The sequence below is a fragment of the Streptomyces sp. NPDC037288 genome, from assembly GCF_055603265.1.
Map to the genome: position 1 here is coordinate 236466 of NZ_JBVJVY010000007.1, position 56936 is coordinate 293401.

Here is a 56936-nt window from a genome sequence, read left to right on the forward strand (position 1 = left end):
TCCATGCGCAGGACGGGTGCGTCTGCGTCACTCATAGCGCTCCTCCCTGGGCCCGCCGCCGGTCCATCCGGGCCGTCACCCAGTCCGTGAAGCGGGTCATCGGAATGGTCAGCGCCACGAACACCAGCCCCGCGACGATGTACGGCGTGTAGTTCATACTGCGGCCCACGATGATGTCGGCCGCCCGCACGGCGTCCACCGCGCCCCCGATCGACACCAGGCCCGTGTCCTTCTGCAGCGACACCAGGTCGTTGAGCAGCGGCGGCACCTGACGACGTACCGCCTGGGGGAGGACGACGTAGCGCAGGGCCTGCCGGTTGGTGAGGCCCAGCGAGCGGGCCGCGGCGTGCTGCGAAGGGTGGATCGACTCGATCCCGGCCCGGAACACCTCGGCCACATACGCCGAGTACGTCAGCGTCAGCGCCGTACCGCCCAGCAGCACCGGATCGACCGTCACGCCCTGCAGCCGCAGCGCCGGCACGCCCAGGACGACGATCATCAGGTTGATGATCAGCGGAAGGCCGCGGAAGAAGTCGGTGTACGCCGCCGCCAGCACCCGTAGCGGGAAGAAGACCGGACCGCGCAGGGTGCGCGCGATCGCGATCAGCATGCCCAGGACCAGGACGGCGACGCCGCAGACCGCGAGCAGGCGGACGTTCAGCCACAGACCGTCGAGGACCTTCGGCAGCGCCTCGCGCGCGTAGTGCGCGTCGAAGAACGTCTCCTTGGTGCGCGGCCAGCCCGGCGCGTCGACCACGACCAGGTACAGCACGACGGCCGTGACCAGCGTCGAGAGCGCCGCGACGGCCGTGGCGCGGCGGGCACGCGCGCGTTGGTGGCGCTCGCGCTCCAGCCGCCGCTGGGAGGGTACGTAGCCGTCACCGGGGACACCGCCGGCGGCGGCTCCGGTCATGTCGCCCTTGCCGTCGGCCCCCTCCCGGGCCGACTCGCCCTTGGTGACCGTCACTTGAGCACCGGAGCGTCGACGGCGTCGGAGAGCCACTGCTTCTCGAGCTTGCCCAACGTGCCGTCCTTGCGCAGGGCGTCTACGGCGCCGCTCACGCACGAGGTCAGTGCGCTGCCCTTGTCCAGCACCAGCCCGAACTGCTCAGGCGCGGCACCCTGGTTCTCGAACTGGCCGACGATCTTCGCGTTCGTCACCTCGGCCGCGGTGATGTAGAACGCGGTCGGCAGGTCGACGACGATGGCGTCGACCTGGCCGTTCTTCAGGGCGGACTTGGCCTGGTCGTTCTTGGCGTACACCGCGGCCTCCTGCTTCGGCTTCACCACGTCGGTGATGTAGTCGAGGCTCGTGGTGCCCACCTGGGCGCCCAGCTTGAGGTCCTTCAGGTCCGCGATGCTCGTCGCTCCGGCGGCCTTGCCGCCCTTCAGGGCGATGACGGCCTGACGCACGTCGTAGTAACCGGAGGAGAAGTCGACGGCCTTCTTGCGCTCGGTGCTGATCGACACCTGGTTGATGTCGAAATCGAAGGCCTTCACACCGGGCGCGAACGCCTTGTTGAACGGCACGCTCTGCCATACGACCGCGCTCTTGCCGTAACCCAGCTGCTGCGCCACGGCGTAGGCGACCGCCGACTCGAAACCCTTGCCGTTCGCCGGCTTGTCGTCCTTGAACCACGGCTCGTACGCCGGCTCGTCCGTCGCGATCGTCAGCTTGCCGGAGGTCTTGGTGGCCAACGTGCCCTTGGCGCAGCTCTTCGCGGCCGATCCGGACGGACTTGCCGGCGCGTTGTCCTCGGGCTGCGGAGCACAGCCGACAGCGGTGGCGAGCAGGGCTACGGTGGCGGCGGCCAGCGCACGGCGCAGGGTGCGAGGGGCGAGATACATGGCGGGAGATTGGCAGCGAACCCCATGCTTGTCCAGGTCATGACCGTAAGTGTCCGCATAGTGGGAACGGGTGTTGCGGTCCTGTGAACGCCGCGCGCACGCGCCCGCCGAAGCGACACGGCGAACCGCACCAACAGCTCACCAGCCTCGGGATCTCCACTCCGCCAGGTGCGGTCGTTCGTCGCCGAGCGTGGTGTCGTTTCCGTGGCCCGGGTAGATCCACGTTTCGTCGGGCAGCGGACCGAAGACCTTCTCTTCCAGACCGTCCATCAGACTCGTGAAGTCCACCGGATTCGTTGTCTTTCCAGGACCTCCCGGGAAGAGGCAGTCGCCGGTGAAGACGTGCGGGTGGCCGTGCGGGTCGTCGTAGACCAGCGCGATCGAGCCCGGGGTGTGCCCCACGAGATGCCGCGCGGTGAGTTCGACGCGCCCCACCCTGATGACGTCGCCGTCGTCCACGAGGACATCGGTGGGCACCGGGATGCCGGGGGCGTCCTCGCGGCCGGCGTACGTGCGCGCGCCCGTCGCGGCGACGACCTCGGCGAGTGCCTGCCAGTGGTCGCCGTGCCGATGCGTGGTGACCACGGATGCGATGCCGTCGTCGCCGATCATGCCGAGGAGCGTCTGCGCCTCGTTGGCGGCGTCGATCAGGAGTTGCTCGTCGGTGGCCCGGCAGCGCAGCAGATAGGCGTTGTTGTCCATCGGGCCGACCGCGATCTTCGTGATCATCAGGTCTTTCAGCTCGTGCACGTCGGCCGGTCCGCCGACCGTGACCTCTCCGCTGTACGTCATGGCGATCAGCCTATAGCGGGGAGCGCCCGGCGGACCGTTGTCGCGCTACAGCGGCGGCAGCTTCGGCAGTACGCCGCCGGTCGCCTTCAGCGCGGCCCCCTCACGACGTCCGGCGAGCCAGCCCAGCAGATCCGCCGGAGCGCCGCCGACCGTCACCTCGGGCTCGGCCGCCTCGCGTCCCGTGCTCCACGCGCGCGTGCCGTCCGTGACGCGGGTCGCGGGGACCTCGGAATGCCCGGAGAAGCGCTCCACGAGGAAGCCGATCTCCCGCTCCGTGAACTCCGCCGGAAGATCCTCCAGCTCGTACCCGATGCCGAGATCCACATGGTGCAGGTCGACCTCGGCCCACCTGCGGAACGGCACGCGGGACGCGGAGTCGGTGACCCCGTTGCGCAGCTCCACCGTGCGCGTCCAGTTCGCCGGCGCGTCTCCCGCCGCCTCGAAGCGGGCCGTGCTCTCGCGCAGGTCGGCGAGCTGGACGTCGAGGGGACGCGCGGCGTCGCGCTCGATGTCGGCGTTGCGTGCCTCGGCGCTCGCGTACATGGGCCGGCCCTCGAGAACGTTCACGAGCGCGTCCGCGTTGCGGGCGAGGTGGGCGAGGACATGGCCGCGAGTCCAGCCCGGAAGCCGTGACGGCTGGGCGAGCGATGCGTTGTCCAGCGCGGCGACCGCGGTGAGGAGCCGTTCGGTCGCATCGCGTACACATGCCAGGTCATGAGCGTGATCAATCATGGGCCTGACATTAGTCCCGCCACACCTTCGGGTGAAGGTGGTGAAGGCCGTCCGCAAATCGAAAGCACGTGCTATATCGTCGAGGGTGACGTCGGGCATGCTGGATGGCCGGGGGTTGTTATGCGATCGGGCAATCCGACCGGCGTTGTCAGTGGCTCCCCCTAGTCTGAAGAAGCACGGGGGCCCCGCCCCTGTCACTTCTCTCAAGAAAGGTGCGGACCGGCGTGGCCGACCGTCTCATCGTCCGTGGCGCGCGCGAGCACAACCTGAAGAATGTCTCGCTCGACCTGCCTCGTGACTCGCTCATCGTCTTCACGGGCCTGTCCGGGTCGGGCAAGTCCTCCCTGGCCTTCGACACGATCTTCGCGGAGGGCCAGCGCCGCTACGTGGAGTCGCTCTCCTCGTACGCCCGGCAGTTCCTCGGCCAGATGGACAAGCCGGACGTGGACTTCATCGAGGGCCTGTCCCCGGCGGTCTCCATCGACCAGAAGTCGACCTCGCGCAACCCGCGCTCGACGGTCGGCACCATCACCGAGGTCTACGACTACCTGCGCCTGCTCTTCGCGCGCATCGGCAAGCCGCACTGCCCCGAGTGCGGCCGTCCGATCTCGCGCCAGTCGCCGCAGGCCATCGTGGACAGGGTCCTGGAGCTGCCGGAGGGGAGCCGCTTCCAGGTGCTGTCGCCGCTCGTGCGCGAGCGCAAGGGCGAGTTCGTCGACCTCTTCGCCGACCTGCAGACCAAGGGCTACTCCCGTGCGCGCGTGGACGGCCAGACCATCCAGCTCTCCGACCCGCCGACGCTGAAGAAGCAGGAGAAGCACACCATCGAGGTGGTCGTGGACCGCCTCACGGTGAAGGAGTCCGCCAAGCGCCGCCTCACCGACTCCGTGGAGACCGCCCTCGGCCTGTCCGGCGGCATGATCGTGCTCGACTTCGTCGACCTCCCCGAGGGAGACCCCGAGCGCGAGCGCATGTACTCCGAGCACCTGTACTGCCCGTACGACGACCTGTCCTTCGAGGAGCTGGAGCCCCGCTCCTTCTCCTTCAACTCGCCCTTCGGCGCCTGCCCCGACTGCACCGGCATCGGCACGCGCATGGAGGTCGACCCCGAACTGATCGTCCCGGACGAGGACAAGTCCCTGGACGAGGGCGCCATCCACCCCTGGTCGCACGGGCACACCAAGGACTACTTCGGCCGCCTGATCGGCGCTCTCGCGGACGCCCTCGGCTTCCGCACGGACATCCCGTTCGCGGGCCTGCCCCAGCGCGCGAAGAAGGCCCTGCTCCACGGCCACAAGACCCAGATCGAGGTCCGGTACCGCAACCGGTACGGCCGTGAGCGTGTGTACACCACGCCTTTCGAGGGCGCGGTGCCGTTCGTGAAGCGCCGGCACAGCGAGGCCGAGAGCGACGCGAGCCGCGAGCGCTTCGAGGGTTACATGCGCGAGGTGCCCTGCCCCTCCTGCGAGGGCACGCGCCTGAAGCCGATCGTCCTCGCGGTCACGATCATGGAGAAGTCGATCGCCGAGGTCTCCGGGATGTCGATCAGCGACTGCGCGGACTTCCTGGGCCGGCTGAAGCTGAACGCCCGCGACAAGAAGATCGCCGAGCGGGTGCTGAAGGAGGTCAACGAACGGCTGCGCTTCCTGGTCGACGTCGGCCTGGACTACCTCTCGCTGAACCGCGCGGCCGGCACGCTCTCCGGCGGCGAGGCCCAGCGCATCCGCCTGGCCACCCAGATCGGCTCCGGTCTCGTCGGCGTCCTGTACGTCCTGGACGAGCCGTCCATCGGTCTGCACCAGCGGGACAACCACCGGCTGATCGAGACCCTGGTCAGGCTGCGCGACATGGGCAACACGCTCATCGTCGTGGAGCACGACGAGGACACCATCAAGGTCGCCGACTGGGTCGTGGACATCGGTCCCGGCGCCGGCGAGCACGGCGGCAAGGTCGTACACAGCGGCTCCCTGAAGGAACTGCTCGCCAACACCGAGTCGCAGACCGGTGCGTACCTCTCGGGCCGCAAGGCGATCCCGCTTCCGGACATCCGCCGTCCCCGCGACCCGTCCCGGCGGCTCACCGTGCACGGCGCCCGCGAGAACAACCTGCAGGACATCGACGTGTCCTTCCCGCTGGGCGTGTTCACGGCCGTCACGGGCGTCTCCGGATCCGGCAAGTCCACGCTGGTCAACGACATCCTCTACACGCACCTGGCCCGTGAGCTGAACGGCGCGCGGAACGTCCCCGGACGGCACACGCGCGTGGACGGCGACGACCTGGTCGACAAGGTCGTGCACGTCGACCAGTCGCCGATCGGCCGCACTCCGCGGTCCAACCCGGCGACGTACACCGGCGTCTTCGACCACATCCGCAAACTGTTCGCCGAGACCACCGAGGCGAAGGTCCGCGGCTACCTGCCCGGCCGCTTCTCCTTCAACGTCAAGGGCGGCCGCTGCGAGAACTGCGCGGGCGACGGCACGATCAAGATCGAGATGAACTTCCTCCCGGACGTCTACGTGCCGTGCGAGGTCTGCCACGGCGCCCGGTACAACCGGGAGACCCTGGAGGTCCACTACAAGGGCAAGTCCATCGCCGACGTGCTGAACATGCCGATCGAGGAGGCCACCGACTTCTTCGAGGCCGTCCCGGCCATCTCCCGGCACCTGAGGACGCTGAAGGACGTCGGCCTCGGCTATGTCCGCCTCGGCCAGTCCGCCACCACCCTCTCCGGCGGTGAGGCCCAGCGCGTGAAGCTGGCCAGCGAACTGCAGAAGCGCTCCACCGGGCGCACGGTCTACGTCCTGGACGAGCCGACCACCGGTCTGCACTTCGAGGACATCAGCAAGCTGCTGACGGTCCTCGGCGGCCTGGTCGACAAGGGCAACACGGTCATCGTCATCGAGCACAACCTCGACGTGATCAAGACCGCCGACTGGATCGTGGACATGGGTCCCGAGGGCGGTGCCGGCGGTGGCCTCGTGGTCGCCGAGGGCACGCCCGAGGAGGTCGCCGGGGTGCCGGCCAGCCACACCGGCAAGTTCCTGCGCGAGATCCTCGGGGCCGACCGCATCAGCGACGCGGACCCGGTGACGGCACCGCGTGCGACCACGGCCAGGAAGACGGCCGCGGCGACGGCGGCGGCGAAGAAGACGGTGACGGCCAGGGCCAACAACACGGCCACCAAGAAGGCCGCCGCGGCCACGAAGAAGACGACGCCCGCGAAGAAGACGACGCGGGCCCGCAAGGCCTGAGGCGGTAGCAGCCAAGGCCTGACACACCAACAAAAAGCGGCGCCCCGCGGGAACTCCCCGCGGGGCGCCGCTCGTTCCCTCATCAGCAACCCCGGATCGAGGTTCGACAGGCCCACGCCGCACGGGTCCGGCCGCACCTTGACAACAGCAGAGAAAGAAGGGGCCGCTCACAGGCCACTCAGCTCGGCCGCGTACGGCGGCTCGGCCCCCGCCCGCGAGCAGGTGATCGCCGCCGCGCGTGCCGCGAAGCGCAGCAGCCGCGTCCAGCCCTGAGTCCCCAGGGCGGCGAGCGCTTCCTCCGACAGCGCGTCCTGCGTGGACAGACCGTGCAGCAGGGCCGCGTTCACCGTGTCACCGGCGCCGATGGTGTCCACCACGGCGACCTTCTCACCCGGAACGGAGTACTCCCCGCCGTCTCGGGTGAACACGGTCAGGCCGTCCCCGCCCCGGGTCACCACGACGGCCGCCGGTCCCGCGGCCAGCCACTCGCGCGGGGTGCCGCCCAGCCACTCGGCATCCTCCGCGGAGAGCTTCAGCAGCGTCACCGAAGGCAGCCAGCTCTTGAAGCGCGCCCGGTAGGCGTCCGCGTCCGGGATCAGCCCCGCCCGGACGTTGGGGTCGAGCGCGGTGAACAGCCCCTGCCCGGCCGCTGTGCGCATCAGCTCCTCATAGGCGCTCGCTCCCGGTTCCAGGACGAGCGAGCAGGTACCGAAGGAGACCGCGCGCGTGCCGGCGGGCAGCGCGGTGGGAGCGGTGAACAGACGGTCGGCGGTGCCGTCGACATAGAAGGAGTACGCGGCCGAGCCACCGTCGTCGACCGTGGCCACCGCCAGAGTCGTCGGCTCCGCCCCGCGCTGCACGCCCGACACATCCACCGCCGCCCGCCGCAGCCCGTCGAGCAGGGCCTCGCCGAAGGCGTCGTACGACGTCCGGGAGCAGAACGCGGTGCGGGAGCCCAGTCGGCCGAGGGCCACGGCGGTGTTGTACGGGCCGCCGCCGAGCGCCGGCTTCAGGTCCGCGAGGGCACCGGAGCCCTGCGGCACCAGGTCGATCAGTGCCTCACCGGCGACGACGATCACGAGGCGGTTCCCTTCTCCGACGGCGTGGATGACGTGGTGTGCCCGGGCTCTTCGGACCGGCCCGGCTCCTCCGGGCACCCGCAGGACGTGCGGTGGACGAACGCACACGGCAGCCGCACCCTCCGGGTCGGCCGGCGCGGCTGGTCCAGACGGCCCAGCAGCAGCTGGACGGCCTGTGCGCCCAGCTCTCTGCTGGGCTGGGCGATGGCGGTGAGCCGGGGCGAGAACAGGTCGGCCCAGGCGAAGTCGTCGAAGCAGCACAAGGCGATGTCGCCCGGGACGCACAGGCCGTGCCGGCGCAGGGCGCGCAGGGCGCCGATGGTCATCGCGTTGTTGGCGGTGACGAGCGCCGTGGGCGGACCGGGCAGGGCGAGGAGGGCGGCCGTGGCCTGTTCGGCAGCCGCCGACTCGGAGTTGCCGGACACGAGGAGCCGTTCGTCGTGGGCCAGGCCGGCGGCGGTGAGGCCGTCCCGGTAGCCGGAGACACGCTCGCTGGTGGTGCTGAGCCCTGGCAGGCCCGCGACCATACCGATCCGACGGTGACCCAGCCCGGCGAGATGGGTGACGAGACGGGCGGTCGGTTCGGCGCTCTCGGCGCAGACCTGGTCGTACCAGGGCGCGCCCTCGCCGGGGGCGGCGCCCGCTGCACCGTCGACAGCGGTTCTGTCGAGCACGTCCGCGTCGATCATCCGGTCCAGGAAGACGGTCGGTACGGCCTGGCGGCGAAGGTAGCCGACCAGATCGTGCGGGTGCGCGGACGGAGTGACGATCATGCCGTCCACCCGGCGTTCGTGGAGGAGCTGCACGACCTTGCGTTCGTGCCCGGGGTCGTCGTGCGGGTCGGCGATGAGCAGGCTGTACCCCGCCTCCAGTGCGGCGGCCTCGACGCCCTGGAGGATCTCCGTGAAGTACGGGTTGCTGATCGCCGATACCGCCAGCCCGATGGAGCGGGTGCGGGAGGTCACCAGGGAGCGGGCCAGTGTGTTGGGGGTGTAGCCGAGAGCGTCGATGGCGTCCAGCACGGCCTGGCGGGTGCGGGGCAGCACCGGGCGGGTGTCGTTCAGGACATGGGAAACGGTCGCCACGGAAACCCCGGCGCTCCGTGCGACGTCCGCCATCGTGGGCATCGCGTTTCCCTTCGTGAGCCGACTGCGCCGACGCAGCGGAACGCACTGCAGGGGCGCATTGCTTAAACCGAGCAGAGCCGCCAGGCCGAACGGCCGTGGGCCCTTCCGGCCGGGACGGTATCCCATCAACCGCCCCCGCGTAAACGCTTGCGCAAGCGTTTACGTCCCCGCTTCGAGCCCGCCGACACCTCCTCGCCCCTCACCACCGCTCCCGACACCTCGCATACGGTCAATGAAGGCCCCCGCTCCAAGGCCGACCGTTGTGCCTGGGTATCGTCGCCCTGCACACCCCTTGAGCAGTGGAGTTTCCAGATGCCTGCCCGCCCCTCCGCCAGCCGCCGTACCGTCCTTCGAGGGGCCGCCGTGGCCCCGGTCGCCGGACTCGGTCTGGCGGCGTGCTCGGCGCCGGGGCAGGGCAGCTCGGCCGCGGCCGCCCCGACCGCGCCGGTCGACCTCGGTGCCGAGAGTGAGGTCTCGAAGGGCGGCGCCAAGCTCTACCGGGATCACAACGTGGTCGTCAGCCGCGACGGGAGCGGTGAGCTGACGGCGTACAGCACCATCTGCACGCACGCGGGATGCCCCATCAACAAGCTGCAGGGCACGACGCTGATCTGCCCCTGTCACGGCAGCCAGTTCGATGCCGTGACGGGCAAGGTGGTCCAGTCACCGGCCACCGAGCCCCTGGTCAAGCTGCCGGTGAAGACCACGAACGGCAGGATCATCGCCGGCCCGGGCGCCTGACCGGCCTGCCGCGACGCCCCGCTCCGACGCCCCGCACCCGCGGCCGTCCGGCGCCGCCGCACAGCTGTCCCGCCCCGCAGCCGCCCGGCGCCGCAGCCCCACCACCCGTTGCCCCGCGCCGCCGATCCGCCCGCCCCTTCCGCGTCTCCGCCGAGCCGGCATCCCCCTCCTTCGCAGTCCGGCGTGACGGATCCCGGCGCCTCGACAGGCCTTCAGCGGGACCCGCAACAGACCCACGGCGCACGACACCCCCGAGGCGACTTCACTCCCACTCCCAGGCAATGCCGACGATCCCCGGACGTATCCGTGGCTCGACCACGTGGACGCAGTGGTGTGGGCCGGTGACCGGCAGGTCGTGCCGGCCACTGCGCGGGGCCGCCGTCGAGTGCTGGGCGAAGCGGTGGCAGCGCATCGGCAGCGCGGCCGCGTCGAACCGCACCTGGAGGGCGTACTGGCCGCCCGGGAAGCCGAAGTGGTGGAGGTACTCGCGGGAGGCCCCGGCCGTGCCGTCCTCGATGCCGTACCGGAAGAGGAAGGTGTCCCCGGAGCGCAGCCGGGTGCCGAAGAGCAGCTCCGCCACCAGCACGCCGGTGTCCTGGTCCCAGCGGACGCGGCCCGTGCGGCAGTTCTCCAGCGCCCGCACCCTGATGTCGTGCGGGCGGCAGCCGGGGTCACCGTGGTGCACGGCGACGAAGCGGTCGACGCCGTCGCGGTGGGCCCGCACGATGTGGTGGGCCTCGCGGCCCGCCAGCTCGCGCCGGGCGCCGATGCGGACGCACTCGTGGTGGCCCAGGGTGCGCAGCCCGCCGTCGAGAGACCAGCCCAGCTCGGCCCGGAGCCGGTCCAGCACGTCCGAGGCCTCGATCAGGGAGCGGTAGGAGCGCACGGCCGGGTGGCCGGTCACCGCGCGCTCGTCGGCCTCGGCGAGCAGCCGGATCAGCGACTCGTCCGGCAGGTGGAGGATCTCCTCCAGTGCCCGTACCGCACGCAACGACTCCGGGCGCTGCGGGCGGCGGGCGCCCTGTTGCCAGTAACTCAGGCTCGTGATGCCGACCTTCACCCCGTGGCGGGACAGATGGTGCTGGACGCGCTGGAGCGGCAGCCCGCGTGCGGCGATCGCGGCGCGCAGCGCCACATGGAAGGGGCCGCCCCGCAGGGCCGTGTCCAGTTCCGCGGTGGGGAGGTGCGCGTGCTCCGTGGCATGCCGCATGCCGTGGCGCCTTTCTGTGAGGTGTCACTACGGCTGGTCAGACCGTCTGAGCGGGTGTGCGGGGCCACCCCCGTGGGCGCCGGTGGGCGCCCGTGACTGCGCACGCCGCGCCCGTACGCGGACGTGCACGGCCCCGAGTTCCCCCGCATTGAAGCGTGTTGACCAGACCCCGACAACACCTGGAACCCGCCACGGCCGCGGCCGGGCGGGTCGCGCGACGGAGCAGAGCAGCCGGCCACGAGCGGTACGCCCCCCGCGGCGTCCGGTGGGCAGATCGGCACGCGACGCAGATCCGGTCCCACCGGTGTCCGGGGCGTCCGGCACATGACCGGTACGGGCCCGCCCCGGTGGGGCACCCAGGGGGCATGTGGACGGCCGGGCGGCACGCGGCTGGCGTTGTCCACAGGCCCGACGCGGTGTCGGCGCTCGCCAGTAGGGTGTGAGACATGGCCGACCCCTCCAGCTACCGCCCCAGGCCGGGTGAGATCCCGGACTCTCCCGGGGTGTACAGGTTCCGTGACGAGCACCGCCGGGTGATCTACGTCGGAAAGGCGAAAAGCCTGCGTCAGCGCCTGGCGAACTACTTCCAGGACCTGGCGAACCTGCACCCGCGCACCCGGACGATGGTGACCACCGCCGCGTCCGTGGAGTGGACCGTGGTGTCCACGGAGGTCGAGGCCCTCCAGCTGGAGTACTCCTGGATCAAGGAGTACGACCCCCGGTTCAACGTCAAGTACCGCGACGACAAGAGCTACCCGTACCTCGCGGTGACGATGAACGAGGAGTTCCCCCGCGTGCAGGTGATGCGCGGTCACAAGAAGAAGGGCGTCCGGTACTTCGGGCCGTACGGGCACGCGTGGGCCATCCGGGACACCGTCGACCTGCTGCTGCGCGTGTTCCCGGTGCGCACCTGCTCGGCCGGCGTGTTCAAGAACGCCGCCCGTACGGGCCGCCCCTGCCTGCTCGGCTACATCGGCAAGTGCTCCGCCCCCTGCGTCGGCCGGATCGGCCCCGAGGACCACCAGGAGCTGGCCGAGGAGTTCTGCGACTTCATGGCCGGCCGCACCGGCACCTACCTCCGCCGTCTGGAGAAGCAGATGATGGAGGCGGCCGAGGAGATGGAGTACGAGCGGGCCGCCCGGTTGCGCGACGACATCGAGGCCCTGAAGAAGGCCATGGAGAAGAACGCCGTCGTGCTCGCCGACGCGACCGACGCCGACCTCATCGCCGTCGCCGAGGACGAGCTGGAGGCGGCCGTGCAGATCTTCCATGTGCGCGGCGGCCGGGTGCGCGGCCAGCGCGGCTGGGTGACCGACAAGGTCGAGGAGATCACCACCGGCGCCCTGGTCGAGCACGCCCTGCAGCAGCTCTACGGCGAGGAGACCGGGGACGCGGTCCCCAAGGAGGTCCTGGTCCCGGCGCTGCCCGAGCCGGTCGAGCCGGTCCAGGAGTGGCTGGCCGGCCGCCGCGGGGCGAACGTCTCCCTGCGCATCCCGCAGCGCGGTGACAAGAAGGCGTTGATGGAGACCGTGCAGCGCAACGCCCAGCAGGCTCTGGCGCTGCACAAGACCAAGCGTGCCTCCGACCTGACCACGCGCTCGCGTGCCCTGGAGGAGATCGCCGACGCCCTCGACCTGGACAGCGCGCCGCTGCGGATCGAGTGCTACGACATCTCGCATCTGCAGGGGGACGACGTGGTCGCCTCCATGGTCGTCTTCGAGGACGGCCTGCAGCGCAAGGGGGAGTACCGCCGCTTCCAGATCAAGGGCTTCGCGGGCCAGGACGACGTCCGCTCCATGCACGAGGTGATCACCCGCCGCTTCCGGCGTTACCTCGCGGAGAAGGAGAAGACGGGGGAGTGGGCCGACGGCGAGGAGACCGCCGTGAACGGCGAGAGCGCCCTTCCCGACGGCGAGCCGCTCACCAGCTCGCTGAAGGACGACGACGGCCGTCCCAGGAAGTTCGCCTACCCGCCGCAGCTGGTCGTCGTGGACGGTGGTCAGCCGCAGGTCGCCGCGGCCCGGCGCGCCCTGGACGAGCTGGGCATCGACGACATCGCCGTCTGCGGCCTCGCTAAACGGCTGGAGGAGGTCTGGGTCCCCACAGAGGACGACCCGGTGGTCCTGCCGCGCACCAGCGAGGGCCTGTATCTGCTCCAGCGCGTGCGGGACGAGGCCCACCGCTTCGCGATCACCTACCAGCGCACCAAGCGTGCCAAGCGCTTCCGGGCGGGCCCCCTGGACGACGTCCCCGGTCTCGGCGAGATGCGCAAGCAGGCGCTCATCAAGCATTTCGGCTCGGTGAAGAAGCTGCGATCCGCGACAATCGAACAGATCCAGGAGGTGCCCGGGATAGGCCGGAAGACGGCCGAGACCATCGCCGTGGCCCTCGCTCAGGCGGCCCCGGCCGCACCCGCCGTGAACACGGCGACTGGAGAGATCATTGATGATGAGGAACCCGATACGACGGCGGGTTCCTCGGGGGAGCCCGTAACCGCGGGCCTCCCGGACGAACGACGGGGGCAGGAGACATGACCGAGCACGACGCACAGCCCACAGCGGAGCGAGATCCGGCCCACGAGGAAGCGGGGCGGGACCAGCCACCGCCCGCGGCCGGCGAGCAGCCCGCGGCGCAGGAAGACGGAGCACAGGTGAGCACGGACGGCACGCCCGCCCAGGCCCCCGAAGCGGCCATCCCCGAGCTGGTGATCATCTCCGGCATGTCCGGAGCGGGACGGTCGACGGCGGCGAAGTGTCTGGAGGACCTCGGCTGGTTCGTCGTGGACAACCTCCCGCCCGCCCTCATCCCCACCATGGTGGAGCTGGGCGCCCGCTCGCAGGGCAACGTGGCGCGGATCGCGGTCGTCGTGGACGTGCGGGGCCGGCGCTTCTTCGACAATCTGCGCGAATCCCTCGCCGATCTGGACACCCGGGGCGTCACCCGGCGCATCGTCTTCCTCGAGTCCTCCGACGACGCCCTGGTACGCCGCTTCGAGTCGGTGCGCCGCCCGCACCCCCTGCAGGGCGACGGCCGCATCGTCGACGGCATCGCCGCCGAGCGAGAGCTGCTGCGCGAGCTGCGCGGAGACGCCGACCTGGTGATCGACACCTCCAGCCTCAACGTGCACGAGCTGCGCGCCAAGATGGACGCCCAGTTCGCCGGCGAGGAGGAGCCCGAGCTGCGGGCCACCGTGATGTCCTTCGGCTTCAAGTACGGCCTGCCCGTCGACGCCGACCTGGTCGCGGACATGCGGTTCCTGCCGAACCCGCACTGGGTCCCGGAGCTGCGCCCGTTCACCGGCCTCAACGAGGAGGTCGCCGCGTACGTCTTCAACCAGCCCGGCGCGAAGGAGTTCCTCGACCGGTACGCCGAACTGCTGCGGCTCATCGCGGCCGGCTACCGGCGCGAGGGCAAGCGGTATGTGACCATCGCCATCGGCTGTACCGGCGGCAAGCACCGCTCGGTCGCGATGTCGGAGAAGCTCGCCGCGCGCCTCGCGGCCGAGGGCGTGGAGACGGTGGTCGTCCACCGGGACATGGGACGGGAATGACGGAACGTACACGGCGGCTCAGCCGGCTGCGCAGGATGGTGCCGGAGGGACGCGCGAGCCGTGCGGCCGCCGAGTCCCGGCCGGCCCGCACCGCCGAGGCCCGGGGCGGCCGGCCCCGCCGCCGGGGCGCACAGCCCAAGGTGGTCGCGCTCGGGGGCGGCATGGGCCTGTCGGCCTCCCTCGCCGCACTGCGCCGGATCACCGGTGACCTCACCGCCGTCGTCACCGTGGCCGACGACGGCGGTTCCAGCGGCCGGCTGCGCGACGAGCTGGGTGTGTTGCCGCCCGGCGACCTGCGCAAGGCGCTGGCCGCGCTGTGCGGTGACGACGACTGGGGCCAGACCTGGGCCCGGGTCATCCAGCACCGCTTCCAGTCCAAGGGGGATCTGCACGAGCACGCGGTCGGCAATCTGCTGATCGTCGCTCTGTGGGAGCAGCTCGGCGACCATGTGCAGGCGCTGGACCTGGTCGGCAAGCTGCTCGGCGCGCACGGGCGCGTGCTGCCCATGTCCGCCGTGCCGCTGGAGCTGCAGGCCCTGGTCAAGGGGCACGATCCCGAGCGCCCGGACGACGTGGACACCGTGCGCGGGCAGGCGACGGTCGCGCTGACGCCCGGCGAGGTCCAGTCGGTGCACCTGGTGCCGCACGACCCGCCGGCCGTGCCCGAGGCCGTGGCGGCGGTCCTGGACGCGGACTGGGTGGTGCTCGGCCCCGGCTCCTGGTTCTCCTCGGTGATCCCGCACCTGCTCGTCCCCGAGCTGCTGGACGCCCTCACGCAGACCAAGGCGCGCAAGGTGCTGTCCCTGAACCTCGCCCCGCAACCGGGAGAAACCGAGGGCTTCTCCCCGCAGCGTCATTTGGAGGTTTTGGGGCGACACGCCCCTAAACTCGCCCTGGACGTGGTGCTGGCCGACGAGGCTGCCGTGCCCGACCGCGACTCGCTCACCGAGGCCGCCAAACGGCTGGGAGCCGCGATCGAGCTGGCACCGGTGGCCCGGACCGACGGATCACCCCGGCATGATCCGGAGCTGTTGGCCGCCGCGTACGACCGTATTTTTCGGATGCATGGAAGGATCGGCCCATGGCGATGACGGCAGCGGTGAAGGACGAGATCTCCCGGCTCCCCGTCACCCGGACCTGCTGCAGGAAGGCGGAGGTCTCCGCCATTCTGCGGTTCGCCGGCGGCCTTCACCTGGTGAGCGGGCGCATCGTGATCGAGGCGGAGCTGGACACCGCGATGGCGGCTCGCCGTCTCAAGCGGGACATCCTGGAGATCTTCGGCCACAGCTCCGAGCTGATCGTGATGGCGCCCGGCGGTCTGCGCCGTGGCTCGCGGTACGTCGTCCGGGTCGTCGCCGGTGGTGACCAGCTGGCCCGCCAGACCGGCCTCGTGGACGGCCGGGGCCGGCCGATCCGCGGCCTGCCCCCGCAGGTGGTCTCCGGGGCCACCTGTGACGCGGAGGCGGCCTGGCGCGGAGCCTTCCTGGCGCACGGTTCGCTGACCGAGCCCGGCCGTTCCTCCTCCCTGGAGGTGACCTGCCCGGGCCCGGAGGCCGCGCTCGCGCTGGTCGGTGCCGCCCGCCGGCTGTCCATCGCCGCCAAGGCACGTGAGGTGCGGACGGTGGACCGGGTCGTCGTCCGGGACGGTGACGCGATCGGGGCGCTGCTGACCCGGCTCGGCGCACACGAGTCCGTGCTGGCCTGGGAGGAGCGCCGGATGCGCCGCGAGGTGCGGGCCACCGCCAACCGGCTCGCCAACTTCGACGACGCCAACCTGCGCCGTTCGGCCCGGGCCGCCGTGGCCGCCGGTGCCCGCGTCCAGCGGGCGCTGGAGATCCTCGGTGACGAGGTCCCCGAGCACCTCGCGGCGGCGGGCCGGCTGCGCATGGAGCACAAGCAGGCCTCCCTGGAGGAGCTGGGCGCGCTCGCCGACCCGCCGCTGACCAAGGACGCGGTCGCGGGCCGTATCCGCCGTCTGCTGGCGATGGCCGACAAGCGCGCCGCCGACCTGGGTATCCCGGGTACGGAGGCGAACCTCAGCGAGGAGCTGGCCGACAACCTGGCCGGCTGACCGACGCGTCCGAAGTCGCCGGTGCCGTACGCCCGTTCGGGTGGTCGGCACCGGCGTTGCGTGTCCGTGAGGCGCTCTTGACTCGATCATGAGGTGACATGAGCCTGGCAACCTGTTCGCCGCTGTGGCGGACCACCGCTAGGGGGGTTCATGAGACACAGAGCGAAATCGATCCTCGCTGTCGGCGCGCTTCTCGTCGGCGGAGCGAGCCTCGCACCCCACGCCCAGGCCCGCAGCGGTGACCCGGCGACGTCCGGCTCGGACGAGGTCAGGGTCTACCGCGCCGACGTCACCCCGCAGCAGATCCCTCTGCTCCTCCGGGCCGGACAGGACGGGCAGGAACTCGGCGAGCAGGTCACCGGACCCGGGAAGACCGAGGTCGAGGTCTACCTCACCGGCAAGCAGGCGGCGACGCTGCGGAAAGAGGGCGTCGACCTCACCGAGCACACCCTGTCGGCGCGGGCACAGGCACGCGTCACGACCGCGTCGCAGGGTGTGTTCCGCCCGTACGGCGGCAGTGGCGGACTGAAGGAGGAGATCCTCCGGACCGCCCGGGACAACCCCGGCCTGACCAAGGTCGAGTCCATCGGAAAGACGATCGACGGCCAGGACATCCTCGCCCTCAAACTCACCAGGAACGCCGGGAAGACGAAGGACGGCTCCAGGCCGTCCGTGCTGTATCTGTCCAACCAGCACGCGCGTGAGTGGATCACGCCCGAGATGACCCGGCGTCTGATGCACTACTACCTGGACAACTACCGGACGGACAAACGCATCCGGAAGATCGTCGACTCGAACGAGCTGTGGTTCGTCATCTCGGCCAACCCCGACGGCTACGACTACACGTTCAAGAACGCCGGAACGCGTCTGTGGCGCAAGAACCTGCGGGACGTCAACGGCGACGGCGTCATCGGCGCGGGCGACGGCGTGGACCTCAACCGCAACTTCCCCTACAAGTGGGGCTACGACGACGAGGGTTCGTCCCCCAACCCCACCAGCGAGACCTACCGCGGCGCGAGCCCGGAGTCGGAGCCCGAGACCAAGGCGCTGGACGGCTTCGAGAAACGCGTCGGGTTCAGATACGCCGTCAACTACCACTCCGCCGCCGAGCTGCTTCTCTACGGTGTCGGCTGGCAGGTCGCCACACCGAGCCCCGACGACGTGCTCTACAAGGCGCTCGCCGGCACCCCTGACCACCCGGCCGTCCCGGGTTACCACTCGCAGCTCTCCTCGGAGCTGTACACCACCAATGGCGAGGCGGACGGGCACGCGTCGAACGTCGACGGCGTCGCGATGTTCACTCCGGAGATGTCGACCTGCCAGACCGCGTCGAACGTCGACCCGGACGACGCATGGAAGCCGGAGGACTGCCCGTCGGAGTTCAGCTTCCCGGACGACGAGAAGCTGATCCGGCAGGAGTTCGCCAAGAACGTCCCGTTCGCGCTCTCCGTCGCCGAGAGCGCCGCGCACCCGGACCGGCCGGCCTCCTCGGTCGGGCTGAGCGCGGCCGACTTCACCCCGGCCGCGTTCTCCACGTCGTACTCCCGGGGCGCGGACCAGGAGGTCTCCGTGGTCGTCCGCAAGGCGGTCCGCGACAAGGAACTGAAGTACCGCGTCAACGGCGGCCGCGTCCTCGACCGGGCGCTGCGGCACTGGAAGGGCGGCACGACCTACGGCGGCGCGGACGACCTGTACTTCGACGAGTACCGGGCCGAGGTGCACGGCGGCGAGCCGGGCGACAAGGTCGAGGTGTGGTTCACCGGCGAGACGAAGAGCGGCAGGAAGGTCTCCAGCTCCCCCTTCACGTACACCGTCGCCGAGCGGCCCAGGGCCGACACACTCGTCGTCGCCGAGGAGGGGACGACGGCCACGCAGTCACGGAAGTACGTCGACGCGCTCAAGGCGGCCGGGCACCGGGCGATCGTGTGGGACGTGGCGACGCAAGGGGTGCCGGACGCGCTCGGTGTGCTGAAGCACTTCAGGACGGTCGTGCACTACTCCGGCGCGAACGGCCCCGCGAACGCCACCCAGCTGCAGCTGCGCGCCTACCTCAACGAGGGCGGCAGACTGATCGAGGCCGGTGAGCTGGCCGGCGGCAGCGTCAGACTCGGCGACGGCAGCCTCTCGGACGACTTCAGTCAGTACTACCTGGGCGCCTACAGCCGGACCTCGGCCAAGGGGGCCACCGGCTTCACCGGCTCCGGCGCCCTGGACGGCTACACCGGCGCCCTCGGCGACGCGCCCGGCAACCCGCTCGACAAGGCCGGCACCTACGGCGTGACCTCCGACGAGCTTCCGGTGGCCAGGTACCCGCAGTTCAAGAGCGCGGGGGCGGGCCGGTTCGCCGGGGCCGTCAACCCCTACGGGCCGTACTCCGGTTCGTACATGGCCGCCGCCGTGCACACCGACGACGCCTACAAGCGCCTCACCCGCACCATCGACCTCACCGGCGTCAGCGCCGCCGACAAGCCGGTCCTGACCACCCGGCTGCTGTGGGACACCGAGCCGGGCTACGACCACGCGGTGATCGAGGCGCACACCGTGGGCGCGGACGACTGGACGACCCTGCCCGAGTCCGGCGGCGCCACCAGTACGGCCGTGCCGTCCGACTGCGGGGACGGGTTCCTGATCGCCGAGCATCCATGGCTGAAGCACTACCTGGCACTCGCGGACAAGGCCTGCACCGCGAGGGGTGCGACCGGCTCCTGGAACAGCCTCACCGGCAGCTCCGGTGGCTGGCGGCAGCTCACCTTCGACCTGAGCGCCTACGCAGGGAAGTCCGTCGAGGTCTCGGTCAGCTACATCACCGACCCCGGCACCGGCGGACACGGAGTCCTCGCCGACGACGCCTCGCTCGTCGTCGGCGGCACGGCCAGGGAGACCGAGGGATTCGAGTCGTCCCTGGGCGCCTGGCACGTGGCCGGACCGCCCGCGGGCAGCCCGGCCGTCCTGAGGGAGTGGGCGCGCACCGGGGCGCTCTTCCAGACGTACGGAGCGGTCACCACGCACGACACCGTGCTGCTCGGTTTCGGCCTGGAGCAGGTGTCGTCGGCGGCCGATCGGGCAGCCCTGGTGAGGAAGGCGTTCGTGGCGCTCGGCACGTGAGGGCCGCCACGTTGACAGATCCCGCTCATCTTGTTCCAACAGGTGAGCGGGAGCCCTCTCAAGGGTGCGCGGAAGGGGCCCTGATCAAGTGAGCCGACCCGCTCACGAACGAGTGAAGACAGCGCAAAAACCGCCCGGCATTCCATGCTAAATGCGGGCGAATCCACTGCCGTTCCGGGGCGGTCCGTACCCCTACTGGCGGGTAAGGAACGCCTGCCCGTGTATGCGCCATCTCGATGTCACTCCGGGGCTCTCCGGGAGGTAGGGTCGGTGGTGGTCGGGGACATCCCAAACAGAGCTCGCCGGCACCGCATGGCCGGCGTACCAACGAGGAGATCGGTTCGTGACGATCCGCGTAGGCATCAACGGCTTCGGCCGCATCGGGCGTAACTACTTCCGCGCGCTGCTGGAGCAGGGGGCGGACATCGAGGTTGTGGCTGTCAACGACCTGGGTGACACCGCGACCACCGCTCACCTGCTCAAGTACGACACGATCCTGGGCCGCCTCAAGCAGGAGGTCTCCCACACCGCCGACACCATCACCGTGGACGGCCACACCATCAAGGTGCTCTCCGAGCGCAACCCGGCCGACATCCCCTGGGGTGAGCTGGGCGTCGACATCGTCATCGAGTCGACCGGCATCTTCACCAAGAAGGAGGACGCCGCCAAGCACATCGCCGGCGGCGCCAAGAAGGTCCTCATCTCGGCTCCGGCCAAGGACGAGGACATCACCATCGTGATGGGCGTCAACCAGGACAAGTACGACCCGGCGAACCACCACGTCATCTCCAACGCCTCCTGCACCACCAACTGTGTGGCGCCGATGGCGAAGGTCCTCGACGAGAACTTCGGCATCGTCAAGGGTCTGATGACGACGGTGCACGCGTACACGAACGACCAGCGCATCCTGGACTTCCCGCACAAGGACCTGCGCCGCGCCCGTGCCGCCGCCGAGAACATCATCCCGACCACCACCGGTGCCGCCAAGGCCACCGCCCTGGTCCTGCCGCAGCTCAAGGGCAAGCTGGACGGTATCGCCATGCGCGTCCCGGTCCCGACCGGCTCGGTCACCGACCTCGTCGTCGAGCTCGGCCGCGAGGTCACCAAGGAAGAGGTCAACGCCGCCTTCCAGAAGGCCGCCGAGGGTGAGCTGAAGGGCCTCCTCGACTACACCGAGGACCAGATCGTCTCCTCGGACATCGTCAACGCCCCGGCGTCCTGCACCTTCGACTCCTCCCTGACCATGGTCCAGGAGGGCAAGAACGTGAAGGTCATCGGCTGGTACGACAACGAGTGGGGATACTCCAACCGCCTCGTCGACCTCACGGTCTTCGTCGGCAACCAGCTCTGATCGCAGCAGGACCTCGCAGTGAGACCAGGGCCCGGGCAGCGCGTCGCCGCGCTGTCCGGGCCCTGTCCCGCGTACGGACCACGTCCTTCTACGATCAGGTGCACCACGAGCCCTCCCCAGGAGTCCACTCAATGAAGACGATCGACGAACTTCTCGCCGCCGGCGTGAGCGGCAAGCGGGTCTTCGTCCGCGCCGACCTCAACGTGCCGCTGGCCAGCGGCACCATCACCGACGACGGCCGTATCCGTGCCGTCCTGCCCACCGTCAAGGCGCTCGCGGACGCGGGCGCCAAGGTGGTCGTCGCCTCGCACCTGGGCCGCCCCAAGGGTGCCCCGGACCCCGCCTTCTCCCTCGCTCCGGCCGCCTCCCGCCTGGGTGAACTCCTCGGCTCCGCCGTGGCCTTCGCGACCGACACCGTCGGCCGGTCCGCCCAGGACACGGTCGCGGGCCTCGTCGACGGCCACGTCGCCGTCCTGGAGAACCTGCGCTTCAACCCCGGTGAGACCAGCAAGGACGACGCCGAGCGCGGCGCGTTCGCCGACCAGCTGGCCGCCCTCGCCGACGTCTACGCCAGTGACGGCTTCGGCGCCGTGCACCGGGGGCACGCCTCGGTCTACGACCTGGCGAAGAAGCTGCCGCACTACGCCGGCTACCTCATCGCCACCGAGGTCGGCGTCCTGAAGCAGCTCACCGAGGACGTCAAGCGCCCCTACGTGGTCGCGCTCGGCGGCGCCAAGGTCTCCGACAAGCTCGCCGTCATCGACAAGCTGCTCGCCAAGGCCGACCGGCTGCTCATCGGCGGCGGCATGGCCTACACCTTCCTCAAGGCCAAGGGCTACGAGGTCGGCATCTCCCTCCTGCAGGAGGACCAGATCCCGGCCGTCACCGAGTACATGCAGCGCGCCGAGCAGCAGGGCGTCGAGCTGGTACTCCCCGTCGACGTCCTGGTCTCCCGGGAGTTCCCGGACCTGAAGACCAAGGCGCCGGCCGACTACACCGTGGTCGACGCGGACAAGATCCCCGCCGACCAGGAGGGCCTGGACATCGGCCCGAAGACCCGAGCGCTGTACGCCTCGAAGCTCGCCGACGCCGAGACCGTGTTCTGGAACGGTCCCATGGGCGTCTTCGAGCACCCCGACTATGCCGAGGGCACCAGGGCGGTCGCCCAGGCCCTCGTCGACTCGAACGGGTTCACCGTCGTCGGCGGCGGTGACTCCGCCGCGGCCGTGCGTACGCTCGGCTTCGACGAGAACGCATTCGGCCACATCTCGACCGGTGGCGGCGCCTCCCTCGAATACCTCGAGGGCAAGACGCTCCCCGGCCTCGCCGCACTGGAGGACTGACCCTTGGCAGCATCGATTTCTTCTGGCCGCACGCCGATCATGGCGGGCAACTGGAAGATGAACCTCAACCACCTCGAGGCCATCGCGCACGTCCAGAAGCTCGCCTTCGCCCTGGCCGACAAGGACTACGAGGCCGTCGAGGTCGCCGTCCTGCCGCCCTTCACCGACCTGCGCTCCGTGCAGACCCTGGTCGACGGCGACAAGCTCAAGATCAAGTACGGCTCCCAGGACATCTCGCAGCACGACTCCGGTGCCTACACCGGTGAGATCTCCGGCCCGATGCTGGCCAAGCTGAAGTGCAGCTACGTGGTCATCGGCCACTCCGAGCGCCGCCAGTACCACAACGAGACCGACGAGCTCGTCAACGCCAAGGTCAAGGCCGCCTACAAGCACGGCCTGACCCCCATCCTGTGCGTCGGCGAGGAACTGGCCGTCCGCGAGGCGGGCAACCACGTCACCCACACCCTCGCCCAGGTCGAGGGCGGTCTGAAGGACCTCCCGGCCGAGCAGGCCGAGACCGTCGTCATCGCCTACGAGCCCGTCTGGGCCATCGGCACCGGCAAGGTCTGCGGCGCCGAGGACGCCCAGGAGGTCTGCGCCGCCATCCGCGCCAAGATCGCCGAGCTGTACACCCAGGACGTGGCCGACAAGGTCCGCATCCAGTACGGCGGCTCCGTGAAGTCGGGCAACGTCGCCGAGATCATGGCCCAGGCCGACATCGACGGCGCCCTGGTCGGCGGTGCCTCGCTGGACGCCGACGAGTTCGTCAAGATCGTGCGTTTCCGCGATCAGTGACACGAGCTGTGAGTAGGCGGTAGCGGCGATACGTCGTACCCTTGCGGGGGCACAGCCGGGATGCTGTGCCCCCGTCGTCCATCCGAATCCGAGGAAGTTGGTCCAGCCGTGGTTTTGGGGTTCTCGATCGCCCTGATCGTCTTCAGCCTGCTGCTGATGCTGCTGGTGCTGATGCACAAGGGGAAGGGCGGCGGCCTCTCCGACATGTTCGGTGGCGGCATGCAGTCCTCCGTCGGCGGCTCCTCGGTCGCCGAGCGCAACCTGGACCGGATCACCATCGTGATCGGTGTGCTGTGGTTCGCGTCCATCATCGTCCTGGGCATGCTGATGAAGACGAAGAGCTGACGCCCGCGCAGCACACATATCACGCATATTCGGTATGTAAGGCCCCATGTTCGGTACGCGCTCCTGAGCGCGGCCTATCATGGGGCTTGCGTCTATGAGCGGGGACCTTGTAACTCCAATCACTGGACGCGCGTTGGGCCTTACGTAGACTGAGGCGCTCGCAGCGAAGCGAAACGCCGACTCACTTCGCGGCACCATCACGCAGGGAGTTACGACCGTGGCAAGTGGCAACGCGATCCGAGGAAGCCGGGTCGGGGCGGGGCCGATGGGCGAGGCCGAGCGCGGCGAGTCCGCGCCGCGTCTGCGCATCTCCTTCTGGTGCTCCAACGGGCACGAGACGCAGCCGAGCTTCGCCAGCGACGCGCAGGTTCCCGACACCTGGGACTGTCCGCGCTGCGGCTTCCCGGCCGGCCAGGACCGGGACAACCCGCCGGACCCGCCCCGCACCGAGCCGTACAAGACGCACCTCGCGTACGTACGGGAGCGGCGCAGCGACGCGGACGGCGAGGCGATCCTCGCCGAGGCGCTCGCCAAACTGCGGGGAGAGATCTAGCACTTGACACCGGCCGGGCGCCTTGAGGCGCCTGGCCGGAGCCGTCTCGGCCCGCTCGCGGCCAGCCCGTTGTCAGTGGCACCCTCTACGGTTTTTCGTGAAGGCGAGAACCGTGAGGGGGAGTTGTGACGGCGGTCGAAACGGGGGAGAGGCATGCGCCCGTGTGGCGCGGAGGGTTCGCGCGCTCGTGGAGCGCCGCCGTGCTGTCCGGCTTCGGTGCCGCGCTGCGTACGGCCGCGCTGCCGCTGCTCGCAGCCTCGCTGTTGCTCGGCGGCGCCGTGGCCACGGCCTGGGGGCGGAACACCCCGGCCCTGCTCACCGCCGCCTTCTTCGTCCTGTCCGTCACCGTGCTGATACCGGCCCGCAAGCCGGACGTACCTGTTGTTGCGCCGGACGGCGGCGTCACGACGGCTCGCGCCGCGCGGTGATCAATTAGGTTGGAACAGCTGGGACAGGCACGAAAGAAGGCGGAAGTCGGAAATGAACGCAGACGGCCGTACCAGGCTCAACCAGACGCCCGAATGGGCCGCTCTCGCCAAACACCGGGAGGAGCTGGCCGACACCCACCTGAGGGAACTGTTCGCCGCCGATCCCGGGCGCGGTGCGGGATACACGCTCCAGGCCGGCGATCTGTACCTCGACTACTCGAAGCACCTGGTCACCGACGAGACGCTGCGGCTGCTGCGCGAGCTGGCCGCCGCCACGGACGTGTTCGGCCTCCGGGACGCCATGTTCCGCGGAGAGAAGATCAACGTCACCGAGAACCGCGCGGTACTGCACACCGCGCTGCGCGCCCCGCGCGACGCGGTGATCGAGGTCGACGGGCAGAACGTGGTGCCGGCCGTGCACGCCGTGCTCGACAGGATGAGCGACTTCGCCGACCGCGTCCGCTCCGGCAGCTGGACCGGCCACACCGGCAAGCGCATCAAGAACGTGATCAACGTCGGCATCGGCGGCTCCGACCTGGGCCCCGCGATGGCCCACGAGGTGCTGCGCAGCTTCACCGACCGCGAGCTGACCGTCCGCTTCGTCTCCAACGTGGACGGTGCCGACCTGCACGAGGCCACCCGGGACCTGGATGCGGCCGAGACGCTGTTCATCGTCGCCTCGAAGACCTTCACCACCATCGAGACGATCACCAACGCCACCTCCGCCCGTACCTGGCTGCTGGACGCGCTCGGTGACGACAGCGCGGTGGCCAAGCACTTCGTCGCCCTGTCCACGAACGCCGAGAAGGTCGCCGAGTTCGGCATCGACCCGGCCAACATGTTCGAGTTCTGGGACTGGGTCGGCGGCCGGTACTCGTACGACTCGGCGATCGGCCTGTCGCTGATGATCGCCATCGGCCCCGACCGGTTCCGGGAGATGCTCGACGGCTTCCGGCTGATCGACGACCACTTCCGCACCGCCCCCGCCGAGGCCAACGCCCCGCTGCTGCTCGGCCTGCTGGGCGTCTGGTACGGCAACTTCCACGACGCCCAGTCGCACGCGGTGCTGCCGTACAGCCACTACCTGTCGAAGTTCACCGCCTACCTCCAGCAGCTGGACATGGAGTCCAACGGCAAGTACGTGGCGCGGGACGGCAGGCAGGTCGACTGGCAGACCGGGCCGGTCGTCTGGGGCACGCCCGGCACCAACGGGCAGCACGCCTACTACCAGTTGATCCACCAGGGCACCAAGCTGATCCCGGCGGACTTCATCGGCTTCGCCGAGCCGGTGGCCGAGCTGAGCGGTGAACTGAAGGCGCAGCATGATCTGCTGATGGCCAACTTCTTCGCCCAGACCCAGGCGCTCGCCTTCGGCAAGACCGCCGAGGAGGTGCGCGCGGAGGGCGTCCCGGAGGAGCTGGTCGCGCACAAGACCTTCCAGGGCAACCGGCCGACGACGACCATCCTGGCGAAGGAACTCACCCCGTCCGTCCTCGGCCAGCTGATTGCCCTGTACGAGCACAAGGTGTTCGTGCAGGGCGCGGTGTGGAACATCGACTCCTTCGACCAGTGGGGCGTGGAGCTGGGCAAGGTCCTCGCCAGGCGGGTCGAGCCGGCCCTCACCGAGGGAGCCGAGGTCCCAGGCCTTGACGCCTCGACCAAGGCGCTGGTGGCGACGTACCGGGAGCTGCGCGGCCGGGCCTGACCCGCCCGTGCTGATCCGTCGTCCGAGCCGTCGTGGTGACCCTTTTGTGCGTTCTCTTTGCAGATCCCTTAAGGTTCGGGTGATCTTCAGGGGAGGAAGGCACATGGTGCACAGAGGGTTCGCCGCGGCGGTCGCGGCGGCCGTCGTCGGGGCGTCGGCGGTCGGTTGCGGCAGCGGCCACCAGCCGGCGGAGTCCAAGGACGACGGGCCTGCGGCCAAGGGAAGGGCCGAGGCCACGGGCCCGGCCCGGCCGGGCTACTCCGGGCTGGCGGAGATGCCGGAGCGGCTGGGGAAGGACGGCACGACCATCACGGTCGGGGACCCGGCCGCCCCGGTGGCCGTGCACCTGTACGAGGACCCGCGGTGCCCCGTGTGCAAGGAGTTCGAGACCACCGGCGGCGCCCCGCAGCTGCGCGCGGCGACCGTCCGGCGGGAGACGAGGACCCAGTACACCCTCGCCTCCTTCCTGGACGACCGGCTCACCGGTTCCGGGTCCGAAAAGGCGGTCAACGCCCTGCGGGCCGCGCTGGACAAGGGCAGGTTCGCCGAATACCACGACGTGCTCTACGCCCACCAGCCCGCCGAGAGCGTCGACGGCTTCACCGACGCGTATCTGCTGAAGCTGGCCGGGCAGGTCCCCGGACTGCGCGGGCCGGACTTCGACACGGCCGTGAAGACCATGAAGTACCGCGCGTTCGTGACCCGGTCGCAGAAGGCGTACGAGGACGCGGGCGGAGCGCAGGACCCCAAGGGCCCGGGCACCCCCACGGCCGACATCAACGACGTACGCGTCCCCGCCGAGTACAACGCCGTGCTGTTCGACGGTGACGCCTTCTCCGGTCTGCTCGCCAAGATCCGGGCCCACCCCGAGCAGTGGCATTAGCCGACTCCCTGGCCTCCGTCAGACCACGGACCCCCGTCAGAACACGGACCTCCGTCAGGCCACGGCGCTGAGCGTGTCCGCGAGCCGTCTGCGTGCCGCGCGGGCCGCGGGCAGTGCGGCGAGCGCCGCCGCCCCGAGCACGGCCGCCGCGCCGAGGGCGAGCAGCAGCACCGGCGAGGGAGACTGGGCGATACCGGCACCGATACCGCTGGAGCTGCCCTGGGCGTCGATCAGCCGGCGGGCCAGCGGCAGCCCCAGCGCCGTACCGGCGAGCGCCGCGGCCAGGGTCGTACAGCTCGTCGCCGTGACGGTGATCGCGGTGATCTGCCGCGGGGACATGCCGATCGCCTTCAGCGCCAGCACATCCCGCTCGCCCTCACGGACGCTGCCGCCGATGGCGGTGAGCAGCTCCACCAGCCCGATCAGGGCCAGTACGGCGATCAGCCCGGCGACGACGGCGCGCAGCGGGGACAGCCCGTCGGCGGGGTTGTCCACGGGGTGCACGTCCAGGTGGCCCCGGCCGGCCGCGGACAGCGCGGCGGCCACGCGCAGCGGGTCGGCGCCGGGGCGCAGGCGCAGCTCGTAGAAGGCGGGGGACAGCCCGGGGTCGTTCTCGCGGAGGGTGTCCAGGGACGTGGTGACGACCCGGCCGGCGTTCTGCGGTTCGATGCTGCGGCCCACGATGTGCAGGATCTGCGGCCGGTCGCCCACCGTCATCCGCACCCAGTCACCGACCCGCGCGTGCAGCAGGTCCAGCAGGCCCTGGCCGGCCACCGCCTCGTCCGGTCCCCGTGCGGTCCGGCCCTCGGCGAGGGCGCAGGGGTAGGGCGCGGTGCGGGTGCCGACGCCGCGCAGCGCGATGGTGCCGGTCTGGCCGGGGACCAGCGCGGCGACCTCGACTCCGGGATAGGCGCCGGTGACCCGGTGCTCGGCGGTGAGCACGGCCCGTACGGCGGGCGCGTCCAGGGCGCCGTCGGAGCGGACCGTGAGGGCCGTCGGCATTCCCACGCGCTCCGGGCTGCTGTGGAAGCGGTCGATCGTGGTCCAGGCGCTGAGCGCGACCACGATCAGCAGCAGCGGCAGCGTCAGCCGGGCCACGGTGGCCAGCGACCGGCCGCGCCCCGCACACGCCTTGTGGCAGCCGAGGACCAGCGCGGCCGGCAACCGCAGCCCGAGCGCCCGCCGGGCCGGTCCGGTCAGCCCGCCACCGGCCGGCGCGGCCGGGCGCGGCACCGGAACCGGCGGGACCCGCCCGGCCCGCCAGGCCGCGAGCCCCGTGGTCAGGCCGATGAACAGCACGGCGCCCACGGGCACCACGAACAGCGCCACGGTGTGGCCCGGCAGTCCCTGCCACACGCCCACGGCGTCGCCGAGCCGCCCGGGGATCCGGCTGCCGAGGGCCTCGGTGAGGGCCACGGCGGCCACCGAACCGAGCAGCGCGTACGCCAGGTGCTGGAGCAGGAAGACCCGGACGACCTGGCCGGGTGTGAAACCGATCGCCTTCAGCACCGACAGGTCCCGCAGATGCCCCCGGATGCGGGTGGCGATCGCCCCGTGCACGGCGAACCCCGCGGCGACCAGCGCGCCCAGTCCGAACAGGCCGAGCACCTGCCCGAGCAGCCGGTTGTCGCCCTGGGCCGCGGCGCGCGCCTGCTGCCAGGTGGAGACCTCGCCGACCGCGCCCGCGCCCAGCACCGTGACGGCACGCTGCACGGCGTAGTCCGTGTCGCCCGGGTCGGCAAGGCGCAGCCCGATCACCTCGGTGACGGGGGCGCGCACGGCCGACGGCAGCGCCCAGACCAGGCCCGGCTGCTCGCCCGGGCTGTAGTGCGGCTCGGCGCTGTCCGCGATGCCCTCGACGGTCAGGGTGCGGGCGGTACCCGGCAGCGTGAGGGTGTCCCCCGGCTCGGCCAGCAGGGCCCGGGCCAGGCTGCTGTCCAGCACCACGCCGTTCGGTTCGGCCGGATCCAGCCAGTGCCCGGCGGTGAGCAGCGGCCGGCCGACGGAGGGCCGCTGGGAGACGCCGCGCAGTTCCACGGCGGCACGGCTGCCGCGTACGGCGACGGTGGCGGACTCGGTGCGGTAGGGACCGGCGACGGACTCGACGCCGTCCAGCCGGGCGAGCTCGCGGGTGTCCGCGGAGGGGACGGTGTGGATCCACACGTGTGCCCCGCGGGCCTGCGTGAAGATCCGCTGCCAGGGGTTGGTGGCGTAGCCGAACAGGGCGGTGGCCAGCAGCAGCGAGGCGACGATGCCGGCCGTGGCCAGGACGAGGAAGAGCGCCTCGCCGCGATGCGTGCGCAGATCGGAGTGCGCCCAGCGCCGGCCGGCCGCGCCGCCGACGGCCGCGCCGCCAAGAAGGCCGCGGTGCGTCGTCGGTCGTGTGCTGCGCCGTCGTGGCCGGGCGCGCGGTTCCCCGCGCCCCTGCCGGGCGCTGTCCGGACCGCGGCCAGCCATCAGTCCCTCAGCTCCAGCACGCCCGAGATCCCCGACTTCCGGGACGGCGGTGCGCTGTCCAGGCGCGCGTCGTCGGCTATCCGGCCGTCGAAGAAGCTGATCACGCGGTCGGCGGCGCTCGCCAGCCGGGCGTCGTGGGTGACCAGGACGATGCTCTGCCCGCGTCCGTGGAAGCGGGACAGAAGCCGCATCACCTCGCGTGTGCCCTTGCTGTCCAGGCTTCCGGCGGGCTCGTCGGCCAACAGCAGCGGCGGATGGTTGACCAGGGCCCGGGCGAGCGCGACCCGCTGCTGTTCGCCACCGGACAGCTCGCCCGGCATGCTGCGCTCCTTGCCCTCGAGCCCCAGCTCGGCCAGGAGCTGCTCCCGTTCGGCGCGCGCCTTCTTCGGCGGGACGCCGGCGAGCAGGGCGGGCAGCTCGACGTTGTCGGCCACGGACAGGTTCGACACCAGGTTGAAGAACTGGAACACGATCCCGATCGCCTTGCGGCGCTCCACCGCCCAGCGCGCCTCGCTGAAGGAGTCCGTGCACCGCCCGTCGAGCCAGATGGTGCCCTGGTCCGGCCGCTGCAGCCCGCCGAGCAGATGCAGCAGCGTGGACTTGCCGGCGCCGGACGGGCCGGTGATCGCCACGAACTCGCCGCGTCCCACGGACAGATCGACCCCGCGCACGGCGTGCGCGGGCGCGCCCTCGCCGTGGTGGGTCTTCACCAGACCCTCGGCGCGCAGCACCGAAGTGCCCTCGGCGTGCGGCACCGGAGCAGCGTGCTCGCTCATTCCAGTTCCTCCTGGCACCGCTCGAGCCAGTCGAGGTCGGCCTGCAGATGCAGCATCGCGCCCTCGATGAGCAGGTGGGCGATTCGGTTGTCCCGGTTCTCGGCCGCGGCCAGTTTCGACAGGTTGCGCATGGTGGTCAGGTACTGGCGCCGCTGCTTGTTGATGAGGGCGATCTGTTCGGCGAGACCGGTCTGCGGGGCGAGGGCGAGCTTCATGAAGAACTCGTCCCGCACCCGCGGCTCGTCCTCGGTCTCCTCGAACCAGGCGTGCAGCGCCTCGCGCCCGGCGTCGGTGAGGTGGTAGACCTTCTTGTTGGGCCGGCTGGACTGCTCGACGTCCTCGCCCTCGATCAGTCCCGACTTCTCGAGGCGGCCGAGGGTGACGTAGATCTGGCCGACGTTCGGCTGAGGGTACGCGGAGCCCAGCAGTTGCTCAAGGTCCTGCTTCAGCTCGTAGCCGTGAGCCGGGCCACGGGCGAGGAGTGCCAGGAGGGGCAGGCGCACTCGTGCTGTCCTCCTGTCTGCTCACAATGTGCTCCAGGCCCTAGTATCGCCCATACCCAACAGGTATACATGGCCTCTGACTCCCGGGCGAGGGTGCCCGGAGCCGTGTGTACGTGTTCAGGGAGGAACCTATGCGGTGGATACGCGCCGCCGGTAGGGGCCTCCTCGTTCTCGCCGTGATCATGACCGGGTACGTCGCCTCCGGCGCACAGGCCGACGAGGCCGCGGGAGGCGGCCGCGGCCCGCTCACCCTGGCCACCGCCGGCGACCTCACCGGCTATCTCGGCCCGCTGCTCCAGGGCTGGAACCGCACCCACCCCGGCGAGAAGGTCACGCTCGTCGAGCTGCCGGACTCCGCCGACGAGACGCATGCGCAGATGGCCACCGACCTGCGCGGCGGCGACCGGGGCCGCTTCGACGTCCTGAACATCGACGTCAACTGGACCTCCGAGTTCGCGGCGGCCGGCTGGATCCGCCCACTGCCGCGCGACCGCTTCCCGCTGAAGAGCTTCCTGCCGCCGGTCGTGGACACGGCCACCTATGACGGACGGCTGTACGCGGTCCCGTATGTCACGAATGCCGGACTCCTCCTGTATCGCAAGGACATCCTCGCCAAGGAGGGTGTCCCCCCGCCGCGCACCTGGACCGAGCTGGAGCACGACGCGAAGACGATCGCGCCGAAGTACGGACTCGGCGGCTACGCCGGCCAGTTCCTGCCCTACGAGGGACTCACCGTGAACGCGGCCGAGGCCGTGTACTCGGCGGGCGGCACGATCCTCGGCGACGAGGGCACCCGGGTCACCGTCGACTCGGCCGGCGCCCGCGAGGGCATCGGCTTCCTCGCCCGCGGCATCCGCGAGGGCTGGATACCCAGGGCGGCGCTGACGTACAAGGAAGAGGAGTCCAAACAGGCCTTCCAGGACGGCAGGCTGCTCTTCCTGCGCAACTGGCCCTACGCCTACGCCGTCGCCTCCGCCAAGGGCTCCAAGGTCGCCGGCAAGATCGGCGCCGTACCGATCCCCGGCCCCGACGGGCCGGGGACGAGTGTGCTCGGCGGCTCGAACCTCGCCGTCAACTCCCATACCCGCCACCCCGATTCGGCCGCGCGCCTGATCGCCTACCTCACCAGCGCGCCCGTCCAGCGCCAGGTACTCGTCCGGGGTGCGCTGCCGCCCGTACGGGCCGCGCTCTACGAAGACCCCGCGCTGGTGCGGCGGTTCCCTTATCTGCCGACCCTGCGCACCGCCGTGCTCACCGCCGCCCCGCGCCCCAAGAGCGCGCACTACGACCAGGTCAGCCTGGTGGTCCAGGCGGTCGTGCAGGACGCCCTGACGGGGCACGAGACGCCTGCGGCGGCGGTACGCCGACTGGCCCGGGAGCTGGCGGCCGTCTCCGGCCACTAGTTACTTGTTAAGTAACGCCCACATCTCATCTGCCGCTCGGATGCCCCAGTAAGTCCGTATTTGGCACCCCAACTCCGCAGTAACCAAAGTTCTTTTCATTGACACCCTCGCGATACGCCTACCTAACATGCATGCATGTTGAGTAAGCACCACTGGTGGCGCGACGCCGTCATCTACCAGGTGTACGTCCGCAGCTTCCTGGACAGCACCGGCGACGGCATCGGCGATCTGGCCGGGGTCCGCGCGGGGCTGCCGTACCTGAAGAAGCTCGGTGTCGACGGCATCTGGCTGAGCCCCTTCTACCCCTCGCCGCAGCACGACCACGGCTACGACGTGGCCGACTACTGCGACGTCGACCCGCTCTTCGGCGACCTCGCCGAGTTCGACCTGCTGATGGCGGCGGCCCGGCGGCTCGGCATCAAGGTGCTGCTCGACATCGTCCCCAACCACTGCTCCAGCGAGCACCCGTGGTTCCGCGAGGCCCTGGACAGCGCCCCCGGCAGCCAGGCCCGCGCCCGCTTCCACTTCGCCGACGGCCGCGGCCCGGACGGCAGCGAGCCGCCCAACAACTGGCACGCCATGTTCGGCGGCCCGGCCTGGACCAGAGTCGGCGACGGCCAGTGGTACCTGCACATGTTCACGCCCGAGCAGCCCGACTGGAACTGGCGCGACCCCGAGGTCGCCGCCGAGTTCGACCGTGTCCTGCGCTTCTGGCTGGACCGGGGCGTCGACGGCTTCCGCATCGATGTGGCGGCCGGGCTGTACAAGCACCCCGAACTGCCCGACTCCGACGACCCGGAGGCCGACGCCCGCACCCGCGACTCGGTCAACCCGCTCGCCTGGAACCAGCCCGAGGTGCACGAGGTGTGGCGCTGGTGGCGCGCCGTGTGCGAGGAGTACACCGCACGCGACGGCCGCGAACGCCTCCTCGTCGGCGAGGTCTCCGTCCCCACCGCCCGCGAACACGCCCTGTACGTCCGCCCGGACGAACTCCACCAGGCCTTCTTCTTCGACCTGCTCGGCGCCCCCTGGGACGCCGACGCCTTCCGCAAGGTCATCTCCGAGGCCATGCAGGACATCGCCGGCACCGGTTCCACGGTCACCTGGGTCCTCAACAACCACGACCAGGTCCGCACCGTCACCCGCTACGGCGAACCCGCCACCGAGGGCAGCGGCCTCGGCGCCGCCCGTGCCCGCGCCGCCGCGCTGCTGATGCTGGCGCTGCCCGGAGCCGCGTACATCTACCAGGGCGAGGAACTGGGCCTGCCCGAGGTCGTCGACCTGCCCGACGACGTCCTCACCGACCCGATCTTCCGCCGCACCGGCAGCCGCGCCCGCATACGCGACGGCTGCCGGGTGCCGCTGCCCTGGTCCGGGCAGGCATCCCCGTTCGGCTTCACCTCCGGCGCCGAGTCCGCCAAACCCTGGCTGCCGCAGCCGGAGTACTTCGCCGAGTACGCCACCGACCGCGCTCTCGCCGACACCCGCTCCTTCTGGCACCTGTACCGCGACGGTCTCCAACTCCGGTCGTCGCTGCCGCAGCTGGGCGAGGGCACGCTGCGCTGGCTGGACAGCCCGCCCGGCGTCCTCGCCTTCGCCCGCGGCGACGGCCTGGTCTGCGCCGTCAACTTCGGTACGGCCCCCGCCCCCGCGCCCGTCTCCGGCACCCCCCTGCTCTCCAGCGGCCCCTGCCCGGCCGGGGTACTGCCCGGCGCCACGGCGGCCTGGTGGCTGAGCGACCACTGACCCCCACCCGTCACCTCCCATCCCCCTGAAGGGACATCAACGATGATGCGACGACGTACCACCCTGCTCACCAGCTGCACCGCGCTGGCCCTGGCCCTCGGTGCCACCGCCTGCGGCGGCGGACCGGTCTCCGCGGGCGGCGGCGACAAGGCCCTCAGCGGCCAGACGGTCACCGTGGCCGGCGTCTGGACCGGCAGCGAACAGAAGAACTTCCAGAAGGTGCTGGACGCCTTCACCGCGAAGACCGGCGCCAAGACGCAGTTCATCTCCACCGGCGACAACGTCTCCACCGTCGTCGGCAGCAAGATCGAGGGCGGCAACGCGCCGGACGTCGTGATGGTCCCGCAGGTCGGCGTCCTCGACCAGTTCGCGAAGAAGGGCTGGCTCAAGCCGCTGTCGCCGACCACCCAGCAGACGGTCACCGCCGACTACGCGCCGGTGTGGAAGAAGTACGGCAGCGTCGACGGCACCCTGTACGGCCTGTACTTCAAGGCCGCCCACAAGTCGACCGTCTGGTACAGCCCCGACGCCCTCACCCAGGCCGGGGTCAAGCCGCCGAAGACGTACGACCAGATGCTGAAGGCCGGCCACACGGTGTCCGACTCCGGCCTCGCCGCCTTCGCCGTCGGCGGAGAGGACGGCTGGACCCTCACCGACTGGTTCGAGAACGTCTACCTCTCCCAGGCCGGACCCCGGAAGTACGACGCCCTCGCCGCGCACAAGCTGCAGTGGACCGACCCGTCCGTCGTCAAGGCGCTCACCACGCTCGGCAAGCTGTTCAAGGACAAGCAGCTCGTCGCGGGCGGCCAGAAGGAGGCGCTGAACACCGACTTCCCGAGCTCGGTGGAGAAGGTGTTCGGGCCCAAGCCCGAGGCCGGCATGGTCTTCGAGGGCGACTTCGTGGCCGGCGTCGCGCACGACCAGTTCGGCAAGGCGATCGGCAAGGACGCGAACTTCTTCCCCTTCCCCGCGGTCGACGGCGGTACGGCACCGGTGGTCAGCGGCGGTGACGCGGCCGTCGTCCTCAAGGACGGCAAGAACGCCAAGGCCGGCATGAAGCTCCTGGAGTACCTGGCCACCCCCGAGGCCGCGGCCGTCTGGGCGAAGGCGGGCGGCTTCCTGTCCCCGAACAAGAAGCTCGACCTCGCCTCCTACAGCGACGACGTCACCCGCGCCACCGCCAAGTCCCTCGTCGGGGCCGGCGATTCGGTCCGCTTCGACATGTCCGACCAGGCACCGGCGGCCTTCGGCGGCACCAAGGGGGCCGGCGAGTGGAAGCTGCTGCAGGACTTCCTGCGCGACCCGTCCGACCCGAAGGGCACCGCGGCGAAGCTGGAAGCCGCGGCGGCCAAGGCCTACCAGGGCTGAGCGGCAGCACCATGACCGCCACCGCTCTCGTGAAACAGCAGGCGGGCCCGCGGGCCGCCGGCCCGGCGCCCGTGCGCCGCGGCCGGCGGCGCGCCCGGCTGATCGCCCTGCTCTTCGTCTTCCCCGCGCTGCTCCTGCTCGGCGCGCTCGTCGTCTACCCGGTGCTGTTCTCCGTCGGCCGCAGCTTCTTCGACGCCTCCGGCACCCGGTTCGTGGGCGGCGACAACTACGCCGAGATGTTCCGCGACCCGGCCACCCTGAAGGCCGTCCGCAACACCACCATCTGGGTGGTGGTGGCCCCGGCCCTGCTCACCGGCCTCGGCCTGATCCTGGCCGTCCTGGTGGAGAAGGTCCGCTGGGCCACGGCGTTCAAGCTGCTGCTCTTCATGCCGATGGCGGTGTCCTTCCTCGCCGCCGGCATCATCTTCCGGCTCGCCTACGACGAGGACCCGAACAAGGGCGTGCTCAACGCGGCCGTGGTCTCCGTCCACGACGCCTTCAAGGGCACGTCGTCGTATCCGACGGCCCGGGGCCGTGCGGGTCTGCTGACCCAGGACAAGGACGGTTCCTGGAGTACGACCGCCTCCAGCGGCCACTCGGTGACGCTTCCGATGGTCGGCGTCCTGCCCAAGGACCTGCCCAAGGGAGCCGAGCCCGCTGATGCGGCGGCCTCCCGCAAGGCCGCACCCGGCGAGCTGCGCGGTGTCGTCTACCTGGACTTCACCCCGGGAGGGGGCGGCAGGCAGGGCAAGGTCGACCCGAAGGAGAGCGGGTTGCCCGGCATGAAGGTCGAGGCGGTGCACGACGGGCGGACGGCCGCGAGCACGACCACCGCCGCCGACGGCTCCTTCACCTTCTCCGGGCTGCACACGGGCCCGTACACGGTGAAACTCCCGGAGTCCAACTTCGCGCCGCCCTACCAGGGCGTCTCCTGGCTCGGGCCGACCCTCGTCACCCCGGCGATCATCGGCGCGTACCTGTGGATCTGGACCGGCTTCGCGATGGTCCTGATCGGCGCGGGCCTGTCCACGCTGCCCCGGGACACGCTGGAGGCGGCCCGGATGGACGGCGCGAACGAGTGGCAGATCTTCCGCCGGATCACCGTCCCGCTGCTCGCACCCGTGCTCACCGTGGTCTTCGTGACCCTCGTGATCAACGTGATGAAGGTCTTCGACCTCGTCTACATCATCGCGCCCGGACCCGTGCAGGAGGACGCCACCGTCCTCGCCACCCAGATGTGGCTCGTGTCCTTCGGCGGCGGCAACAACCAGGGCCTCGGCAGCGCCCTCGGCGTGCTGCTCCTGCTCCTGGTGATCCCCGCGATGGTCTTCAACGTCCGCCGTTTCCGCAGCAGTCAACGATGAGGAGTCAGCGATGAACGCCCTACGGCGCTCCCTGGGCAACGGTCTCGTCCAGGCCGTCCTCGTGGTCGTCGGCCTGGTCTGGCTGACCCCGCTCGCGGGACTGTTCCTGTCCTCCCTGCGCTCGGCGCAGGACACCGCGAAGGGCGGCTGGTGGACGGCCCTGGCGAGCCCCGGCCAGCTGTCCTTCGACAACTACTCGGCGCTGCTGAAGAACTCCGGGATGACGCAGGCCTTCTGGAACACGGTCCTGATCTCGGTACCGGCCACGACCCTCGTCGTGGTGATCGCCGCCCTCGCCGGATACGCCTTCGCCTGGCTGGACTTTCCGCTGCGGGAGCCGCTCTTCCTGCTGGTGGTGGCCCTGTTGGTGGTGCCGGTCCAGATCGGCCTGCTGCCGGTGGCCAAACTCTTCGGCGCGCTGGGCCTGTTCGGCACGATCCCCGGTGTCGTCCTGTTCCACGTGGCGTACGGGCTGCCGTTCGCGGTGTTCCTGCTGCGCAACTACTTCGCGGAGATGCCGAAGGAGATGCTGGAGGCGGCGCGGATGGACGGCGGCAGCGAGTGGCGCATCTTCACCCGGCTGGTCCTGCCGGTGGGGCGCCCGGCGATCGCCTCGCTCGCGATCTTCCAGTTCCTCTGGGTCTGGAACGACATGCTGGTCGCCCTGCTCTTCGCCGACAGCTCCTCCCAACCGCTGACCGTGGAACTCCAGTCACAGATCCGCCAGTTCGGCAGCAACATCGACGTCCTGGCACCGGGCGCGTTCCTGTCCCTGATCGTGCCGGTGGTGGTGTTCTTCGCGTTCCAGCGGCACTTCGTGCAGGGCGTGATGGCGGGGTCGGTGAAATGAGTGACGGCGGGAACCGCAGTTCCCGCCGTCCTCTGCGGCTGCACGTGCCTCACGGTGACGCGGGCGGATACAGCGACCGGGGCAGCTGCGCAGCCGCAGCCGCATCCAGCAGCCACAGGGTGCGGGCGCGGCCGTACGCCCCCGCCGCCGGCGCCTGGATCTCACCGGCGCCCGACAGGGCGATGGCCACGGCCTCCGCCTTGTCCCCGCCGGCCGCGAGGAGCCACACCTCGCGGGCCGAGCGGATCGCCGGGAGGGTGAGGGAGACCCGGGTCGGCGGCGGCTTGGGCGCGCCGTGCACGCCGACCACCGTGCGTTCGGTCTCCCGTACGGCCGGCAACTCCGGGAAGAGCGAGGCCACATGGGTGTCCGGGCCGACGCCCAGCATCAGGACGTCGAAGGTGGGTACCGAGCCGTGGTTCTCCGGCCCGGCCGCCTTCGCCAGCTCGGCCGCGTACGCCTCGGCCGCCGCATCGACGTCCTTGCCGTACGGGCCGTCGGAGGCGGGCATGGCGTGCACGCGCTCCGGGTCCAGCGGCACGGAGTCCAGCAGCGCCTCGCGGGCCTGCGTGACATTGCGCTCGGGGTCGCCCTCGGGGAGGTAGCGCTCGTCGCCCCACCACAGGTCGAGGCGGCCCCAGTCGATGGCGTCCCGGGCGGGCGCCGCCGCCAGCGCGGCCAGCAGGCCGTTGCCGTTGCGGCCGCCCGTGAGGACCACGGACGCGGTGCCCCGGGAGGCCTGCGCGTCCACGATCTTCGTGATCAGGCGGGCCGCGGCGGCCTGGGCCATCAGTTCCTTGTCGCGGTGGACGACCAGCTGCGGAGTGCTCACTTCGCCGCCGCCTTCCTCGCCGGTGCCTTCTTCGCGGTCTTCGCCGCGGCCTTCCTGGCCGGAGCCTTGGCCGCTTCCTCCACCGGTTCCGGCTCGGCTGCCGCGGGCTGCTGCTCCGGAACCGTGTTCAGCCGCTGCACGCCATAGCGCAGTGCCGACGCGTAGGTGTCGTCCGGGTCGAGCCGGCGCAACTCCTCCGCGATCAGCTCGGCGGTCTCCCGCCTCTTCAGCGCCACCGCGCGGGCCGGCTGGCCCTCGATGGACAGGGTGGCCAGCGAGCCGTCCGCCCGGTCCAGCACGATCGGACCGCAGTCGGTGTCCATGCGGACGGCCGTGAGGCCCGGGCCCGAGGACAGCGAGCGCTTCACCGGTACGTCCAGCCGGTCCGCGAGCCACATCGCCAGCAGCTCACAGCTCGGGTTGAACTCCTCGCCCTCCACCTCGACGGCCTTCACCTCACAGACCACCTGGTCCAGGGCCGCCGCGAGCATCGAACGCCACGGCGTGATCCGGGTCCAGGACAGGTCGGTGTCGCCGGGCGTGTAGGCCTCCGCGCGGGCGGACAGCTCCCGCACCGGCTGCTCGGCGGCGTAGGTGTCGGTGACCCGGCGCTGGGCGAGCGCGCCCAGCGGGTCCTTCGCGGGGTCCAGCGGGGCGTTCACCGGCCACCACACGACGACGGGCGCGTCCGGCAGCAGCAGCGGCAGCACGACCGAGTCGGCGTGGTCGACGACCTCGCCGTACAGCCGCAGGACCACCGTCTCGCCGGTGCCGGCGTCCGCGCCCACCCGCACCTCGGCGTCCAGCCGCGAGGACGTGCGGTCGCGCGGGGAGCGGGAGACCCGCTTGATGACCACCAGCGTGCGCGAAGGGTGCTCGCGCGAGGCTTCGTTGGCGGCCTTCAGGGCGTCGTAGGCGTTCTCCTCGTCGGTGACGATGACGAGGGTGAGGACCATGCCGACGGCGGGTGTGCCGATGGCGCGGCGGCCCCGTACGAGCGCCTTGTTGATCTCTCCGGCGGTGGTGTCGGTCAGGTCTATCTTCATGGCCGGCGCCAGCTCCGTCCGTCTCGTGCGAGCATCTCGTCCGCCTCGGCGGGGCCCCAGGTACCCGACTTGTACTGCGCGGGCCTGCCGTGCTTGTCCCAGTACTCCTCGATCGGGTCGAGGATCTTCCAGGACAGCTCGACCTCCTCCGTGCGCGGGAAGAGGTTGGCGTCGCCGAGCAGCACGTCGAGGATCAGACGCTCGTACGCCTCCGGGCTGGACTCCGTGAACGACTCGCCGTAGGCGAAGTCCATGGAGACGTCCCGGATCTCCATCGAGGTGCCCGGCACCTTCGAGCCGAACCGCACGGTCACGCCCTCGTCGGGCTGGACCCGGATGACGATCGCGTTCTGGCCCAGCTCCTCCGTCGCCGTGGTGTCGAAGGGGGAGTGCGGGGCCCGCTGGAAGACGACGGCGATCTCCGTCACGCGGCGGCCGAGGCGCTTGCCGGTGCGCAGATAGAAGGGGACGCCCGCCCAGCGGCGGTTGTCTATCTCCAGCTTGATCGCCGCATACGTGTCGGTCTTCGACTTCGGGTCGATGCCCTCCTCTTCGAGGTAGCCGATGACCTTCTCGCCGCCCTGCCAGCCGCCCGCGTACTGCCCGCGCACGGTGGCGCGGCCCAGGTCCTTGGGCAGCCGTACCGCGCCGAGCACCTTCTCCTTCTCCGCGGCCAGCGCGTCCGCGCCGAAGGAGGCCGGCTCCTCCATGGCCGTGAGGGCCATGAGCTGGAGCAGGTGGTTCTGGATGACGTCACGGGCGGCGCCGATGCCGTCGTAGTAACCGGCCCGGCCGCCGATGCCGATGTCCTCGGCCATGGTGATCTGCACGTGGTCCACGAACGACCGGTTCCAGATCGGCTCGAACATCGTGTTGGCGAACCGCAGCGCCAGGATGTTCTGGACGGTCTCCTTGCCGAGGTAGTGGTCGATCCGGAACACCTGGTCCGACGAGAACACCTCGTGCACGACCTTGTTCAGCTCCTCGGCCGACTCCAGGTCGTGGCCGAACGGCTTCTCGATGACCGCGCGCCGCCAGGAACCGCCCGACTGGTCGGCCAGCCCGTGCTTCTTCAGCTGCTGGATGACCACCGGGAAGGAGCGCGGCGGCACCGACAGGTAGAAGGCGAAGTTGCCGCCCGTGCCCTGCGCCTTGTCCAGCTCCTCGATGGTGGCGCGCAGCCGGTCGAAGGCGTCGTCGTCGTCGAAGGTGCCCTGGACGAAGCGCATCCCCTGGATGAGCTGCTGCCAGACCTCCTCACGGAACGGCGTGCGCGAGTGCTCCTTCACCGCGGCGTGCACGACCTCGGCGAAGTCCTCGTGCTCCCAGTCGCGGCGGGCGAAGCCCACCAGCGAGAAGCCCGGCGGCAGCAGACCCCGGTTGGCGAGGTCGTACACCGCGGGCATCAGCTTCTTGCGCGACAGGTCGCCCGTGACACCGAAGATGACCAGACCCGACGGCCCCGCGATCCGCGGGAGCCGTCGGTCGGCCGGGTCACGAAGCGGGTTCGCTCCGGAACCGGAAAGGGGTGACAAGTCAGCCCTCCGAAGGGGCGAGGCGCTCGAGCTCCGCCTGGGTGGACTTCAGCAGGTCGTTCCAGGACGCCTCGAACTTCTCGACGCCCTCGTCCTCCAGCACCTGCACGACGTCGTCGTACGAGACGCCGAGCTTCTCCAGCGCGTCCAGGTCGGCACGCGCCTGCTCGTAGGTGCCGGCGATGGTGTCGCCGCTGATCTCGCCGTGGTCCTCGGTGGCCTCCAGCGTGGCCTCCGGCATGGTGTTGACCGTGTTCGGGGCGACCAGCTCGGTGACGTACAGCGTGTCCGGGTACGCCGGGTCCTTCACACCGGTCGACGCCCACAGCGGACGCTGCTTGTTGGCGCCGGCGTTCTCCAGCACGTTCCAGCGGTCCGAGGAGAAGACCTCCTCGTACGCCTGGTACGCGAGACGCGCGTTGGCGACGGCGGCCTTGCCGCGCAGCGCCTTGGCCTCGTCGGTGCCGATCCCGTTCAGGCGCTTGTCGATCTCGGTGTCCACGCGGGAGACGAAGAAGGACGCCACGGAGTGGATCTTGGACAGGTCCAGGCCGCGCTCCTTGGCCTTCTCCAGACCGGAGAGGTAGGCGTCCATGACGGCCCGGTACCGCTCCAGGGAGAAGATCAGGGTGACGTTGACGCTGATGCCCAGGCCGATCGTCTCGGCGATCGCCGGCAGCCCCGCCTGGGTGGCCGGGATCTTGATCAGGGTGTTGGGCCGGTCCACCAGCCAGGCCAGCTGCTTCGCCTCGGCGACGGTGGCCTTGGTGTGGTGCGCCAGGCGCGGGTCGACCTCGATGGAGACCCGGCCGTCCTTGCCACCGGTGGCGTCGAAGACCGGACGCAGGATGTCGGCGGCGTCGCGGACGTCCGCCGTGGTGATCATGCGGATGGCCTCTTCCACGGTGACCTTGCGGGCGGCGAGGTCCGCGACCTGCTGCTCGTAGCCGTCGCCGGCGGAGATCGCCTTCTGGAAGATCGTCGGGTTGGTGGTGACGCCCACGACGTGCTGCTGGTCGATCAGCTCGGCGAGGTTGCCGGACGTGATCCGCTTGCGCGACAGGTCGTCCAGCCAGATCGCGACGCCTTCCTCGGAGAGGCGCTTGAGTGCGTCTGTCATGGAATTACATCTCCTACGTGTCGTATATGAGCGTCAGCGCTGGGCGGCGGTGAGGGATTCCCTGGCCTTGGCGGCCACATTCTCCGCAGTGAAGCCGAACTCGCGGAAGAGGACCTTGCCGTCGGCGGAAGCACCGAAGTGCTCCAGGGAAACGATGCGGCCGGCATCCCCCACGTACTTGTGCCAGGTCAGCCCGATGCCCGCCTCCACGGCCACCCGGGCCTTGACGGACGGCGGCAGCACGGAGTCCCGGTACCCCTGGTCCTGCTGCTCGAACCACTCGACCGACGGCATGGACACGACCCTCGTCGGCACGCCCTCGGCCTGCAGCTGCTCGCGCGCCCCGACGGCCACGTGCACCTCGGAACCGGTGGCGATCAGGATGACCTGCGGCTCGCCGCCCTCCGCCTCGAACAGCACGTAACCACCGCGCGCCGCGTCCTCGTTGGGCTCGTACGTCGGCACGCCCTGACGGGTCAGCGCCAGGCCGTGCGGCTGGCCCTTGCCGAACTCCTTGGTGTAGCGCTTGAGGATCTCGCGCCAGGCGATCGCGGTCTCGTTGGCGTCGGCCGGGCGGACGATGTTCAGGCCGGGGATGGCGCGCAGCGAGGCGAGGTGCTCGACGGGCTGGTGGGTGGGGCCGTCCTCGCCCAGGCCGATGGAGTCGTGCGTCCACACGTACGTCACCGGCAGGTGCATCAGGGCCGACAGGCGCACCGCGTTGCGCATGTAGTCGGAGAAGACGAGGAAGGTGCCGCCGTAGATCCGGGTGTTGCCGTGCAGGGCGATGCCGTTCATCTCGGCGCCCATGGAGTGCTCGCGGATGCCGAAGTGGATCGTGCGGCCGTAGGGGTTGGCCTCCGGCAGCGGGTTGCCCTCGGGCAGGAACGAGCTGTCCTTGTCGATGGTGGTGTTGTTCGACCCGGCCAGGTCGGCGGAGCCGCCCCACAGCTCGGGGATCACCGCGCCCAGCGCCTGCAGCACCTTGCCGGAGGCGGCGCGCGTGGCGATGCCCTTGCCGGGCTCGAAGACCGGGATCTTCTCCTCCCAGCCGGTGGGCAGCTCACCCGCGCTGATGCGGTCGAACTCCGCCGCGCGCTCCGGGTTGGCGTCGCGCCACAGCTGCAGGGACTTCTCCCACTCGGCCTTCGCCTGGGCGCCGCGCTCCAGGGCCTTGCGGGTGTGGCCGATCACCTCGTCGGAGACCTCGAAGGTCTGCTCGGGGTCGAAGCCGAGGACACGCTTGGTGGCCGCGACCTCCTCCTCGCCCAGCGCCGAGCCGTGCGCGGCCTCGGTGTTCTGCGCGGTCGGGGCGGGCCAGGCGATGATGGACCGCATCGCGATGAAGGAGGGCCGGTCGGTGACGGCCTTCGCCTCCTGGATCGCGGCGTAGATCGCGGCCGGGTCCAGGTCCCCGTTGGCCTGGGCCTCCACGCGCTGCACATGCCAGCCGTACGCCTCGTACCGCTTGACCGTGTCCTCGGAGACGGCCGTCTCGGTGTCGCCCTCGATCGAGATGTGGTTGTCGTCCCACAGCAGGATCAGATTGCCCAGCTTCTGGTGCCCGGCCAGCGACGACGCCTCGGCGGAGATACCCTCCTGCAGACACCCGTCGCCGGCGATGCAGTAGACGAAGTGGTCGAACGGCGACTCACCGGCCGGGGCGCCCGGGTCGAACAGGCCGCGCTCGTAGCGGGCCGCCATCGCCATGCCCACCGCGTTGGCCACCCCCTGCCCGAGCGGGCCGGTGGTGGTCTCCACGCCCTTGGTGTGCCCGTACTCCGGGTGGCCCGGGGTCTTCGAACCCCAGGTGCGGAAGGCCTTCAGATCCTCCAGCTCCAGGCCGAAGCCGGCCAGGTACAGCTGGGTGTAGAGGGTCAGGGACGAGTGGCCGGCGGACAGCACGAAGCGGTCGCGCCCCACCCACTCCGGGTCGGCCGGGTCGTGCCGCATCACCTTCTGGAAGAGGGTGTAGGCGGCCGGAGCCAGGCTCATCGCCGTACCGGGATGGCCGTTGCCGACCTTCTGTACGGCGTCGGCGGCCAGGACCCGGGCGGTGTCCACGGCCCGCTGGTCCAGCTCGGTCCACTCAAGGTCTGTGGTGGTCGGCTTGGTGCTCACCCTGGGTCAGGGCTCCTCTCCACATGTCGGTCGCCGGTCTTCAGGGCATGCGCCCACCCGGCCGCCGGCGTGCTTGGCGCCCACCGGCCGCTGACGAGCCTACCCCCGTGAGGACGTGCATTTTTTCGAGTGTTTCCAGACTGCCGGGAGTCCGTCGGATCCGCCTCCCGACTGGCCGAACGCCGTATTCGGCACATGAATACGGACGCTGACATCTGAGCGCTCAATCGAGTGGCGGGACCTCTCTCATGGGGCTCCTCTTATGGGGGCTGTCAACACGACCCCACCCCCGCGAAGGCCGGGGTATGGGCAACGTCTAAAGTGGCGTGGTACGCGCGAGCCTTTACCGGGACTTCACACGGGGAGGCTCGCTGGGATGTCTCTGTCAGGGGTGTGCGTGACGGCCGTCGAATCCCGTCCTGGGGGTACCTCCCAGGCCCTTCAGGCTCGGGGGGAGGGCGTGCTGGGTGGTGCGAGCCAGGGCCCGGTTCACCGGCCGTTCGGGGCCCGTGTCAAGGCGTTCGTGGCTCTGACCAAGCCGCGGATCATCGAGCTGCTGCTCATCACCACCGTTCCGGTGATGTTCCTGGCGCAGCGGGGCGTGCCGGACCTCGAGCTGGTCCTGCTCACCTGCGTCGGCGGCTACCTCTCCGCGGGCGGCGCCAACGCGCTCAACATGTACATCGACCGGGACATCGACGCCCTGATGGACCGCACCTCGCAGCGGCCGCTGGTGACCGGCATGGTCAGCCCGCCCGAGTGCCTGGCCTTCGGCATCACCCTGGCGGTCGTCTCGACGCTGCTGTTCGGCTTCACCGTCAACTGGCTGAGCGCCTGGCTGTCGCTCGGAGCGCTCCTCTTCTACGTCGTCGTCTACACGATGATCCTCAAGCGGCGTACGTCGCAGAACATCGTGTGGGGCGGCATCGCCGGCTGCCTCCCGGTGCTCATCGGCTGGTCCTCGGTCACGAACTCGATGTCCTGGGCGCCGGTCATCCTCTTCCTCGTCATGTTCTTCTGGACGCCGCCGCACTACTGGCCGCTGTCCATGAAGGTCAAGGAGGACTACGCGCGCGTGGGCGTGCCGATGCTGCCGGTCATCGCCTCCAACAAGGTCGTCGCCCGCCAGATCGTCATCTACAGCTGGGTGATGGTCCTGGTCTCCCTGCTCCTGACCCCGCTCGGCTACACCGGCTGGTTCTACACGGTGGTCGCCCTCGCGGCCGGCGGCTTCTGGCTGTGGGAGGCGCACGGGCTGCAGAACCGGGCGAAGGCCGAGGTGACGGGCGGGAAGCTGAAGGAGATGCGGCTGTTCCACTGGTCGATCACCTATGTGTCGATCCTGTTCGTCGCGGTCGCGGTGGATCCGTTCCTGCGCTGACACACGTCACACAGGCCTGCTCTCGCCAGTTGATCTACTCATGAGTAGCATCCTGGTCATGGCAGACACGCAGCAGGTTGACCCGAAGGCCGAGCGCAAGGCGGCGAAGCTCGCCCACCAGATCAGCACCTTCGCCAAGGCCCACGGCGGCGCCGAGGGCCAGGTGGCCCACATCGGCGAGCGCGGCGCCCGTATCGTGCTCGTGGGCGAGGACGGCGGCTGGGGCGACCTCGTGGCCCCCAGCACCGAGATCGCCGAGAAGGCCGTCGAGAAGTCCGGCATCACCGTCCACGAGTCCTTCGACGGCGAGTTCGCAGCGAAGGTGACGACGGGGAAGTACGAGTGGAAGCGGATGGCCGGCATGCAGATCGGCGGTTGATCCCGCGCTCGAAAGGGCGCGGAATCGTATCGGTATGCGGCTCCGCCGCGGGGACGCGATCAACCACATACGGTCTCAAGCCGCCAACGAACTCGCAGTCCCGAGCTCGACCGCGACCTCGAACCCCGTTCACCCGTTAGGCCGGTCAAGCCAGCGCACGCGGGGAGCCCCGGATGATCGAAACGCCGTCCCTCGTGGACCAGTACTGCCACGGCGTACTGCGGACGGAACTGGGCCTCGGCACCTTCGAGGCCCAGCTGGCCCGCACCGAGGGCCCACCCGCGCCCGGCACCACCCTCTTCGACACCCAGACGGGCTTCGCCGTACGGCGCTGGTGCCCACCCCTGCTCGGCCTCGAACCGCACTGCCTGCCCGCCCGCTATCTGGCCCGGCGCCGGGAACTGGGCGTCCTGGAAACGGGCCGCAGGCTGCTGCGCGGCAGCGGCATCACCACGTATCTCGTCGACACCGGCCTGCCCGGCGATCTCACCGGCCCCGCCGAGATGGCCTGTGACGGCGGCGCCCAGGCCCGTGAGATCGTCCGGCTGGAGCTGCTCGCGGAGCAGGTCGCGGACACCTCCGGCACCGTCGAGTCCTTCCTCGCCAACCTCGCCGAGTCCGTGCACGGCGCCGCCGCGGACGCCGTCGCCTTCACCTCCGTCGCCGGCCTCAGACACGGCCTGGCCCTCGCGCCCGAGCCGCCGGGACCGGGGGAGGTGCGGGGCGCGGCGGGCCGCTGGCTGGCCGGGCGGCGGGTCGGCGGGACGCTCACCGACCCCGTGCTGCTCCGGCACCTGCTGTGGATCGCGGTCGCCTCGGGCCTGCCCCTGCAGCTGCACGCCGGGCTCGGCGAGCCGGGCTCCCGCATCGACCGCACCGACCCCGTGCTGCTGACCGACTTCGTCCGGGCCACGGCCGGCCTCGGTACCGACCTGATCCTGCTGCACGGCTATCCGTACCATCGTCACGCCGCCCATCTGGCCGGAGTCTTCCCGCACGTCTACGCCGACTCCGGCGCCGCACTCGTGCGTACCGGCGCCCGCGCGGCCACGGTCCTCGCCGAGATCCTGGAGCTGGCGCCCTTCGGCAAGATCCTCTTCTCCACCGGCGCCCACGGCCTGCCCGAGCTGCACGTCGTCGGCGCCCGCCTCTTCTGCGAGGCCCTGAACCGGATCCTGGGCACCTGGGTCGCCGACGGCGCCTGGTCGCTGGAGGACGCCCAGCGGGTGGCCCGCATGGTCGCGGCGGACAACGCGCGCCGGGTCTACGGACTTCGGTGAGCTGTCCGGACCGGGCGGATGCCGGCCGGCGAACCGCGCCCCGGGGCCGTACGACGGCCGGTGGCCCTCACCGGAGACTGCGCGCCTCACCTCCGGCCGCGAAACTCCACTGCGGCTTCCTCGCCCACCGCGTACGCGTGACTCACGCGTGCGTGCCCGCCGTCACCTCGGCCGAGGGGCCGGGCAGGTCGAGGGTGTCCTCCGGGCGTTCGCGGAGCGACAGCAGGACCCGCAGGACGCCGATCCACACCAGGCAGGAACCGAACATGTGCAGTGCCACCAGCAGCTCGGGCAGATGGGTGAAGTACTGCACGTAACCGATCACGCCCTGACCGAGCAGGATCAGGAACAGCTCCCGTGTGCGCGCCAGCGGCCCACTCGGCGCGTCCACCGCCTTCAGCACGAACCACAGCGCGAACGTCAGCGTCACCACGATCCACGCGAGCACCGCGTGCAGCTTGGCCACGGTCTCCCAGTCGATGGGGATCCGCTTGACCTCGCTGGAGTCACCCGCGTGCGGCCCGGCTCCGGTCACCACCGTGCCGACCGCGATGAGCAGGAGGGACGCGCTCAGCAGGAACCACACCAGCTGCTGCACGGCCTTGCCGACCAGCGGCCGGGGTGCCGCGTCGCCCTCGCGCGTGCGCTGCCACATCACCGCGGCGACCGTGATCAGGGCCGTCGCCAGCAGGAAGTGGGCGGCGACGGTGTACGGGTTGAGGCCCACGAGCACCACGATGCCGCCGAGGATCGCGTTGCCCATCACGAGCCAGAACTGGGCCCAGCCCAGCCGGGTCAGGTCGCGCCGCCACGGCTTCGCGGACCGCGCGGCGATGATCGCCCAGCCGACCGCCGCGCACAGCACGTACGTCAGCATCCGGTTACCGAACTCGATCGCGCTGTGGTAGCTCAGCGCGTTCGTCGGGGTCAGCGAGCCGTCGGTGCACTCCGGCCAGGTCGGGCAGCCGAGTCCGGATCCGGTCAGGCGTACGGCGCCGCCGGTGACGACGATGACCACCGACATCACGAGCGCGGCGAGGGCGGCCCGCCGGACCGTCCGGGGGTCCGGGGTCCAGCGGTCGGCGATGAAGGCGAGCGGGTTGCGCAGAGCCGCAGCGGCGTCGGCGGGGTTCAGCTTGGGCACGGGCACCATCGTAGGCCGCCGCTTGTGCATGCTTTCACGAGGGGCCACCGTGGCGGCTCACTCCCAGCGGAAGAACTTTCCTGCGGCGGCCAGGGCGACGACCGCCCACACCGCCAGAATCCCCAGGTCGCCCCACGGCATCCCGGCCCCGTGCTGGAGCACGTCCCGCACACCGTCCGACAGCGCGGAAATGGGCAGCAGCCCGAGCACGTGCTGTGCGGCCGGGCCGAACTTCTCCAGCGGCACGATGACGCCGCCGCCGACGAGCAGCAGCAGGAAGACCAGGTTGGCGGCGGCCAGGGTCGCCTCCGCCTTCAGCGTGCCCGCCATCAGCAGACCGAGCCCGGAGAAGGCGGCCGTACCGAGGACGAGGAGGAGCAGGACGGCGGCGGGGTTGCCGTGCGGGGACCAGCCCAGCGCGAAGGCGATCACCGTCAGCAGGATCACCTGGAGGACCTCGGTGACCAGCACGGACGCCGTCTTGGCGGTCATCAGGGCCCAGCGGGGCAGCGGCGAGGAGGCGAGCCGCTTGAGTACGCCGTAGCGGCGCTCGAAGCCGGTCGCGATGGCCTGCCCGGTGAACGCCGTCGACATCACGGCCAGCGCCAGGACGCCGGGAGCCAGGAAGTCCACCGCCTCGCCCTTGCCGGTGTCCACGACGTCCACGGAGCTGAAGAGCACCAGAAGCAGCGTCGGGATGACGACCGTCAGCAGCAGTTGCTCGCCGTTGCGCAGCAGCATCTTCGTCTCCAGCGCCGCCTGTGCCGCGATCATGCGGGGGAGGGGCGCCGCACCCGGCTTGGGGGCGTACGTACCGGTTGCGGTCGTCACGAGCGCAGCTCCTTGCCTGTGAGCTCCAGAAAAACGTCCTCCAGCGTGTGCCGCTCCACCGAGATGCGGTCCGGCATCACCCCGTGCTGGGCGCACCAGGAGGTCACGGTGGCCAGCAGCTGCGGGTCGACCTTGCCGACGACCCGGTAGCTGCCCGGGGTCAGCTCGGCGGCCGTGCAGTCGGCCGGGAGCGCCTTCAGCAGGGAGCCCACGTCGAGGCCGGGGCGGCCGGTGAAGCGCAGGGTGTTCTCGGCGCCGCCCTTGCACAGCTCCTCCGGGGAGCCCTGGGCGATGACCCGGCCGCCGTCGATGATCGCCACGTCGTCGGCGAGCTGCTCGGCCTCTTCCATGTAGTGCGTGGTGAGGATCACCGAGACACCGTCGGTGCGCAGGTCCTTCACCAGGTCCCAGGTGGCCCGGCGGGCCTGCGGGTCCAGTCCGGCCGTCGGCTCGTCCAGGAAGACCAGCTCCGGGCGCCCCACGACGGCCATGGCGAGCGCGAGCCGCTGCTGCTGGCCGCCGGACAGCCGCCGGTAGCTGGTCCGCCCGCAGCCGCCGAGACCCAGCCGCTCGATCAGCGCGTCCACGTCCAGCGGATGGGCGTGCAGCCTGGCCACGTGCCGCAGCATCTCGTCGGCCCGGGCGCCGGAGTACACGCCGCCGGACTGGAGCATCACACCGATACGGGGACGCAGCTCGGCGGACCGGCGCACCGGGTCGAGCCCCAGGACCCGCACGGTGCCGGAATCCGGCTTCCGGTACCCCTCGCAGGTCTCGACCGTGGTCGTCTTTCCCGCCCCGTTGGGGCCGAGTACGGCGGTCACGCCCGCCCCGGCCACCAGGTCGAGGCCGTCCACCGCGGTCTTCGTGCCGTACCGCTTCACCAGGGCCTGGACCTGAACCACGGGCTCGCTTCGCATGGGTCCAGAGTCTAGGGAAGCACCGGGCCGGTCAGGCGCGGGGGTGGGAGATCTCCTCCTCACGGGGCCGGTGGACGGCCAGCCACCGCTCGGCGTAGGCCACCGCGTCGGCGACGGGGAACAGCCGGGCCTCGGCGGCGCCGACCTTCGCGCGGACGACGGGACGGTCCCGTTCGAAGTCGTGCCCCAGCTCGTCGAAGCGGTCGGAGGTGATCGACACCTCGACCACCGTCTCCCAGCCGCCGCCCGGCGCCGGGCGGCCGACCTGCACCAGCGGGGACGGGATGCGGTACTCGGCCAGGTGGAAGCTGGTGCAGGAGTCGTATCCCACGCCCAGCAGCAGCACCCGGGCGCCCAGCTTCTCCAGCCGGGCCAGCGGGCTGCGCTCGCCGAGCCGGCAGTCGGGCGCGTGGCCGTCGGTGATCTCCCGCGCGTGCGGACCGAGCGCCGCGAACGAGGTCTGCGGGTGCGCGCTGCGCAGGGCGCCGGGCCAGGTCCGTGCGGTCTCCGGGACCACGCCGACGCCACGGGTGGGGGTGATCAGCGGGTCGTAGGCGGGCATCGTGGCGCGGATCCGGTCCCACCACTCCTCGGGCACCGGCGGGTTTCCCCACGCGGCCGGGTCGGACAGGTCGGCCGACTGGGTCGGGACGACCAGCGTGCCCGACGGGCCGAGGGCGTCGAGCAGACCCTGGACGACCGCGACGGCGCCTCCGTTCACCCAGCCGAGGGAGCGGAGTGAGGAGTGCACCAGGAGGATCTCGCCGGTGTTCACACCCAGCAGACGCAGCTGTGCGGCGATGGTGTCGCGCGTGACAAGCGGGCCGGTCGGAGGGGGTATCGGCATGGTCCTCGAGTCTTCCCGACGGGCCCGTCCGCTGCCACCGATTTACCTGGTCAGGGTCTGGTGAACGATCGATCAGAGATCGTTTCCGCAGGTCGGATTAGGTATGCCTAAGTGACGCAGGGCACCGCTCGATGATCCGGACGGCGCTTGTCAGTCTCTGCGGAATTACGCAACAATGGCGTTGTGAAAAACGTCGGCGAGGCTCGGGAGACCCCCCTGGGGGCCCCGCAGGAGGAACTCGCGACCGGTGAGCGCTCCACGCGCAACCGCGTCGCGCGATCCATCCTGGACCACGGCCCGTCGACCGTCGCCGAGCTCGCCGGCCGGCTGGGACTGACCCAGGCGGCCGTCCGGCGTCACCTGGACGCGCTGGTCGCCGACGACGTCGTGGAGGCCCGCGAACAGCGCGTGTACGGCACGCGCACGCGTGGCCGCCCCGCCAGGGTCTTCGCGCTGACCGACTGCGGCCGGGACGCCTTCGACCAGTCGTACGACAAGCTCGCCGCGGACGCGCTCCGCTGGATCGCCGAACAGGGGGGCGGCCCCGAGGCGGTCGCCGCCTTCGCCCGCGCCCGGATCACCGCCCAGGCGAGCGCGTACCGCAAGGCGATCGAGGCCGCGACGCCCGACAAACGCGCGGAAGCACTGGCCAAGGCCCTGAGCGTCGACGGGTACGCTGCTACGGCGCGCAGCGCACCGGTCGGCGAACAGCTGTGCCAGCACCACTGCCCGGTCGCCCACGTCGCGGAGCAGTTCCCGCAGCTGTGCGAGGCGGAGACGGAGATCTTCGCCGAGCTACTGGGTACCCATGTCCAGCGACTGGCGACCATCGCGCACGGCGACGGCGTCTGCACGACGTTCATCCCCAAGACATCCACTGACGCACCTGCAAGCACGGCCGGGAGGAACCCCGCATGACTCTCCCCACGGAGACTGCCCACCCCGAACTCGAGGGCCTGGGCAAGTACGAATACGGCTGGGCCGACTCCGACGTGGCCGGTGCCTCCGCCAGGCGTGGCCTGAACGTGGAGGTCGTCCGCGACATCTCCGGCAAGAAGTCGGAGCCGGAGTGGATGACGAAGCTGCGCCTGAAGGGCCTGAAGCTCTTCGAGAAGAAGCCGATGCCGAACTGGGGCTCCGACCTCTCGGGCATCGACTTCGACAACATCAAGTACTTCGTGCGCTCCACGGAGAAGCAGGCGGAGTCCTGGGAGGACCTGCCCGAGGACATCAAGAACACCTACGACAAGCTGGGCATCCCGGAGGCCGAGAAGCAGCGCCTGGTCGCCGGCGTCGCCGCCCAGTACGAGTCGGAGGTCGTCTACCACCAGATCCGCGAGGACCTGGAGGAGCAGGGCGTCATCTTCCTCGACACCGACACCGCCCTGAAGGAGCACCCGGAGCTCTTCAAGGAGTACTTCGGCACGGTCATCCCGGCCGGTGACAACAAGTTCGCCGCGCTGAACACCGCCGTGTGGTCCGGTGGCTCCTTCATCTACGTGCCGAAGGGTGTGCACGTCGAGATTCCGCTGCAGGCCTACTTCCGCATCAACACGGAGAACATGGGCCAGTTCGAGCGGACCCTGATCATCGTCGACGAGGGTGCCTACGTGCACTACGTCGAGGGCTGCACGGCGCCGATCTACAAGTCGGACTCGCTGCACTCCGCGGTCGTCGAGATCATCGTCAAGAAGAACGCCCGCTGCCGCTACACGACCATCCAGAACTGGTCGAACAACGTCTACAACCTGGTCACCAAGCGCGCCGTGGCCTACGAGGGCGCGACCATGGAGTGGATCGACGGCAACATCGGCTCCAAGGTGACGATGAAGTACCCGGCCGTCTACCTGATGGGCGAGCACGCCAAGGGCGAGACCCTGTCCATCGCCTTCGCGGGCGAGGGCCAGCACCAGGACGCCGGTTCGAAGATGGTCCACATGGCGCCGAACACCTCGTCCAACATCGTCTCCAAGTCGGTGGCGCGCGGTGGCGGCCGTACCTCGTACCGCGGCCTGGTCGAGATCGGCGAGGGTGCCCACGGCTCCAAGTCCAACGTGCTGTGTGACGCGCTGCTGGTCGACACCATCTCCCGCTCCGACACGTACCCCTACGTCGACGTCCGCGAGGACGACGTGTCCATGGGCCACGAGGCGACCGTCTCCAAGGTCTCCGAGGACCAGCTCTTCTACCTGATGAGCCGCGGTCTGACCGAGTTCGAGGCGATGGCGATGATCGTGCGCGGCTTCGTCGAGCCGATCGCCAAGGAGCTGCCCATGGAGTACGCCCTCGAGCTCAACCGGCTGATCGAGCTGCAGATGGAAGGCGCGGTCGGCTAAGGCCCGCAGTCCGGACGACAGCTAGCGAAATCTGACGCAGGAAAGAGAGCAGACCGACAGCCATGGCTGAGGCTCAGAACATCCCCGTGGGATCCACCACCGCGGGCCAGATCGCGGTCGCCGCCGAGTCGACCGTCGTCTCGCGCATGAGCGCGCCCCCGTCCTTCGACGTGGCGGACTTCCCGGTCCCGCACGGCCGTGAGGAGGAGTGGCGGTTCACGCCGCTGGAGCGGCTGCGCGGGCTGCACGACGGCACCGCGGTCGCGACCGGCGACGGCGTGAAGGTGGACGTCCAGGCCCCCGAGGGCGTGACCGTCGAGACCGTCGGCCGCGACGACGCCCGCATCGGCAGGGCCGGCACCCCGGTGGACCGCGTCGCCGCCCAGGCGTACTCCGCCTTCGAGCAGGCCGGAGTGGTCACCGTCCCCAAGGAGACGGTGCTCACCGAGCCGATCCGGATCGCCGTGCACGGCGAGGGCGGGGTCGCCTACGGCCACCAGGTGATCGAGCTGGGCGCCTTCGCCGAGGCCGTCGTCGTCATCGACCACACCGGTGACGCGGTGCTCGCCGCCAACGTCGACTACGTCCTGGGCGACGGCGCCAAGCTGACCGTCGTCTCCGTCCAGGACTGGGACGACAAGGCCGTGCACGTGGGCCAGCACAACGCGCTGATCGGCCGGGACGCCACCTTCAAGTCCTTCGTGGTCACCTTCGGCGGCGACCTCGTACGCCTGCACCCGCGCGTCGAGTACGCCGGCACGGGTGGCGAAGCCGAGCTGTTCGGCCTCTACTTCACGGACGCCGGCCAGCACCAGGAGCACCGCCTGCTGGTCACCCACAACACCCCGCACTGCAAGTCGAACGTCGCCTACAAGGGCGCGCTCCAGGGCGACGACGCGCACGCGGTCTGGATCGGTGACGTGCTCATCGAGGCCGCGGCCGAGGGCACGGACACCTACGAGATGAACCGCAACCTGGTCCTCACGGACGGCGCGCGCGTCGACTCGGTGCCGAACCTGGAGATCGAGACGGGCGAGATCGTCGGCGCCGGCCACGCCTCGGCCACCGGCCGCTTCGACGACGAGCAGCTCTTCTACCTGATGGCCCGCGGCATCCCGGAGCACGAGGCCCGCCGCCTGGTGGTCCGCGGCTTCTTCGCCGAGCTGGTCCAGCAGATCGGTGTCGCCGACATCGAGGAGCGCCTGCTCGCCAAGATCGAGGAGGAGCTGGAGGCCTCGGTCGCATGACGTCCTTCGTACGCGCCTGCGGGCTGAGCGAGCTGGAGGAGGACACCCCGAAGCGGGTGGAACTCGACGGCACGCCGGTCTCGGTCGTGAAGACCGAGGGGGAGGTGTTCGCCATCCACGACATCTGCTCCCACGCCAACGTCTCGCTCTCCGAGGGCGAGGTGGAGGACTGCCAGATCGAGTGCTGGCTGCACGGCTCCAGCTTCGACCTGCGCACCGGCAAGCCGTCCGGCCTCCCGGCCACGCGCCCCGTCCCCGTATACCCCGTAAAGATCGAAGGGGACGACGTGCTCGTCTCCCTCACCCAGGAGTCCTGAGGCACCCATGGCAACGCTTGAAATCCGAGACCTGCACGTCACCGTCGAGGCCGACAACGCCACGAAGGAGATCCTCAAGGGCGTCGACCTCACCGTGAAGCAGGGCGAGACGCACGCCATCATGGGCCCCAACGGCTCGGGCAAGTCGACCCTCGCCTACTCGCTCGCGGGTCACCCGAAGTACACGATCACCGAGGGCACCGTGCTGCTCGACGGCGAGGACGTCCTGGAGATGTCCGTCGACGAGCGCGCCCGCGCCGGCCTGTTCCTGGCGATGCAGTACCCGGTCGAGGTCCCCGGCGTCTCGGTCTCCAACTTCCTGCGCACCTCCGCCACCGCCATCCGCGGCGAGGCCCCCAAGCTGCGCACCTGGGTGAAGGAGGTCAAGGAGGCCATGGAGCACCTCAACATGGACCCGTCCTTCGCCGAGCGCAACGTGAACGAGGGCTTCTCCGGCGGTGAGAAGAAGCGCCACGAGATCCTCCAGCTGGAGCTGCTCAAGCCGAAGGTCGCGATCCTCGACGAGACCGACTCCGGCCTGGACGTCGACGCGCTCCGCATCGTCTCCGAGGGCGTCAACCGCGTCCGCGAGACCGGCGAGGTCGGCACCCTGCTGATCACGCACTACACGCGCATCCTGCGCTACATCAAGCCCGACTTCGTCCACGTCTTCTCCGGCGGCCGGATCGTCGAGTCCGGCGGTGCCGAGCTCGCCGACAAGCTGGAGGACGAGGGCTACGAGGCATACACGAAGGGTGGCGCATCCGCGTGACACAGCTGTCGGGCCTCCTCGACACCGAGGCGATCCGCAAGGACTTCCCCGTCCTGGACCGACTGGTCCACGACGGCAAGAAGCTCGTGTACCTGGACAACGCGGCGACCTCCCAGAAGCCGCGCCAGGTGCTGGACGCCCTGAGCGAGTACTACGAGCGCTACAACGCCAACGTCCACCGCGGTGTGCATGTGCTCGCCGAGGAGGCCACGGCGCTGTACGAGGGCGCGCGCGACAAGGTCGCCGCGTTCATCAACGCGCCCAGCCGCGACGAGGTGATCTTCACCAAGAACGCCTCCGAGTCGCTGAACCTCGTCGCGAACATGCTGGGCTGGGCCGACGAGCCCTACCGGGTGGACCACGAGACCGAGATCGTCATCACGGAGATGGAGCACCACTCCAACATCGTGCCGTGGCAGCTGCTGGCGCAGCGCACGGGCGCGAAGCTGAAGTGGTTCGGCCTCACCGACGACGGCCGGCTCGACCTGTCCAACATCGACGAGATCATCACCGAGAAGACGAAGATCGTCTCCTTCGTGCTGGTGTCGAACATCCTGGGCACGGTCAACCCGGTCGAGGCGATAGTGCGCCGCGCGCAGGAAGTCGGCGCGCTGGTCTGCATCGACGCCTCCCAGGCCGCCCCGCACATGCCGCTGGACGTACAGGCCCTGCAGGCCGACTTCGTGGCCTTCACCGGTCACAAGATGTGCGGCCCGACCGGCATCGGTGTCCTGTGGGGCCGCCAGGAGCTGCTGGAGGACCTGCCCCCGTTCCTGGGCGGCGGCGAGATGATCGAGACCGTCTCGATGCACTCGTCCACGTACGCCCCGGCGCCGCACAAGTTCGAGGCGGGCACGCCCCCGATCGCCCAGGCGGTCGGCCTCGGCGCCGCGATCGACTACCTCCAGTCGATCGGCATGGACAAGATCCTCGCCCACGAGCACGCCCTCACCGAGTACGCGGTGCAGAAGCTGGGCGAGGTCCCGGACCTCAGGATCATCGGCCCGACGACGGCCGAGGACCGCGGTGCGGCGATCTCCTTCACGCTCGGTGACATCCACCCGCACGACGTGGGCCAGGTCCTCGACGAGCAGGGCATCGCCGTCCGGGTCGGCCACCACTGCGCGCGGCCCGTCTGCCTGCGCTACGGAATTCCTGCGACCACGCGAGCGTCGTTCTACCTGTACTCCACACCGGCCGAGATCGACGCACTGGTCGACGGCCTGGAGCACGTACGGAACTTCTTCGGCTGAGAGGCGTGAGCTGAAACCGTGAAGCTGGACTCCATGTACCAGGAAGTCATCCTGGACCACTACAAGAACCCGCACGGGCGTGGTCTGAGGGATGGCGACGCCGAGGTGCACCACGTGAACCCGACGTGCGGCGACGAGATCACCCTCCGCGTGAAGTACGAGGGCACGACGATCGCGGACGTCTCGTACGAGGGCCAGG

At 70.4% G+C, this 56936-nt stretch carries 50 protein-coding genes (2 of these 50 cut by a window edge); 30 read left to right on the forward strand and 20 right to left on the reverse strand.

Features of this window, described 5'->3' with window-relative positions:
• From ACZ7GZ_RS11485 to ACZ7GZ_RS11505, 5 genes are all read right to left on the reverse strand, one after another.
• On the reverse strand, positions 1-35 hold the 5' end (the start) of the coding sequence (locus ACZ7GZ_RS11485; protein WP_471022992.1) for an amino acid ABC transporter ATP-binding protein. Its footprint begins 724 nt before the window's first position; the window shows 35 of its 759 coding nt (coding positions 1-35); the start codon lies at positions 33-35; its stop codon lies off the left edge, out of view.
• Positions 32-967 (reverse strand): amino acid ABC transporter permease, encoded by a 936-nt coding sequence (locus tag ACZ7GZ_RS11490; protein ID WP_471022993.1) that lies wholly within the window; start codon positions 965-967, stop codon positions 32-34. Before ACZ7GZ_RS11490 ends, ACZ7GZ_RS11485 begins: the two co-directional genes overlap by 4 nt.
• The gene (locus ACZ7GZ_RS11495) at positions 964-1848 is read right to left on the reverse strand and encodes an ABC transporter substrate-binding protein (protein WP_471022994.1); all 885 of its coding nucleotides are present in this window, start codon (positions 1846-1848) and stop codon (positions 964-966) included. Before ACZ7GZ_RS11495 ends, ACZ7GZ_RS11490 begins: the two co-directional genes overlap by 4 nt.
• Positions 1849-1986: 138 nt before the next feature.
• On the reverse strand, positions 1987-2640 hold the full coding sequence (locus ACZ7GZ_RS11500; RefSeq protein WP_471022996.1) for an MBL fold metallo-hydrolase: 654 nt from the start codon (positions 2638-2640) through the stop codon (positions 1987-1989).
• A 45-nt stretch (positions 2641-2685) separates the two neighbouring features.
• Complete coding sequence (locus ACZ7GZ_RS11505; RefSeq protein WP_471022999.1) at positions 2686-3372, reverse strand: maleylpyruvate isomerase family mycothiol-dependent enzyme; 687 nt, start codon at positions 3370-3372, stop codon at positions 2686-2688.
• Between the two features lie 224 nt (positions 3373-3596).
• On the opposite strand from ACZ7GZ_RS11505, the gene uvrA reads away from it, so the two are divergent.
• On the forward strand, positions 3597-6623 hold the full coding sequence (gene uvrA, locus ACZ7GZ_RS11510; RefSeq protein WP_471023001.1) for an excinuclease ABC subunit UvrA: 3027 nt from the start codon (positions 3597-3599) through the stop codon (positions 6621-6623).
• 167 nt (positions 6624-6790) lie between these two features.
• Here uvrA and ACZ7GZ_RS11515 read toward each other — a convergent pair whose 3' ends face one another.
• Together ACZ7GZ_RS11515 and ACZ7GZ_RS11520 are read right to left on the reverse strand one after the other, a co-directional pair.
• Positions 6791-7702: a carbohydrate kinase family protein gene (locus ACZ7GZ_RS11515; protein ID WP_471023003.1), complete on the reverse strand. Its 912-nt coding sequence runs from the start codon at positions 7700-7702 to the stop codon at positions 6791-6793.
• On the reverse strand, positions 7699-8829 hold the full coding sequence (locus tag ACZ7GZ_RS11520; protein WP_471023006.1) for a LacI family DNA-binding transcriptional regulator: 1131 nt from the start codon (positions 8827-8829) through the stop codon (positions 7699-7701). Before ACZ7GZ_RS11520 ends, ACZ7GZ_RS11515 begins: the two co-directional genes overlap by 4 nt.
• A 312-nt stretch (positions 8830-9141) precedes the next feature.
• Between ACZ7GZ_RS11520 and ACZ7GZ_RS11525 the strand changes: the two genes are divergently transcribed.
• The gene (locus ACZ7GZ_RS11525; protein ID WP_471023007.1) at positions 9142-9570 is read left to right on the forward strand and encodes a Rieske (2Fe-2S) protein; all 429 of its coding nucleotides are present in this window, start codon (positions 9142-9144) and stop codon (positions 9568-9570) included.
• A gap of 262 nt (positions 9571-9832) precedes the next feature.
• Here ACZ7GZ_RS11525 and ACZ7GZ_RS11530 read toward each other — a convergent pair whose 3' ends face one another.
• Complete coding sequence (locus ACZ7GZ_RS11530) at positions 9833-10780, reverse strand: hypothetical protein (RefSeq protein WP_471023010.1); 948 nt, start codon at positions 10778-10780, stop codon at positions 9833-9835.
• A 446-nt stretch (positions 10781-11226) separates the two neighbouring features.
• On the opposite strand from ACZ7GZ_RS11530, the gene uvrC reads away from it, so the two are divergent.
• The 13 genes from uvrC (at position 11227) to ACZ7GZ_RS11595 (ending at position 26909) form a co-directional block, all read left to right on the forward strand.
• Positions 11227-13314: an excinuclease ABC subunit UvrC gene (uvrC, locus tag ACZ7GZ_RS11535; protein WP_471023012.1), complete on the forward strand. Its 2088-nt coding sequence runs from the start codon at positions 11227-11229 to the stop codon at positions 13312-13314.
• Positions 13311-14330: an RNase adapter RapZ gene (gene rapZ, locus ACZ7GZ_RS11540; RefSeq protein WP_471023014.1), complete on the forward strand. Its 1020-nt coding sequence runs from the start codon at positions 13311-13313 to the stop codon at positions 14328-14330. Before uvrC ends, rapZ begins: the two co-directional genes overlap by 4 nt.
• On the forward strand, positions 14327-15421 hold the full coding sequence (locus ACZ7GZ_RS11545) for a gluconeogenesis factor YvcK family protein (RefSeq protein WP_471023015.1): 1095 nt from the start codon (positions 14327-14329) through the stop codon (positions 15419-15421). Before rapZ ends, ACZ7GZ_RS11545 begins: the two co-directional genes overlap by 4 nt.
• A complete protein-coding gene (whiA, locus tag ACZ7GZ_RS11550) occupies positions 15412-16401 on the forward strand; it encodes a DNA-binding protein WhiA (RefSeq protein WP_031166139.1) in 990 nt (329 codons plus the stop codon). Before ACZ7GZ_RS11545 ends, whiA begins: the two co-directional genes overlap by 10 nt.
• 150 nt (positions 16402-16551) lie before the next feature.
• The gene (locus tag ACZ7GZ_RS11555; RefSeq protein WP_471023016.1) at positions 16552-19506 is read left to right on the forward strand and encodes a M14 family metallopeptidase; all 2955 of its coding nucleotides are present in this window, start codon (positions 16552-16554) and stop codon (positions 19504-19506) included.
• A gap of 343 nt (positions 19507-19849) precedes the next feature.
• Positions 19850-20857, forward strand: a complete 1008-nt coding sequence (gap, locus tag ACZ7GZ_RS11560; protein ID WP_358639930.1) for a type I glyceraldehyde-3-phosphate dehydrogenase — start codon at positions 19850-19852, stop codon at positions 20855-20857.
• A gap of 131 nt (positions 20858-20988) precedes the next feature.
• On the forward strand, positions 20989-22200 hold the full coding sequence (locus ACZ7GZ_RS11565) for a phosphoglycerate kinase (protein WP_471023020.1): 1212 nt from the start codon (positions 20989-20991) through the stop codon (positions 22198-22200).
• 39 nt (positions 22201-22239) lie between these two features.
• Positions 22240-22995, forward strand: a complete 756-nt coding sequence (gene tpiA, locus ACZ7GZ_RS11570; RefSeq protein WP_471023149.1) for a triose-phosphate isomerase — start codon at positions 22240-22242, stop codon at positions 22993-22995.
• A 108-nt stretch (positions 22996-23103) separates the two neighbouring features.
• Entirely contained in the window at positions 23104-23340 is a 237-nt protein-coding gene (gene secG / locus ACZ7GZ_RS11575; RefSeq protein ID WP_471023023.1) for a preprotein translocase subunit SecG, read from the forward strand.
• A gap of 217 nt (positions 23341-23557) precedes the next feature.
• The gene (locus ACZ7GZ_RS11580) at positions 23558-23893 is read left to right on the forward strand and encodes an RNA polymerase-binding protein RbpA (RefSeq protein WP_003957010.1); all 336 of its coding nucleotides are present in this window, start codon (positions 23558-23560) and stop codon (positions 23891-23893) included.
• Between the two features lie 125 nt (positions 23894-24018).
• Positions 24019-24321 carry a hypothetical protein gene (locus ACZ7GZ_RS11585; RefSeq protein WP_471023025.1) on the forward strand — a complete coding sequence of 101 codons (303 nt, stop codon included), beginning with the start codon at positions 24019-24021 and terminating at the stop codon, positions 24319-24321.
• Positions 24322-24373: 52 nt separating this feature from the next.
• Positions 24374-26026 carry a glucose-6-phosphate isomerase gene (gene pgi, locus ACZ7GZ_RS11590; RefSeq protein WP_471023028.1) on the forward strand — a complete coding sequence of 551 codons (1653 nt, stop codon included), beginning with the start codon at positions 24374-24376 and terminating at the stop codon, positions 26024-26026.
• Between the two features lie 103 nt (positions 26027-26129).
• Positions 26130-26909, forward strand: coding sequence for a DsbA family protein (locus ACZ7GZ_RS11595; protein ID WP_471023030.1), 780 nt, complete (start codon positions 26130-26132; stop codon positions 26907-26909).
• A 54-nt stretch (positions 26910-26963) separates the two neighbouring features.
• Here ACZ7GZ_RS11595 and ACZ7GZ_RS11600 read toward each other — a convergent pair whose 3' ends face one another.
• The 3 genes from ACZ7GZ_RS11600 to ACZ7GZ_RS11610 are packed head-to-tail and all read right to left on the reverse strand — an operon-like array spanning position 26964 to position 30645.
• The gene (locus tag ACZ7GZ_RS11600; protein ID WP_471023032.1) at positions 26964-29366 is read right to left on the reverse strand and encodes an ABC transporter permease; all 2403 of its coding nucleotides are present in this window, start codon (positions 29364-29366) and stop codon (positions 26964-26966) included.
• A complete protein-coding gene (locus ACZ7GZ_RS11605; RefSeq protein WP_471023035.1) occupies positions 29366-30142 on the reverse strand; it encodes an ABC transporter ATP-binding protein in 777 nt (258 codons plus the stop codon). The genes ACZ7GZ_RS11600 and ACZ7GZ_RS11605 overlap by 1 nt, the downstream gene beginning before the upstream one ends.
• On the reverse strand, positions 30139-30645 hold the full coding sequence (locus tag ACZ7GZ_RS11610) for a PadR family transcriptional regulator (protein ID WP_471023037.1): 507 nt from the start codon (positions 30643-30645) through the stop codon (positions 30139-30141). The genes ACZ7GZ_RS11605 and ACZ7GZ_RS11610 overlap by 4 nt, the downstream gene beginning before the upstream one ends.
• Positions 30646-30776: 131 nt before the next feature.
• On the opposite strand from ACZ7GZ_RS11610, the gene ACZ7GZ_RS11615 reads away from it, so the two are divergent.
• From ACZ7GZ_RS11615 to ACZ7GZ_RS11635, 5 genes are all read left to right on the forward strand, one after another.
• A complete protein-coding gene (locus tag ACZ7GZ_RS11615; RefSeq protein WP_471023040.1) occupies positions 30777-32048 on the forward strand; it encodes an ABC transporter substrate-binding protein in 1272 nt (423 codons plus the stop codon).
• Between the two features lie 135 nt (positions 32049-32183).
• A complete protein-coding gene (locus ACZ7GZ_RS11620; RefSeq protein WP_471023043.1) occupies positions 32184-33794 on the forward strand; it encodes a glycoside hydrolase family 13 protein in 1611 nt (536 codons plus the stop codon).
• Positions 33795-33836: 42 nt separating this feature from the next.
• Positions 33837-35162 (forward strand): ABC transporter substrate-binding protein, encoded by a 1326-nt coding sequence (locus ACZ7GZ_RS11625; protein ID WP_471023046.1) that lies wholly within the window; start codon positions 33837-33839, stop codon positions 35160-35162.
• Positions 35163-35173: 11 nt separating this feature from the next.
• A complete protein-coding gene (locus ACZ7GZ_RS11630; protein WP_471023049.1) occupies positions 35174-36526 on the forward strand; it encodes a carbohydrate ABC transporter permease in 1353 nt (450 codons plus the stop codon).
• Between the two features lie 10 nt (positions 36527-36536).
• The gene (locus ACZ7GZ_RS11635) at positions 36537-37376 is read left to right on the forward strand and encodes a carbohydrate ABC transporter permease (RefSeq protein WP_471023051.1); all 840 of its coding nucleotides are present in this window, start codon (positions 36537-36539) and stop codon (positions 37374-37376) included.
• A 49-nt stretch (positions 37377-37425) separates the two neighbouring features.
• Here ACZ7GZ_RS11635 and pgl read toward each other — a convergent pair whose 3' ends face one another.
• From pgl to tkt, 5 genes are read right to left on the reverse strand one after another with little or no spacing between them, the layout of a single operon-like run.
• Entirely contained in the window at positions 37426-38208 is a 783-nt protein-coding gene (gene pgl, locus ACZ7GZ_RS11640; protein WP_471023054.1) for a 6-phosphogluconolactonase, read from the reverse strand.
• The gene (gene opcA, locus ACZ7GZ_RS11645; RefSeq protein ID WP_471023056.1) at positions 38205-39254 is read right to left on the reverse strand and encodes a glucose-6-phosphate dehydrogenase assembly protein OpcA; all 1050 of its coding nucleotides are present in this window, start codon (positions 39252-39254) and stop codon (positions 38205-38207) included. The genes pgl and opcA overlap by 4 nt, the downstream gene beginning before the upstream one ends.
• Positions 39251-40789 carry a glucose-6-phosphate dehydrogenase gene (gene zwf / locus ACZ7GZ_RS11650; RefSeq protein WP_471023059.1) on the reverse strand — a complete coding sequence of 513 codons (1539 nt, stop codon included), beginning with the start codon at positions 40787-40789 and terminating at the stop codon, positions 39251-39253. Before zwf ends, opcA begins: the two co-directional genes overlap by 4 nt.
• Before the next feature lies 1 nt (position 40790).
• Positions 40791-41909, reverse strand: coding sequence for a transaldolase (gene tal / locus ACZ7GZ_RS11655; RefSeq protein WP_471023062.1), 1119 nt, complete (start codon positions 41907-41909; stop codon positions 40791-40793).
• Positions 41910-41942: 33 nt separating this feature from the next.
• Complete coding sequence (gene tkt / locus ACZ7GZ_RS11660) at positions 41943-44030, reverse strand: transketolase (RefSeq protein WP_471023063.1); 2088 nt, start codon at positions 44028-44030, stop codon at positions 41943-41945.
• A 376-nt stretch (positions 44031-44406) separates the two neighbouring features.
• On the opposite strand from tkt, the gene ACZ7GZ_RS11665 reads away from it, so the two are divergent.
• The 3 genes from ACZ7GZ_RS11665 (at position 44407) to ACZ7GZ_RS11675 (ending at position 47070) form a co-directional block, all read left to right on the forward strand.
• Complete coding sequence (locus ACZ7GZ_RS11665) at positions 44407-45411, forward strand: heme o synthase (protein ID WP_471023066.1); 1005 nt, start codon at positions 44407-44409, stop codon at positions 45409-45411.
• 58 nt (positions 45412-45469) lie between these two features.
• Positions 45470-45790, forward strand: coding sequence for a hypothetical protein (locus ACZ7GZ_RS11670; protein ID WP_471023069.1), 321 nt, complete (start codon positions 45470-45472; stop codon positions 45788-45790).
• Between the two features lie 173 nt (positions 45791-45963).
• A complete protein-coding gene (locus ACZ7GZ_RS11675; RefSeq protein ID WP_471023072.1) occupies positions 45964-47070 on the forward strand; it encodes an amidohydrolase family protein in 1107 nt (368 codons plus the stop codon).
• Between the two features lie 142 nt (positions 47071-47212).
• Here ACZ7GZ_RS11675 and ACZ7GZ_RS11680 read toward each other — a convergent pair whose 3' ends face one another.
• From ACZ7GZ_RS11680 to ACZ7GZ_RS11695, 4 genes are read right to left on the reverse strand one after another with little or no spacing between them, the layout of a single operon-like run.
• On the reverse strand, positions 47213-48223 hold the full coding sequence (locus ACZ7GZ_RS11680) for a COX15/CtaA family protein (protein ID WP_471023074.1): 1011 nt from the start codon (positions 48221-48223) through the stop codon (positions 47213-47215).
• 48 nt (positions 48224-48271) lie between these two features.
• Positions 48272-48988, reverse strand: coding sequence for an ABC transporter permease (locus tag ACZ7GZ_RS11685; RefSeq protein WP_471023152.1), 717 nt, complete (start codon positions 48986-48988; stop codon positions 48272-48274).
• Positions 48989-49041: 53 nt separating this feature from the next.
• Positions 49042-49965 carry an ABC transporter ATP-binding protein gene (locus tag ACZ7GZ_RS11690; RefSeq protein WP_471023077.1) on the reverse strand — a complete coding sequence of 308 codons (924 nt, stop codon included), beginning with the start codon at positions 49963-49965 and terminating at the stop codon, positions 49042-49044.
• Between the two features lie 31 nt (positions 49966-49996).
• On the reverse strand, positions 49997-50812 hold the full coding sequence (locus ACZ7GZ_RS11695) for an AAC(3) family N-acetyltransferase (protein ID WP_471023080.1): 816 nt from the start codon (positions 50810-50812) through the stop codon (positions 49997-49999).
• A 183-nt stretch (positions 50813-50995) separates the two neighbouring features.
• Here ACZ7GZ_RS11695 and ACZ7GZ_RS11700 point away from each other — a divergent pair, with 183 nt between their 5' ends.
• From ACZ7GZ_RS11700 to sufU, 7 genes are all read left to right on the forward strand, one after another.
• Positions 50996-51730: a helix-turn-helix transcriptional regulator gene (locus ACZ7GZ_RS11700; protein ID WP_471023082.1), complete on the forward strand. Its 735-nt coding sequence runs from the start codon at positions 50996-50998 to the stop codon at positions 51728-51730.
• The gene (gene sufB, locus ACZ7GZ_RS11705; protein WP_471023085.1) at positions 51727-53148 is read left to right on the forward strand and encodes a Fe-S cluster assembly protein SufB; all 1422 of its coding nucleotides are present in this window, start codon (positions 51727-51729) and stop codon (positions 53146-53148) included. The genes ACZ7GZ_RS11700 and sufB overlap by 4 nt, the downstream gene beginning before the upstream one ends.
• 62 nt (positions 53149-53210) lie before the next feature.
• On the forward strand, positions 53211-54395 hold the full coding sequence (sufD, locus tag ACZ7GZ_RS11710) for a Fe-S cluster assembly protein SufD (protein ID WP_471023088.1): 1185 nt from the start codon (positions 53211-53213) through the stop codon (positions 54393-54395).
• On the forward strand, positions 54392-54712 hold the full coding sequence (locus ACZ7GZ_RS11715; protein ID WP_143637664.1) for a non-heme iron oxygenase ferredoxin subunit: 321 nt from the start codon (positions 54392-54394) through the stop codon (positions 54710-54712). Before sufD ends, ACZ7GZ_RS11715 begins: the two co-directional genes overlap by 4 nt.
• Positions 54713-54719: 7 nt before the next feature.
• Positions 54720-55484 carry a Fe-S cluster assembly ATPase SufC gene (sufC, locus tag ACZ7GZ_RS11720; RefSeq protein ID WP_471023089.1) on the forward strand — a complete coding sequence of 255 codons (765 nt, stop codon included), beginning with the start codon at positions 54720-54722 and terminating at the stop codon, positions 55482-55484.
• On the forward strand, positions 55481-56737 hold the full coding sequence (locus ACZ7GZ_RS11725) for a cysteine desulfurase (RefSeq protein WP_471023090.1): 1257 nt from the start codon (positions 55481-55483) through the stop codon (positions 56735-56737). The genes sufC and ACZ7GZ_RS11725 overlap by 4 nt, the downstream gene beginning before the upstream one ends.
• 18 nt (positions 56738-56755) lie before the next feature.
• Positions 56756-56936, forward strand: the 5' end (the start) of a protein-coding gene (gene sufU / locus ACZ7GZ_RS11730) for a Fe-S cluster assembly sulfur transfer protein SufU (protein ID WP_471023093.1). Its footprint extends 287 nt past the window's final position; only the first 181 of its 468 coding nucleotides appear in the window; it begins with the start codon at positions 56756-56758; the stop codon falls past the right edge of the window.

Excerpts from the sequence above, each read along its gene's own strand:
- ACZ7GZ_RS11495 (WP_471022994.1), bottom strand. The coding sequence starts at position 1,848 with ATGTATCTCGCCCCTCGCACCCTGCGCCGTGCGCTGGCCGCCGCCACC.
- ACZ7GZ_RS11500 (WP_471022996.1), bottom strand. The coding sequence starts at position 2,640 with ATGACGTACAGCGGAGAGGTCACGGTCGGCGGACCGGCCGACGTGCAC.
- ACZ7GZ_RS11505 (WP_471022999.1), bottom strand. The coding sequence starts at position 3,372 with ATGATTGATCACGCTCATGACCTGGCATGTGTACGCGATGCGACCGAA.
- ACZ7GZ_RS11520 (WP_471023006.1), bottom strand. The coding sequence starts at position 8,829 with ATGCCCACGATGGCGGACGTCGCACGGAGCGCCGGGGTTTCCGTGGCG.
- ACZ7GZ_RS11525 (WP_471023007.1), top strand. The coding sequence starts at position 9,142 with ATGCCTGCCCGCCCCTCCGCCAGCCGCCGTACCGTCCTTCGAGGGGCC.
- ACZ7GZ_RS11530 (WP_471023010.1), bottom strand. The coding sequence starts at position 10,780 with ATGCGGCATGCCACGGAGCACGCGCACCTCCCCACCGCGGAACTGGAC.
- uvrC (WP_471023012.1), top strand. The coding sequence starts at position 11,227 with ATGGCCGACCCCTCCAGCTACCGCCCCAGGCCGGGTGAGATCCCGGAC.
- rapZ (WP_471023014.1), top strand. The coding sequence starts at position 13,311 with ATGACCGAGCACGACGCACAGCCCACAGCGGAGCGAGATCCGGCCCAC.
- ACZ7GZ_RS11545 (WP_471023015.1), top strand. The coding sequence starts at position 14,327 with ATGACGGAACGTACACGGCGGCTCAGCCGGCTGCGCAGGATGGTGCCG.
- whiA (WP_031166139.1), top strand. The coding sequence starts at position 15,412 with ATGGCGATGACGGCAGCGGTGAAGGACGAGATCTCCCGGCTCCCCGTC.
- ACZ7GZ_RS11555 (WP_471023016.1), top strand. The coding sequence starts at position 16,552 with ATGAGACACAGAGCGAAATCGATCCTCGCTGTCGGCGCGCTTCTCGTC.
- ACZ7GZ_RS11565 (WP_471023020.1), top strand. The coding sequence starts at position 20,989 with ATGAAGACGATCGACGAACTTCTCGCCGCCGGCGTGAGCGGCAAGCGG.
- tpiA (WP_471023149.1), top strand. The coding sequence starts at position 22,240 with ATGGCGGGCAACTGGAAGATGAACCTCAACCACCTCGAGGCCATCGCG.
- pgi (WP_471023028.1), top strand. The coding sequence starts at position 24,374 with ATGAACGCAGACGGCCGTACCAGGCTCAACCAGACGCCCGAATGGGCC.
- ACZ7GZ_RS11595 (WP_471023030.1), top strand. The coding sequence starts at position 26,130 with ATGGTGCACAGAGGGTTCGCCGCGGCGGTCGCGGCGGCCGTCGTCGGG.
- ACZ7GZ_RS11600 (WP_471023032.1), bottom strand. The coding sequence starts at position 29,366 with ATGGCTGGCCGCGGTCCGGACAGCGCCCGGCAGGGGCGCGGGGAACCG.
- ACZ7GZ_RS11605 (WP_471023035.1), bottom strand. The coding sequence starts at position 30,142 with ATGAGCGAGCACGCTGCTCCGGTGCCGCACGCCGAGGGCACTTCGGTG.
- ACZ7GZ_RS11615 (WP_471023040.1), top strand. The coding sequence starts at position 30,777 with ATGCGGTGGATACGCGCCGCCGGTAGGGGCCTCCTCGTTCTCGCCGTG.
- ACZ7GZ_RS11620 (WP_471023043.1), top strand. The coding sequence starts at position 32,184 with ATGTTGAGTAAGCACCACTGGTGGCGCGACGCCGTCATCTACCAGGTG.
- ACZ7GZ_RS11625 (WP_471023046.1), top strand. The coding sequence starts at position 33,837 with ATGATGCGACGACGTACCACCCTGCTCACCAGCTGCACCGCGCTGGCC.
- ACZ7GZ_RS11630 (WP_471023049.1), top strand. The coding sequence starts at position 35,174 with ATGACCGCCACCGCTCTCGTGAAACAGCAGGCGGGCCCGCGGGCCGCC.
- ACZ7GZ_RS11635 (WP_471023051.1), top strand. The coding sequence starts at position 36,537 with ATGAACGCCCTACGGCGCTCCCTGGGCAACGGTCTCGTCCAGGCCGTC.
- opcA (WP_471023056.1), bottom strand. The coding sequence starts at position 39,254 with ATGAAGATAGACCTGACCGACACCACCGCCGGAGAGATCAACAAGGCG.
- tal (WP_471023062.1), bottom strand. The coding sequence starts at position 41,909 with ATGACAGACGCACTCAAGCGCCTCTCCGAGGAAGGCGTCGCGATCTGG.
- ACZ7GZ_RS11665 (WP_471023066.1), top strand. The coding sequence starts at position 44,407 with ATGTCTCTGTCAGGGGTGTGCGTGACGGCCGTCGAATCCCGTCCTGGG.
- ACZ7GZ_RS11670 (WP_471023069.1), top strand. The coding sequence starts at position 45,470 with ATGGCAGACACGCAGCAGGTTGACCCGAAGGCCGAGCGCAAGGCGGCG.
- ACZ7GZ_RS11675 (WP_471023072.1), top strand. The coding sequence starts at position 45,964 with ATGATCGAAACGCCGTCCCTCGTGGACCAGTACTGCCACGGCGTACTG.
- ACZ7GZ_RS11680 (WP_471023074.1), bottom strand. The coding sequence starts at position 48,223 with ATGGTGCCCGTGCCCAAGCTGAACCCCGCCGACGCCGCTGCGGCTCTG.
- ACZ7GZ_RS11685 (WP_471023152.1), bottom strand. The coding sequence starts at position 48,988 with ATGATCGCGGCACAGGCGGCGCTGGAGACGAAGATGCTGCTGCGCAAC.
- ACZ7GZ_RS11690 (WP_471023077.1), bottom strand. The coding sequence starts at position 49,965 with ATGCGAAGCGAGCCCGTGGTTCAGGTCCAGGCCCTGGTGAAGCGGTAC.
- ACZ7GZ_RS11695 (WP_471023080.1), bottom strand. The coding sequence starts at position 50,812 with ATGCCGATACCCCCTCCGACCGGCCCGCTTGTCACGCGCGACACCATC.
- sufB (WP_471023085.1), top strand. The coding sequence starts at position 51,727 with ATGACTCTCCCCACGGAGACTGCCCACCCCGAACTCGAGGGCCTGGGC.
- sufD (WP_471023088.1), top strand. The coding sequence starts at position 53,211 with ATGGCTGAGGCTCAGAACATCCCCGTGGGATCCACCACCGCGGGCCAG.
- ACZ7GZ_RS11715 (WP_143637664.1), top strand. The coding sequence starts at position 54,392 with ATGACGTCCTTCGTACGCGCCTGCGGGCTGAGCGAGCTGGAGGAGGAC.
- sufC (WP_471023089.1), top strand. The coding sequence starts at position 54,720 with ATGGCAACGCTTGAAATCCGAGACCTGCACGTCACCGTCGAGGCCGAC.